This window comes from Anaerosporobacter mobilis DSM 15930 (assembly GCF_900142955.1).
In the GTDB taxonomy this organism is placed as follows: Bacteria; Bacillota; Clostridia; order Lachnospirales; family Lachnospiraceae; genus Anaerosporobacter; species Anaerosporobacter mobilis.
Genome location: NZ_FRCP01000010.1, coordinates 225,436 through 275,644 on the forward strand (window position 1 = coordinate 225,436; position 50,209 = coordinate 275,644).

Genomic DNA, 50,209 nt, shown 5'->3' on the forward strand with positions numbered 1-50,209 from the left:
GAGTCATAAGTTAACGAGGGAAATTACGAAGTAATTTCTCGAGTCTATCTATATTGATAAGTTAGCGATAGAACGAAGTTCTAGAGCTAGGTCTTACACGAAGTGGAAGACCGTAACTCCGCAAGGAGCCATAATTAACAAGTATATATTTACTGATAAGTTAACAAGTCTATTATTTTAGTATAATAAAGAGGGTGACAAGATGAAGTTGCGTGGGAGAATCGCAATTGCATTCATTACGATTATAGCACTTCCTATCATTATGATTGCTACAGTGGGGAGCTTGATTATTAATAATCAAATCATATCCATTCAGCAAACATATGATGTGGAGTCTAATACAATTCAAGTTATAACCAATCCGATGCAGTTATTAAATCGTGTGACTAGAGGGGTATATAATGAAATTAAGTTATGTGCATTGAAGGAACCAGAAAAGTTAGAGGATATGGATTATATCCGGAAATTAAACGCTGAATTGGTAGGGAAGTATTCCTTTATTGTGCTTCGAAAAGGAGACAAGATTGAATATGCAGGTGATAGAGAAAAATTAAATCTAATTAGCGAGGATTTACCAGAATTCGCAGATTATACGATTAGCACGGATGGAGGTATCTATCTAGGTGGTGAGTATCCTTGCTTGATTAAACAACAAGATTTCTATTACCAAGATGGAACCGAAGGCTCCGTGTTTGTAGTAACAAATGTTAATAAATTAATTCCACAGTTAGAGTCTTCCATTGTTCAGTTCATAGTTTCATTTATACTTATAATTTTCTTTACAGCAATTATCCTTACAATCTGGATTTATCGGAGTGTATTGCGTCCTTTACGTACATTACAGGTTGCTACGAACAAGATTAAGTGTGGTAATCTGAATTTTTCTGTACGGGCTGAAAAGAATGATGAGGTTGGAGCGCTATGTGAAGATTTTGAAGATATGAGACGTAAAATTAAGGAATTAATTGAAGTCCGTATGCAGTATGAAAGGGATACGAAAGAATTGATTAGTAACATTTCTCATGATTTAAAGACTCCATTAACAGCTATTAAAGGCTATACAGAAGGCATTATGGATGGAGTTGCAGATACACCAGAGAAGAAAGAGAAATATCTAAAAACAATCTATACGAAGGCAGTAGATATGACATCGCTGGTAGATGAGTTATCGTTCTATACGAAGATAGACAGCAATACAATACCATATAATTTTGCTAAAATCTATGTGGATCAGTATTTCACTGATTGTATTGAAGAATTAGGATTAGATCTTGAGGTTAAGAATATTGATGTAGCATATTTTAATTATGCAGACGATAATGTAAGAGTAATTGCAGACCCTGAGCAATTAAAGCGAGTGGTAAATAATATTATTGGAAATTCTGTTAAATATATTGATAAGAAGAAAGGCATTATTAATGTTCGTATCAATGACCTAGGAGATTATGTTCGCATTGAGGTAGAAGATAACGGGAAAGGCATTGCGGAAAAAGATTTACCGAATATCTTTGATCGATTCTATCGTACAGATGAATCAAGGAATTCTTCAAAAGGTGGTACAGGACTTGGACTTGCTATTGCCAAGAAGATTATTGAAGATCATGGTGGAAGTATCTGGGCAAGTAGTAAAGAACTTGTTGGAACAACAATTTGTTTTACATTGAAAAAAGTTCAAGAGAATAAGGAAGAACTTAAAGATTTACCAGAAGTGGGTGACAACTCGAACTCAAAAAGCAGCAGGGTAGGAGAAGGTAAATATAGATTTTTCTTCTTGCCGGCAAAGGATAAGTCTAGTACAGATAAGAACTTATCAAGCAAATCCGAAGATAATAAGTCAATTCAAGAAGGACATTCTTCACAGAAAGAGAAATCAAAGAAGTCGGATAATAAGAACGATATTGGAGGTATTAAGGAATGAGTAAAATATTAATAGTTGAAGATGAACTTGCAATTGCAGAATTAGAGAAGGATTATCTTGAATTAAGTGGATTTTCAGTAGATATTGAATCCTCTGGAGACGAAGGTGCTAAGAGAGCTATTGCGGAGGATTATGATTTAATTATATTAGATCTAATGCTTCCGAATATGGACGGATTCGAAATCTGTAAGAAAATAAGAGAAGAAAAGAATATTCCTGTAATTATGGTTTCTGCAAAGAAAGATGATATTGATAAGATTCGTGGGCTTGGACTTGGAGCGGATGATTATATGACAAAACCTTTTAGTCCAAGTGAATTAGTAGCAAGAGTGAAAGCACACCTAGCAAGATATGAAAGATTAATTGGAACTGGTACAAAGGAAAATGAAATGATTCAGATTCGTGGTATTAAGATCGATAAAACTGCTAGACGTGTATATATTAATGGGGAAGAAAAAATCTTTACAACGAAAGAGTTTGATTTGTTAACATTTCTTGCGCAAAACCCTAATCATGTATATACGAAAGAAGAGTTATTCCAAGAAATCTGGGATATGGAATCTATTGGAGATATCGCAACCGTAACTGTTCATATCAAGAAGATACGTGAGAAGATAGAATTAAATACTTCAAAACCTCAATATATCGAAACAATCTGGGGCGTTGGATATCGATTTAAAGTATAAGGGATAGGAAATTGCGAAACTCTTCTCCATGGCGACAACATATCTGTGTTTTAAAGCTGTCTACTACAGTTTGGATAAAATTGTATGCCTTACACATACAATTCACCAAACAGTAACGACAGACATAAAACACATTGATATGTTTATCGCCATTACAAAGCGTTTCGCAATTTCCTAAGTTTAAGGGATTAAGTAAGGAGAGTTATGAAGATACCTATTATATATGAAGATTCCCATGTAATAGTATGTGAGAAACCTGTCGGTATGTTAGTACAGAGTGATCGCTCTATGGACGTTGACATGGTGAATGAGCTTAAGAATTATCTGTATGAGAAGCAAACAGAGAAAAAGGAACCTTATTTAGGATTGATTCATCGTCTGGATAGACCAGTAGGTGGAGTTTTGGTCTTTGCTAAAACACCTGTTGCAGCAAAATCTCTAAGTAGTCAAGTCGGTGGAGAAGAAGGTGGCAAGAATCCACTTCAAAAGATGGAGAAGAAGTATTATGCTGTTGTAGATAAGGACTTATCCGATAAGTTAGGTAATGAAGCAGAAGAGTTAGTGGACTATCTAGTAAAAGATGCAAGAACAAATACATCAAAGATTACGAATGCGAAGGATAAGAATGGAAAGAAGGCAGTGCTATTTTATCAAGTTCTAGCAGTTTCTAAGGATGAGAAGGGGTATCCGGTGACTTTAATAGAGGTTACACTTAAGACAGGCAGACATCATCAGATACGTGCACAGATGGCTGGAAATCGAATGCCATTATGGGGAGATACAAAATACAACGACGCATTCATAGAACGGCAGAAACAAAACCCAGATATGAGATGGGCCAATGTAGGATTGTATTCGCATACGTTAGTATTTACCCATCCGATATCAAAGAAAAGAATGCAGTTCGATGCAAGCCCAAAGGATGGAGTTTTTAAGCAATTTGATCTATAACGTGAAGTTAAGCAGACTTTGGGTCTGCTTTTTCTTTGTAAGAAAGCAAGAAAATTAGCGCTTTTGTCACATAATTTATACGAAATTGCAGACACTATATAAGGAAGTGTAGTAAAAGGTATGACGATAAGTGGCAGAGGTGTAATTGTGGAAAAAGATACGAATCGCACTAAGATAAAGACGGTATTATTAATAATAGGGACAACCATAGTGGTGTATCTTTTTTTTCGTTATGCCTTGTTTATGTTTGTTCCTTTTATATTGGCTTATTTTTGTACTAAGTTGTTACGTCCCGTTGTCGACTGGTTATATAACAAAATTAAGATGTTAAAGATGATTAGTACTACAATATTATTAATTATCTTGGTGAGCATAATAGGTACCGCGTTATTTTTCTTAACGAAGAAATTATTTGAGCAGATTAGTAGTCTAGTAACGAATATGCCGATTTATCAAGAGGTGATTATTAGTGGATTACAAAAGGTATGTGGTAGTTGTGACAGGCTGTTTAGCCTAGAAAAAGGACAGGTATTCGATTTTCTATACAGCAATGGTGCTAAGTTTGTAGTGGGAGTCCAGGAGAAGATGGTACCTATGATCACGCAACGGTCTTTAGGTATTGCAGCCTTAATGATAAATATTATTGGTAAAATTATTATCGTATTTATCGGAGTACTAATGATGATGAAGGACTATGATGAATATAAGGGTTTTTATGAAACGTCACGTTTTTATGAAGATATTCATAAAGTAACTGGTAAACTATCAGAGACGGGTATTGCGTATTTAAAAACACAAGCTATTATAATGATGATAAGTGCGGCAATTATGACATGTGGCTTACTTCTTATAAAGAATAGGTATGCACTGTTAATTGGTATTCTCATCTCACTTTTGGATGCATTACCAGCAGTCGGTTGTGGACTCGTATTAATACCCTGGGCTATAATAGAGCTGTTGTCAAAGGATATTTTACATGCTACGGTGATTATCACAATATATTTTATTTGTGAATTAATGAGACAGTTCTTAGAACCAAAATTGCTAGGGGATAGGATTGGGATCAAACCAGTTTATCTGCTTATGGCCATGGTAATCGGAGTTGAGTTGTTCGGTATCCTTGGTTTTTTGTTAGGTCCGCTAGGTCTAGTGATCATATCAGCTGTCGTAAAGGCGTATAGCTAAGTCTTTATTAAAGTGCAAAATACTATAATTTTATTTATGAGCCCTTGACAAGTCGAAAACTTTGAATTATACTCATCTAGTGTGCATTTTGCTAGAATAGTAACTTGTATCGCTAAAGCTGATAAAAACAGCAACCACAGAAAAAACATCATTACCGCAGGAGGTGAAAAGAATGCCAACTTTTAATCAATTGGTAAGAAAAGGAAGACAAACAATAGAGAAGAAATCAACTTCTCCAGCACTTCAAAAAGGTTTCAACTCATTAAACAAAAAAACTACTAACACATCATCACCACAAAAAAGAGGTGTGTGTACAGCAGTTAGAACAGCAACTCCTAAAAAGCCTAACTCAGCGCTTAGAAAGATTGCCAGAGTTCGTTTATCTAACGGAATTGAAGTAACTAGTTATATTCCAGGTGAAGGTCACAACTTACAAGAGCATAGTGTTGTTCTTATCAGAGGTGGTAGAGTAAAAGATTTACCAGGTACTAGATACCATATCGTTAGAGGTACACTTGATACAGCAGGTGTAGCTAAGAGACGCCAAGCTCGTTCAAAATATGGAGCTAAGAGACCAAAAGACGCTAAATAAGAATCATAAGTAACCACATTATCGCAATTTTCTGATTCAAAAGGTGCCGGATTAATGAGTTTATTCCTGTAGGTTGCAGGTGACAATATATTAAACTGGTTACGAACACAGAAAAACAATTGCAGATGTTATTTGTAATTGACACAATATGTGAGTACCGATGAATTAACAAGTGTAATTATCGGGATTCCGATAAACACGTATTAAGGAGGGAAGCACCGTGCCACGTAAAGGACATGTTCAAAAAAGAGATGTATTAGCAGATCCATTATACAATAACAAGGTTGTAACAAAGCTTATCAATAACATTATGTTAGATGGTAAGAGAGGTGTTGCACAAAAGATCGTATACGGAGCCTTTAATAAAGTAGCAGAAAAAACTGGAAAAGATGCTGTTGAAGTATTCGAAGAAGCTATGAACAACATTATGCCAGTGCTTGAAGTTAAAGCTAGACGTATCGGTGGAGCAACTTACCAAGTACCAATCGAAGTTAGACCAGATAGAAGACAAGCGTTAGCTCTTCGTTGGATTACATTGTATTCTCGTAAAAGAGGAGAAAAAACAATGGAAGAAAGATTAGCAAACGAAATTCTTGATGCAGCTAACAATACTGGTGCATCTGTTAAGAAAAAAGAAGATATGCACAAAATGGCAGAAGCAAACAAAGCGTTTGCTCATTACAGATGGTAAGATTCGCTGCTTAATTGCAGGGATTCTTTATCAGCTGGATAAGCCAATAACATGTTTGATAACCTCTTATGTAACTTTGGTTATGTAAGAGGTTATAATAAAACTAGGTTACAGTTGACCAAGCGAAGCAGATACCCGTATCTTCTTTGCTATCTTGCATATTTGCTAAAAATGTAAGAGAGAACACTGATTATTTTAAGGAGGAAAACCCTTGGCTGGAAGAGAATATCCGTTAGAGAGAACCAGAAATATTGGTATTATGGCTCATATCGATGCAGGTAAAACTACATTAACTGAGCGTATCCTATATTATACTGGTGTAAATTATAAAATCGGTGATACTCATGAAGGTACTGCTACTATGGACTGGATGGAGCAGGAACAAGAAAGAGGTATTACTATTACTTCAGCGGCAACAACTTGTCACTGGACTTTACACGATAAAACTGATGTAAAACCAGGTGCTGAAGAACACCGCATCAATATCATTGATACACCAGGACACGTTGACTTTACTGTAGAAGTAGAGAGATCATTACGTGTACTTGATGGTGCTGTTGGTGTATTCTGTGCTAAAGGTGGTGTAGAACCACAATCTGAAAACGTATGGCGTCAAGCAGACACATACAACGTACCTAGAATGGCATTCATCAATAAGATGGATATCTTAGGTGCTAATTTCTTTGGTGCAGTAGACCAAATCAAAAATAGACTTGGAAAAAACACAATTATTCTTCAAATACCTGTTGGTAAAGAAGATGACTTCAAAGGTATCGTTGACTTATTTGAAATGCAAGCTTACATCTATAATGATGATAAGGGTGAAGACATTGAAGTAACTGAAATCCCAGAAGATTTAAAAGATGATGCTGAATTATACAGAAGTGAATTAGTTGAGAAAATCTGTGAGTTAGATGATGACTTAATGATGGCTTACCTTGAAGGGGAAGAACCAACTAATGAACAATTGAAAGCAGCTCTTAGAAAAGCTACTTGCGATTGTAAAGCAATTCCTGTATGCTGTGGTTCTGCTTACAGAAACAAAGGTGTTCAGAGATTACTTAATGCTATTATTGAGTATATGCCAGCTCCAACTGATATTGAGTCAATCAAAGGTGTTGATGAAGATGGTAATGAAGTAGTTAGACATTCATCTGATGAAGAACCTTTCTCAGCATTAGCATTCAAGATCATGGCTGATCCATTCGTTGGTAAATTAGCATTCTTCAGAGTTTACTCTGGTTCTATGAACTCAGGTTCATATGTATTAAATGCTACTAAGAATAAAAAAGAGCGTGTTGGTCGTATCTTACAGATGCATGCTAATAAGAGAGAAGAACTTGATAAAGTTTATGCTGGTGATATCGCAGCAGCTGTTGGTTTCAAATTCACAACAACTGGTGATACTATTTGTGATGAAAAATCTCCAGTTATTCTTGAGTCAATGGAATTCCCAGAACCAGTTATCGAATTAGCTATTGAGCCTAAGACAAAAGCTGGTCAAGGTAAGATGGGTGAAGCTTTAGCAAAACTTGCTGAAGAAGATCCAACATTCCGTGCTCACACTGACCAAGAAACTGGTCAAACAATTATCGCTGGTATGGGTGAACTTCACCTTGAAATCATCGTAGATAGACTTCTTCGTGAATTCAAAGTTGAAGCAAACGTAGGTGCTCCTCAAGTTGCTTACAAAGAAACATTCACTAAACCAGTTGAAGTTGATAGTAAATACGCAAAACAATCTGGTGGTCGTGGACAATACGGTCACTGTAAAGTTAAATTTGAGCCAATGGATCCTAACGGTGAAGAAACATTCAAATTCCAATCAACTGTTGTTGGTGGTGCTATTCCTAAAGAATACATTCCTGCAGTTGGTGCTGGTATTGAAGAAGCTTCTAAAGCTGGTATCATCGCTGGATTCCCTGTACTTGGTGTTTCAGCTACAGTATATGATGGTTCTTACCATGAAGTCGATTCAAGTGAAATGGCCTTCCACATTGCTGGTTCTATGGCATTCAAAGATGCTATGAACAAGGGTGGAGCAGTATTACTTGAGCCAATCATGAAAGTTGAAGTTACTATGCCAGAAGAATACATGGGCGATGTAATTGGTGATATCAATTCACGTCGTGGACGTATTGAAGGTATGGAAGACATCGGTGGAGGTAAGATGGTTAAAGGTTATGTTCCACTTGCTGAGATGTTCGGTTACTCAACTGACCTTCGTTCTAAAACTCAAGGACGTGGTAACTACTCTATGTTCTTTGAAAAATATGAACCAGTTCCAAAATCAGTTCAAGAAAAAGTTATTGCTGCTAAGAGTAAATAATTTATTTATTAACCAATAAATAATCCTCACTTGGCGCATGCCAAGTGAGAGTAAATATAAGTTGACTATAAGTGACAAAATCTCTCATATAAGAGGTGCTGGAAACCTTGTAAAAACTGTATTTATGCAAAATTTTTCTTGAAAATATCCCTAATATGAAATATAATTAGTGATATGAGGCAATAATCTTCAATGGGTTATACATTCGTAAGAAGATTATAACAAGAGTCAGCTAAACTGGCTCACTATAGAGAATTCAGTATTGTAGCCCAAAGGGCGCATATTAAAGGAGGACACTTAAAAATGGCTAAAGCTAAGTTTGAAAGAACGAAACCACATTGTAATATTGGTACTATCGGTCACGTTGACCACGGTAAAACTACATTAACAGCTGCTATCACTAAAACACTTTCTGAAAGAGTTGCTGGTAACGCTGCTGTAGATTTCGAAAATATTGATAAAGCTCCAGAAGAAAGAGAAAGAGGTATCACTATCTCTACTTCTCACGTTGAATATGAAACTGAAAAGAGACACTACGCTCACGTTGACTGTCCAGGACATGCCGATTACGTTAAGAACATGATCACTGGTGCAGCTCAAATGGATGGTGCTATCCTTGTAGTTGCTGCTACTGACGGTGTTATGGCTCAAACAAAAGAGCATATCTTATTATCTCGTCAGGTAGGTGTACCTTACATCGTTGTATTCATGAACAAATGTGACATGGTTGATGATGAAGAATTACTTGAATTAGTAGAAATGGAAATCACTGAAAACCTTGAAGAATATGAATTCACTGATTGTCCAATCATCAGAGGATCTGCTTTAAAAGCTCTTGAAGATCCACACGGTCCTTGGGGAGATAAAGTTATGGAATTAATGGACGCTGTAGATGCTCATATTCCAGATCCTAAACGTGCTACTGATCAAGCTTTCTTAATGCCAATCGAAGACGTATTCTCAATCACTGGACGTGGTACTGTTGCTACAGGCCGTGTTGAACGTGGTGTGCTTCATGTAAATGAAGAAGTTGAAATCGTTGGTATCAAAGAAGAATCTCGTAAAGTAGTTTGTACTGGTATCGAAATGTTCCGTAAACTTCTTGATGAAGCTCAAGCTGGTGATAACATCGGTGCACTTCTTCGTGGTGTTCAAAGAACAGATATCGAAAGAGGACAAGTACTTGTTAAACCAGGTACAATCAAATGCCATAAAAAATTCACTGCTCAAGTTTATGTTTTAACTAAAGATGAAGGTGGACGTCATAAACCATTCTTCAATAACTATAGACCACAATTCTATTTCAGAACAACTGACGTAACTGGTGTTATCGAGTTACCAGCTGGTGTTGAAATGTGTATGCCTGGTGATAATATTGAAATTACAGTTGAATTAATTCACCCAATCGCTATGGAACAAGGTTTATCATTCGCTATCCGTGAAGGTGGACGTACTGTAGGTTCTGGTAAAGTTGCTACTGTAATCGAATAATTAATCGAGTAGATTGATGATATTAAAGCACCCCTTATTTATAAGGGGTGCTTTTTCATAATACTTTAACGCCTATAATGATTAGGAAACGAATAAGTTAGATAATTGGGTGTAACAGTGGGGGCTAGTATAGAACCCAAATGAAAAGGTATATAAGAATGCTGTAGAGATGGAAAAAGATTGTTATTGAATATGCACAACTTGTTACAGAAGGATTATAGTGTTAGTCACTTATATTATCTTAATCAGATAACAATCCATCAGAATTGGTCTGTAGAAAGAAGCTAATAGAAAATTAAAATAACGCCAACAAAAACAAGACTATGTTTTTGTTGGCGTTACAAATTATGTCATTAGAAAGCTTCGTATAGCTCATTATACACTAAGCATCATATTTACGTATAAAACAAGCTCCGACTATATCTGGACCAGTATAGGTACCAATTGTTGTTCCAAGAGTAAAGATTGGGTAAATAATTGGTTGGTTAATAATAGAAGGTAATTTTTCAAGAAAAGTTGAAGCTTCGTCAAAATTAGTACCTGTTATAACACAGAATTCATAATCATTAAAATCGAGATTATTGTTTTTGAAATATTCTGAAATCATATCATACACTTTATCAATGGCTTTTTTGAAACCACGAACTTTACCATAAGGAGCAAGCTCACCATCTTCTAATACGATGAGTGGTTTCAGATTTAATAAACTTCCTGCAAGTGCAGAAACCTTACCTATCCTACCACCCTTTTGTAAGTATTCGAGAGTACCTAGAGTAAACATTAATCTGCCTGTTTCACGCAATTCTAGAAGTTTAGCGACGTTATCAGTAAGTGAATAGCCGGCTTCATGCATCTTAGCAGCTTCAAGTAATAAAAGCCCTTGTCCACCTGTACATAATAACGAATCAACAACCTCGATATTACTCTTAGGATATTTTTCTTCTAGAATGGATTTTGCATTCATAGCGGATTGGTGTGAACCACTAAATTTAAGGGTAATATTTAAACAAAGAACGTCGTATCCAGCCAAGATTGCTTCTTCAAACTTGTCACAGTAATCTTCAACAGATGGAAGCGAAGTTTTAGGATATACCTTCTCTGTAGTTAGTCGATGATAAAAGTCGGGTATAGAAATGTCAATAATTTCTTTTTGATATGTTTCTTGATCAAATGACACATAAAAAGGAATCGTTGTTATGTTGTATTGATCTAATAATTCTTGTGTTAAGTCGCAAGAACTATCACTAAATATTCTATATGGTTTCATAAAATCCTCCGTTAAAACGATGTTAATGGGATACTTTAGCCAAAGCAGGTATATGCAATCCGCTCTACTATTACTCATAATAGACAACCTACTTTGGGTGCTATCAGTCGGATCACATAGTATGTTGCAATTATAGCTATTATATCATATTTCTATTAAAAAGTAATTAACTTTGTTAAATGTTAATAAAATGTAATTTTTAATATATGGTGGAAAAAAGTACATTCATAATTTCCCTTAAATTACAGAAAATAATTAGGTAGGAATTAATTAATGAGTAATGTAGGAGGTGTAACAATGTCATTTACAGATAATGGTGAATTGCCTGTTGGATTTGGGATGTCATTAGCACTTGATATGAAAGCGATGGCTAATTTCTCAGCACTTACTGATGGTAAGAAGGAAGAACTCGTTAACTATATTAAGAATTCTACTACTGGATATGAGGCAAAAGAAAGAATCACAGAAGTAGTGAACCGATTGCACAATGATTCATTTTTTTAGCAGCACAATGATTCCCGATACTTTAGTAGTGGGTAATTACTTTCCAGTGTTGACATGGGATAAACCCATGTCAACAGGTAAGAAAGAGTATTAATTTTACTAATCTGGCTCTATTAAACAATTAATAATTGGCATTTTACAATATGCCAGTAAACAAGTATACTACTAAAAAACAATAGAAAGTGGTGGTAGTATGAGTAAACAGCAAACAACAATAAAACTTACACAGACTGCATTGATGGCTGCACTGTGCTATATAGGATTTCAGTTCTTGCGATTTGATGTTCCTATAGGTATGGAGAAAACAGCGATTCATTTTGGAAACACATTTTGTGTATTAGGTGCACTCTTGCTTGGAGGACTATGGGGGGGGCTTGCTGGCGCTGTTGGAATGACAATTGCAGATTTGACCTCTGATTATGTTACATATGCACCGAAAACCTTCCTATTAAAGTTGTGTATTGGTCTTATCGTAGGATTTGTCGCCCATAAGATAGCGAAATTAAGCAAAGAACATGAAAAACCATACATTATAAGATGGACTGTAATTTCTGCTGTTGCTGGTATGGTATTCAATGTAGTAGCAGATCCAGTTGTGGGATATTTTTATAAGAGATATTTACTTGGAATGGAAGATAACTTGGCGAAATCATTAGCAAAGATCACAGCTGCTACAACCTTCGTTAATGCTCTTACTTCGATTATAATCGCTTCATTATTATATGTAGCTGTACGACCAGCATTAATGAAAGCGGGATTGTACGTACGAGTAGATGAAGAAAGATAAGTCGAATCATTATGTGGAATACAATAGAATAATTGCATTGCTAACTTTCTGTTGTCGTTAATTATAAAACATTGTATACTGGTTATAATAAGTATACAATGTTTTTTGCGTAATAGTAGGCTATAACCTATTATGTAAAGAAACTCTGCCAAGAATGAATGTTAGAGAGTTGTACAAAGTAGCATTATATGATATTCTGATAGATAGCGGTGTGAGAAAAATGTAGAAAATAAAAATTTCCTTTGATTTAATCAACTAATGCGTATATAATAATATTGAATATGTTTAATTAGTTGAATAATGGAAAAAATTAGATAATAACTGTAAAGATTATATTATAATAAATGATTGGAATTGAAAGGAGATTTCATATGTTGGGCAGTGATATTGGTATTGATTTGGGGACAGCAAGCGTATTAGTCTACGTCAAGGGAAAGGGCGTAGTTTTAAAAGAGCCTTCTGTTGTGGCATTCGATAGAGATACGAACAAAATTAAGGCAATCGGCGAGGAAGCTAGATTGATGCTTGGTAGAACACCAGGTAATATCGTAGCAGTTAGACCATTAAGACAAGGTGTTATTTCTGATTACACAGTAACAGAGAAGATGCTTAAGTATTTTATACAAAAAGCAGTTGGCAAACAACGTTTTAGAAAACCTAGAATTAGTGTATGTGTACCTAGTCAGGTAACAGAAGTTGAAAAGAAAGCAGTAGAAGATGCAACATACCAAGCAGGTGCAAGAGATGTTTCTATTATAGAGGAACCAATCGCAGCAGCAATTGGTGCAGGTATTGATATATCAAGACCATGTGGAAACATGATTGTTGATATAGGTGGTGGTACTACAGATATTGCTGTTATCTCACTAGGAGGTACGGTAGTTAGTACATCAATTAAGATTGCAGGAGACGATTTTGATGAGGCAATCGTACGCTACATGCGTAAGAAACATAATCTATTAATCGGTGAAAGAACAGCAGAAGATATTAAGATTAAGATAGGATCTGCGTATAGAAGACCAGAAGTGGCTACTTTAGATGTTCGTGGCCGTAACTTAGTTACAGGTTTACCAAAGACTATCACCGTTACTTCTGATGAAACAGAAGAAGCGCTAAAAGAAACTACTTCACAAATTGTTGAAGCAGTACACAGTGTATTAGAAAAAACTCCACCAGAATTAGCAGCTGATATCGCTGATCGTGGTATTGTTTTAACTGGTGGTGGTTGTTTATTATATGGTTTAGAGCAACTTATTGAAGAAAAGACAGGAATCAATACAATGACAGCAGAAGAGCCAATGACAGCTGTTGCAATTGGAACAGGAAAATACGTTGAATTCTTAAGTGGTAAAAGAGACTAGATAATAAGATTCACATTCCATCTTAGGTGGAATGTGAATCTTATTGGTATCTAGTATTTCTAGAAGCTAAATAGACTATAAGTACTATAAAGCAATCGTAGGATTATGACGAAATATAGGATAAGGGATAGTGTCAATAGGACCTATAGATTTAGTAGGAGGTATAAGAGTTTGGTTAGAGGACTATATACTGCTTATACAGGAATGATTAATGAGCAGAAACGATTAGATACGATTAGTAATAACTTGGCCAATGCAGCTACAGTAGGTTATAAGAAAGAAAATGTTACCAGCCAAGCGTTCGAAGAAGCATTGACAATCAAGATTAAGGATTCATCAGAAGCCTATACGAATAGACCTATTGGCACGATGAGCTTAGGAGTAAAACTTGGTGAATATTATACCGATTATGCGCAAGGTTCATTCCGCGAAACTGGTAATACATATGACTTGGCTATTGAAGGGAATGGATTCTTTGCTGTGTCAACTACAGATAAGAACGGTAATGAGTCCATTCGCTATACGAGAGATGGCTCATTTAAGATGACACAAGATGGATATATAGTAGATTCGTACGGCAATCATCTGCAAGGTGATGGCGGGGATATCCAGATACCAACCAATGCGCAGACAGTAACAATTGATATTGACGGTACAATCTATGCGGATAAAGAATATATAGGTAGAGTTAAGTTAGCGGATTTTGAAGATTACAATTATCTTGAGAAAGCTGGAGATAATTATTACAATGCTGTAGATGGTGCTATTCAAAAAGATAGTGTGGGTATTATAAGACAAGGTTGTACAGAACAATCTAATGTTAACGTTATCTCGGAAATGGTTAATTTGATTAATATTACTAGAGCTTATGAAGCTGGACAAAAAGTAATTAAAACACAAGATCAATTATTAGACCAAACAGTTAATCAAGTTGGTAAGGTATAATAGAAGCAACGAAGTGGCTACGAATAGATAGGTATATGATCGAGAGTAAAACAAATCACTAAGAAAGAGGTGTTTGATATGATGCGTTCTTTATGGACAGCAGCATCTGGTATGACTTCCCAACAGACGAATGTTGATACAATTGCGAATAACTTAGCAAATGTTAATACAGTAGGTTATAAGAAAGAGTCGGCAGAATTTAAAACATTGTTATACCAAACAATCCAAGATACCACAACAGATAATAACGGAGATCCAAAACCGACATCTGCACAGGTAGGTTTAGGCGTACGGAACTCAGCGATTACAACACACTATGCGCAAGGATCATTACAAGAAACTGGAAATACATACGACTTCGCTCTTCAAGGGTCTGGGTTCTTCATGGTTCAGATGGCTGATGGTTCTGTTAGTTATACAAGAAATGGTTCCTTTAACTTATCAATGGGAAGTGAAGGTATGGTACTTGCCACTTCAAGTGGTAATCCAGTACTTGATGTTAATGGTAAGGCAATTACATTTGGAACAGAATATGATACAGCTAAATTGTCAGTCGATGCGAATGGTAACTTTTGTTATCCGGATGAGAAGAATAATGCACAGCCAATAGGTATTACAATCGGAGTTGCACAATTCAATAATCCAGCCGGGCTATTGAAAACATCAGACAGTATCGTGAAAGAAACAGATGCTTCTGGTGAAGCTGTTTGGGGTGTGAATGCCGCAGCAAATCCTAATGTATCAATTAAACAAGGTTACTTAGAAAGCTCGAATGTACAAACAGCAGATGAAATGGTAAACTTAATCGTAGCTCAAAGAGCATATGAGATGAATTCTAAGATTATCAAAGCTTCAGATGAGATGCTTCAACAAGCTAATAACCTTAGATAGCCAGGTTATAGAATTTGGAAAGAGAAGGTGAGCTAATATGTCAATTGATTCTTTAGCTTCGTATAATAGCACTATATCAGAATTAAATAAACAAAATACGCAGGCTACACAATTAAAAGATAAATTAAACAACACGAACACTTCTAAAGCATCAGATGAAGAGCTTATGGAGGTTTGCAAGGACTTTGAATCGTATCTTATAGAACAAGTATTCAAATCAATGAAGACAAGCATGGTTCCCGAAAGTGAAGATGATAGCAATGAATATATGCAGTATTTTGGGGACACAATGTATCAAGAGTATGCAAAGAATATGAGTGCAACTGGGGAACTAGGAATTGCTCAGATGTTATACGAATCAATGAAACGTCAATAGATAAGGCGAGTGCTATTATAGTTGCAGGAATTACTGTAACATAATAGCACTTTTCTTTGTCTTTAAAGATCTTGACTAAAACAATACTCTTCCGGCTGTTTAAATCTTGCAGTTAGTGTTATTACTGGGTATAATAATATTATGATGAAAAAGCACGAGTATGGAGGAATAACAATTGGCTGAAACAATTCAGGGTTATGTTGAAAAAATAGTATATCGTAATCAAGAAAATGGTTATACCGTGCTAAGCTTAACAGGAGAAGATGATGATATAACCTGTGTAGGAAGTTTTCCGTTTATCAATGAAGGAGAATATGTAGAATTACAAGGTAACTATATCTCGCACCAAATATATGGCGACCAGTTTCAAGTACAAAGCTATGATATTAAAGAACCAGAGGATATGATGTCAATGGAGCGATATCTTGGTTCTGGAGCAGTAAAAGGAATTGGTGTTGCCCTTGCGGCGCGGATTGTTCGCAAGTTTAAGGAAGATACCTTTCGTATTATAGAACAAGAGCCAGAGCGATTGGCAGAAGTAAAGGGAATTAGTGTAGCGAAAGCGCAAGAGATTGGCACCCAATTCGAGGATAAGAAGGATTTGCGTGATGCAATGTTATTCTTACAAAAGTACGGTATTACCAATAATTTAGCGGTAAAGATATATAAGCAATATGGAAGTCGTATGTATGAAGTGATAAGAGAAAATCCATATAAATTAGCGGATGATATTAGTGGGGTAGGATTTCGAATTGCAGATGAGATTGCTTCCAAAGTAGGTATAGGAGGCGATGCAGAATTTCGTATTAAAGCAGGGGTATTATATGCATTGTTGCAAGCTTCCCAGTCGGGTAATGTTTATCTGCCGATGGATTTGCTGATTGCTAAGACCGCACAGATGCTAATAATTGAACCGGATAAGATTGAAAAACATATCATGGATATGATGATTGACAAGAGAGTCGTAATCAAAGAAATTGATGATAAGAAAGTAGTTTATAGTACGAATTATTATTATAGCGAGCTAAATGTAGCACGTATGCTTCATGATCTGAATGAACAATACGATGTGGGTATTGATGAAATTATAGATAGAGTTAAGAAAATCGAGAAGATTGAGAAGATAGAGTTAGATGAGATGCAAAGGGATGCTGTTGTGGAAGCAGTGCGTAATGGTGTACTTGTTATAACCGGTGGACCAGGTACTGGTAAGACAACTACGATTAATACAATTATTAAATTCTTTGAAGCAGAAGGGTTAGATTTTCTATTAGCAGCACCTACAGGACGTGCAGCCAAGAGAATGAGTGAAACCACAGGATATGAGGCGCAGACAATTCATCGATTATTAGAATTATCAGGAGCTCCAGATGATTCTAATACAAGGCTTAATTTTGAGAAGAATGAGGAGAATCCATTAGAAGCGGATGCCATTATTATCGATGAGATGTCTATGGTTGATATCAGCTTGATGAATGCACTTTTACGAGCCATTACTGTGGGAACAAGAGTGATCTTAGTCGGTGATGTTAATCAGTTACCTTCTGTAGGGCCTGGAAATGTTTTGAAAGATATTATTACTTCGAATGCTTTTCATGTTGTTAAATTAAACAAGATATTTAGACAGGCAAAAGAAAGTGATATTATTGTTAATGCCCATAAGATTAATAGGGGAGAGCCAATTACACTAGATAATAAGAGTAGAGACTTCTTCATGTTAAAACGAGATGATGTTACTGTGATTATACAAGTCATGCTTACGCTGATTAAGTATAAGATGCCAAAATACGTAAATGCAAAACCATATGATATTCAGGTGCTTACGCCAATGAGAAAAGGCGAACTTGGTGTGGACCGACTTAATCAGGTATTGCAGATGTATCTTAATCCAGTTGAGACAGGTAAAAGGGAGAAAGAGATATCAGGTCGTATCTTCCGTGAGGGAGATAAGGTAATGCAGATTAAGAATAACTATCAGATTGAATGGGAGTGTAAGAGTCAATTTGGATTGAGTTTTGAGAAAGGTACTGGCGTGTTTAATGGAGATACCGGAATCATTAAAGAAATCAACTTATACTCAGAAATTATAACGGTAGTATTTGATGAGATACGTTATGTGGAGTACTCTTTTCAACAAGCGGATGAGTTAGAACTAGCGTATGCAATAACAATTCACAAATCACAAGGAAGCGAATATCCAGCGGTGATCATTCCTGTATTATCAGGACCTAAGATGCTTTTGCACCGAAACTTATTATATACAGCAGTTACAAGAGCAAAGAGCTGCGTAACGTTGGTAGGTAGTAGTTCTGTAGTGCAATCTATGATTGACAATGTAAGTGAACAAGAGAGATATACAAGCCTAGATACCAGATTGAAAGAAATTATGAAATAGTTAAAGAGTACAGAAAACTCTAATAATTATTATGTTTATTATAGAAAACATTTACAAAACATTTACAAAACATGATTTTTAGTGGTGCATTATCAGGGAATATAATGTATAATGTCAATATACATTGTTAATTAAAGTAAAAAGGGAGACGAGGCTATTAGTATAATTGATTACGTATATCCGAACCGTTGTCCTGTGTGTGGAGATATTATTACACCAAGGCAACAAACTGTTTGTCCAGGGTGTGTTAATATATTTCAGGTAATAAAAAGTCCTAAGTGTTTGAAATGCGGGAAACCAATAGAACAGGAGGAACAAGAGTATTGTTTTGACTGTACAAAGTCTACATTTCATTACAATAGAGGCTTTGCACTGTGGATCTATGATGAAAAGGTTAAGAAGTCAATCGCGAACTTCAAGTTCCATCATAGACGCGAATACAGTAAGTATTATATTCAAGAAATTTTACATTATTATAGGCAAGAGATTATAAAAGTATCGCCAGAGGTACTGGTTCCCGTGCCTTTACATAAGTCAAAATTAAAAGAGAGAGGATTTAATCAAGCATATCTGTTAGCAAGAGGAATAAGTAAAAGTGTAGGGATACCGGTTGTTGAGAATTACCTATTACGTAGCCATAAAACGAAAGCTCAAAAGAGATTGAATGATAGAGAAAGAGCAAATAACTTACAGGGGGCATTTACTGTGAATCCGGCTTACAGCTTTGCATCATATAGTAAAGTTATGTTGGTTGATGATATATATACAACTGGCAGTACGATAGATGCATGCGCACAGGTGTTATTGCAAACAGGTGTGACAGAAGTTGATTTTTTCAGCTTAACTATAGGAAAAGGTTTTTAGGAGGGATAGCATGGATGTAAGAAATTGCAAAGATTGTGGAAAACTATTTAATTATATTGGAGGGGCACCTTTGTGCCAAACTTGTTTAAAGAAACTAGACGATAAGTTTGTTCAGGTAAAAGAATATATTTATGACCATCCAGGAGCAGGAGTTCAAGAGGTTGCAGAGGAGAATGACGTTACGCCAGGACAGATTCGTAAATGGATTAGAGAGGAAAGACTTGCCTTTTCTGATGATTCACCAATTGGACTTGCTTGTGAATCATGTGGATCAACGATTAAGACTGGTCGTTTCTGTAAAAAATGTAAGGACAAGATGGTAAATAACTTAGGTAATTTATATCAAGAAAAAGTCCAAGAGCCACAAGTTAGGAAAGAATATAATTTAGCAAAGATGCGTTTTCTAGATAACTAAGAATTATTATAGGTAGGGGGACTTGTAATGAATCAGTTAACGTTGGACGTGGGGGAATTGTTTATCAACATATATAAAGAAGTGACAGCATATTTATCATGCGTCGAACTGAAAGATGTATTGCCATTTGAAGTAGAGGGGGATTGTATATCGGGAAGAATTGAGACTAAGCCCGATGCACCATACGATTTAGTTTTGTTTTGCTGTATGTCGCAGGAATTAGCGAAGCAAATCGTAAATGATATGAGTAATGGAAATGTTAGTTCACAGGAAGATATAATAATTTATATAAAGGAATATATTAATATAGCAAGCGGACGGGCTGTTTCAACAATTAATAATCATATAGGAAAATCAGCTAGATTTTGTATCCCAGAAGTTCAGAACGGTAAATTAGATATTGGTGCTACAGATAGATACGAGAGTTATGCTAGTGTTTTTTTTAGAAGTGAATATGGGGAAATGATCTTAAAGGTTGCATACACAATCAACTGTTGCTTGAAATTAACAGATCGTGTATAACTTAGAGGAGGTAATATTATGAGTAAAACAATATTAATAATAGATGATTCTCCATTTATAAAAAGACAGATAACAGAGTTAACACAGAAACATGATTATACGGTAATGGGACATGCGGTAAATGGTGAAGAAGGAATTCGTATGTTCACAGAGATTAAACCAGATCTAACTATTTTAGATATAGTCATGCCTGGTATAGATGGAATGGAGACAGCTTCTGTGTTATTACAAGAAGAACCAGGTGCTAAGATACTTATGTTAAGTTCTATATGTGATGCAGATACAATTGATGAAGTTAAAAGTTTAGGACTAAAGTATTTAATCCCAAAACCAATAGAACCAGAACTATTACTGGCTACTATGGAAATGTTAATGAAAAACTAAAAAAAGAGACAATTTTCAATGATCATAAACTCATAGAAAATTGTCTCTTTTACATCCTATACTAGATGAATACCATCATCTTCAATGGTGATTTGTTTGTTCTTAAAGAGCCTTCCAATCGCTCTTTTGAAAGCATTCTTACTTAAGTTAAATTTGTTTTTGATATCTTCAGGATCTGATTTGTCGTTATATGGTAAGAAACCGTTACTCGATTTAAGTGCTTCGAAAACAACAGTAGCATCTTCGTCAAGTTGCAGATAAGATTTTTCTCTTATGCTTAGATTAAGCTTTCCGTCTTCCCTTACGTTAATAACACGGGCAGAAATCAAATCTCCAGGTTTATAATTTACGAAAAGCTCATTTTTAGGTATAAGTGCAGAGTATTTGCTATCTACGGCAACGAATGTACCAAAGTTTCTACTTAGTTCGTAAACAATACCTTCTACTTTATCGTCTTTTTGGTATGGAGAATCTGTTTGTAGATATTCATACACTTTCATAGTAGCGCATAAACGATTACTTTTGTCAATATAAAGGCTTACAAGAATTTGATCTCCAACTTTAACTTGTGAAGTTTGTTCTTTGAAAGGCAAAAGAAGATCTTTTGAAAGCCCCCAATCAAGAAAAGCACCGATTGATGCAACTTCTTTAACTGTAAGAACACTTAAATTACCGATAGTTAATGGTGGGATTGTAGTTGTTGCAATCATACGGTCTTCAGAATCTTTATATAGGAAGACTTCGATAGTATCGTTTTCCTTTGCCCTTTCAGGAAGCTGCTTTTTTGGTAGTAAAACTTCGCCGTTCTTAACACTTGCTCCGTCAGCGTTGCTATCTACATCTACTAGATAAGCACCGAACTCAACAAAGCGGTTTATTTTTAATGTTTGTATTTCTCCTAAATGCATATAGTAATCCTTTCTATAATAAGTTATTATGCTATAAATTGTATTATCGCATATGGTTTTCCATTTGGCATACAGAGTGTAACAATACATTCCTTATCGGATATCGTGTACTTAGGAATAATCGTATCACCAAGAAGAGCTGATGTACGGTAATCTGCACGCAGTTCATGCGTAATAAAATCTTCCGGAAGCAATTCTTCTGCTATCTTAATATATTGTCCATTATTTACATGATTATTAGTATCTAGGAATGAACTGGCAACAATAATAGGTTGTCCTTCTTGTAATTCACTAGGTATTTTAATCTTCCTAGGTGCGTAATCCATATCAATGCAATCTTTTAATGGGTATGCTGACGTGATTTTTTCGTCAAGTTTAACAGGATGTCCCGTATCCAGATCTACTAGAATCCAAATTGAGTTTGCATAAGCACAAACCTCATTAGACGCATCTGTTATAGTGAAATTACGGTAACCAAACATACTGTCAAAACCATATGCCCATGTAGATGTGGTTATAGACTCTCCGAAAATAGGATTACGGTTTACGATGATTTGCCAAGAGCTTAACATCCATGCACGTTTTACTTCATTCATGTAATCAATACCCACATGTAGATCTTCAGATTGAAAGGTAGTACAATCCTGAAAATAGTTTATTATTCCAGCTAGATCTAACTGTCTGTTTATGTCTACTTCGCTATAGCGAACTCTATTTGTAAAACTATACATTACTAATCATACCTTTCTGCTCATTAACTTATGACTCCTGCGGAGTACTGGTCTTTCACTACGTGAAACCCCTGGAAGTAGCTTTGCTACTTTCAAAGAAAGTTAAAAAATAAAATAGACTCGAGAAATTACGTTGTAATTTCCCTCGTTAACTTATGACTCCTGCGGAGTACTGGTCTTTCACTACGTGAAACCCCTGAAAGTAGCTTTGCTACTTTCCATAAGTTACATTATAACATTGTTTTGGGGTTTTAGATAGAAGGAATTTATCGTTCACTATTTGTAAAGTAATGTAAGCTTGCTTGGGACATGCATGGGATTAAGATTGAAACAATTTTATTTTAGTACTGTAAAATTATAAATTATGGTATATAATAAGTAGATAGAATGAAGGATTTATATAGGAGGACTTAGAATGAAGACAATTATTAGTACAGATAAAGCACCACAAGCAATTGGACCTTACTCGCAAGCGGTTGAAGTTAATGGAGTGATTTATACATCTGGTATGATTCCTATTAATCCGGCTGATGGCACATTAGTTACAGGAGCGGTAGAAGAACAAGCAGAACAAGCTCTTAAGAATCTAAAAGCTCTTATTGAAGAATCTGGTTCAAGCATGGATAAAGTAATTAAAACTACAGTATTCATTAAAGATATGAATGATTTTGCTAAGATTAATGAAGTGTATGCGAGATATTTTACGGATAACTATCCATCACGTTCATGTGTTGAAGTTGCTAGGTTACCAAAAGACGTACTTATAGAAATAGAAGCCATTGCCATTAAACAATAGAAAACAAGTTATGCGGATTTTTTATCAGTATGAATAGATACAAGTAATATTATATTTTGTGAAAGGAGCAGGAGTACAAGTTGAAGATTACGAATATATCAGATATGGAAGCATTCTTTAAGATGATTGATTCCTGTAAAGGAAAAGTAGAATTAGTTTCAGAGGAGGGAGATCGCCTTAATCTGAAATCTAAATTGTCCCAATATGTATCTTTAGCGCGTGTATTTTCAGAGGGAGTAATTGATCAATTAGATATAATTGCTTATGAACCTGAGGATATCGAACGTATTGAGGAATATGTATCAAACAATCAATAATAGAGTATAGATGGGGGCTTTCGTAGAAAGTCCCCATTTATATAATATATGTAATGTTACTATTATGAGTTAATTATCATAGTGCAAACTACTAGTAGATTTGTTATAATACAAATAACTGAAAGGAGGAGTTGTGTTGGACTCGATAGACTATTATAATCGGTTCGCTTCGGAGTATTATGAAAAGACAGTGAACGTGACTATGCAAGAGCAATTAAAACAATTTATGGAATTACTACCTGTTGGAGGGGCCGTTTTAGACCTTGGTTGTGGGTCTGGGAGAGATAGTTTGTTCTTAGTGGAAGAAGGATTTGATGTTACTTCTTTAGATGGTGCAAGGAAGATGTGTGAATTGGCACAGATCCATGTTGGCCAGGAAGTTTTGAACTTAACGTATGATCAACTAGATTTTAATGAGGTGTTTGATGGTGTATGGGCTTGTGCTTCATTGGTTCATGAAGATCCAGATAAATTACCGGTAACATTACAAAGAGTGTTTGATTGCTTAAAATCAGAAGGCGTTATGTATATGTCTTTTCGCTATGGGGACTTTATAGGTTTTAATAGTGATATTAATTTTTTCGCATATACGGAAGATACTTTCCATAGTGTATTAGAACAATGTAGAGAAAAACAGAATATAGAGATTATTGATGTATTCATAACGAAGGACAGTAGGCAAGAGTTCCTAGATAATGAATGGATTAATATATATATCAGAAAATTATAGGAGCGAAACTTTATGAACAATAAAAAGACGGTAGGGATTGTTTTTTTATGTACCGTACTAGTTAGTATAGCATCCGCTTTCATTATAGAAGGATTACGCCTGGTTATTGATAATTCTTTTCTCTTGATGTTAGTGAATCAGATGTTGCTGTTACTTCCATCGGCGGTATACATAGTAACATCTCGAATAAATCTAAAAAGAGCGATCCGATTAAAGAAAGTTAGTCCGGCAAATTTAGTTCTATGTATCATTTTTGCATTTTTAATAATGCCAATAATGAATTTAATTAATGCAATTTCCTTATTATTTTCACAGAATATGATTCAAGATACCATTACAAGTATCGTAAGTGATAATCCATTGTTTCTAAGTGTGTTTGTAATTGCTTTTATACCATGCGTGTTTGAAGAAACAATATTCAGAGGCGTATTCTATAATGAGTATCGTAAATCAAACATACAAGTGGCAATATTCTTAAGTGCATTTTTGTTTGGTATCATGCATCAGAACTTCAATCAGTTTTCTTATGCATTTGCCATGGGTATCGTATTTGCGCTATTAATTGAAGCTACAGACTCCATTGTGTCAACGATGGTTGTACACTTTATTATCAATGGGAATTCGGTAATTATGACATATCTAGCACCAAAGATTACTAAGTTCTTGCAAGAGGTAAGTGGTAATATGGAAGGTTATGTAGACATTGCTGATATGGATACAAGAGAAGCGATAATGTCTAGTATGGGCTATTATATTGTATCAGCGATTATTGCTTCTATATTAGCTTATGTGGTATATAAAACAATTGCACAAAACACTGGTAGGTGGCATCATGTGAAGGGAATTTTCTCGAAAAAAGCAGGAACACTTATAAAAGAATCGGATGGACCAGAGGAATTAGTGGCTATTGCACAGAAAGATAGTGGTATGTTCTCGATTACGTTAATTGCTGGTATTATAATATGTTTAGGACTAATGTTCGCAAATGAACTGTTTGTCTAGTGGAGTATAGATGGTGAATTAGATTTTAGTAATTGGGGATAGATATAAGTAAGAATTTAGAAAAATTGAAGAGAGAAAGGAAAATTATTATGATATATGATGTTATTATTATTGGCTCAGGCCCTGCTGGTTTAGCAGCAGGTATTTACGCACAAAGAGCAGAATTAAATACCCTTATTATTGAGAAGAATCCAATGAGTGGAGGACAAATTATCAACACGTATGAAGTTGACAATTATCCAGGTTTACCTGGAATCAGTGGGTTCGAATTAGCTGAGAAGTTCAGAACTCATTGCGATGGCCTTGGTGCACAGTTTGTAACCGGTGATGTTACGAAGTTTGAAGTAGTTGATGGTGTAAAGAAGATTACCCTTGATAATAATGAAGAGTATGAAGCTAAATCAGTAATTATTGCTACGGGTGCAGCTTATCGCAAACTTGGCGTTGATGGTGAGTTACAGTTATCAGGAATGGGAGTTTCTTATTGTGCAACTTGCGATGGTGCTTTTTTTAGAAATAAAACGACTGTTGTAGTAGGTGGTGGAGATGTAGCTGTAGAAGATGCAATCTTTTTGGCTCGTCTTTGTAAGAAGGTTTATGTGGTTCATAGAAGACACGAATTCCGTGCAGCAAAAACCTTATGCAATCGACTTATGTCGATGGAGAATGTTGAAATAATTTGGGATAGTGTTGTAGACAAGATTGAAGGTAATGATCTTGTTGAAGCTGTCCAAATTACAAATCGTGAAACAAAAGAACAAAGAAGAATAGAGACGAATGGCGTGTTTATTGCAGTAGGAAATCTACCAAACAGTGATGTGTATAAGGGTGTGGTTGCAATGGATGAAGCAGGCTATATTGTTGCTAATGAAGATTGTGAAACAAATGTACCTGGCATTTATGCAGCGGGCGATATTCGTACAAAGCCTTTAAAACAAATTATTACAGCAGCAGCAGATGGTGCTAATGCGATTACAGCTGTAGAAAAATATTTAAATGAATTTGCTTAATAAATAAAAGGAAAAGATACTGCCGGAAATATATTAAATCAGGAATTTATTGATCAACTTGATAATTTCTGATTTGCAATTGTATATAATTTGTTAATTCAGTATAATAAAAAAATGACACAGTATTGACAAAAATGATAAATTTTGTTATAATTAGCAAGTGTTTAATTAACAAATTCGTAACAATTACAATAGATATTTAATATATGGAGGTATTCGAATGAAAAGAGCGGTTTTAAAACGGACTTCAATTTGTCTAGCAGCAACTGTAGTATTATGTACTAGTTCTATCGTGAATACAAAGGCGGTATCCTTTACAGGTGAGATAGGTGTAGCTGGTATTGAACTATCACTTGGTGATAACAGTAGTGCTCGTAATGTAGTAAGAGATAGTGAGGTTGTTGGTGTTCTTTCAGCTAGAATGGTTGGAGAAGAAGCTGCAATTACAGATAATGATGAAAAAACAACTGAGGATATAGAAAGTGATTTAACAGACGACGTAAAGAACGATGATTCCGAAGCAGAAGATGTGAAGGAAGAAGAAGTTGAAGAACCAGTTTCTGAATACGCTAATGTTGGTATCTCAGTTGCCCCTACATATGTTAATGTAAGAAAAAAAGCGAATACCGATTCTGAGGTAATGGGTAAATTATATAAAGGTTCTGCAGCAACCATCCTTGAAACAAAAGGTGATTGGGTTAAAATTAAATCTGGTGATGTAGAAGGATACATTAATGCGGAATATTTAGCAATTGGATTTGATGCAGAAGAGTTAGTAGAAAAATACGGTACTAAAATTGCAACAGTTAATACAACTACATTGAAAGTTAGAGAAAAGAAAAGTACTGACTCTAGAGTATTAACTATGATTCCAATCGGAGAATCCTATGTTGTGCTTAAAGAGTATGATGAATGGGTTAAAGTTTCTATTGATGGTGGCTCTGACGAGGACGAAGATAATGGTGTAGTTGGTTATGTATCAAAAGATTTTGTAGATATTACGGTTGAATTTGAAACTGCTATTTCTATAAAAGAAGAAGAAGCTAAGAAAAAAGCGGAAGAAGAGGCTCGTAAGGCAGAAGAAGAACAAGCAGCTAGGTTACAAAGAGAACAAGAAGAGCAAAAGCAACAACAAAACAATTCATCATCAAGCAATTCAAGTTCATCAAGTAGCTCAAATTCATCATCAAGCAATTCGGGTTCAAGTAACTCAAGTTCAAGCAATTCAAGCTCAAACAATTCAAGTAGTTCAAACAGTTCAAGTTCATCAAATAGCTCTTCTAATACAGAAGCGCCTAAGGGATCAGGCACTGGTAATGATATTGCAGCATATGCACAAAAATTTATTGGTAACCCTTATGTATATGGTGGTACAAGCTTAACAAATGGTGCTGACTGTTCAGGCTTTGTACTGTCGGTTTATAAGAGTTTTGGTTATAGTTTACCAAGAACCTCTTCATCACAGTCTACAGCAGGTACCAGAGTAGATATGGGATCTTTACAACCTGGAGACTTAGTATTCTATACGGGTGGATCAGGAAGAATTAATCATGTTGCCATCTATATCGGTGGTGGAAGAGTAGTACATGCTAGTAATCCAAGAACAGGTATTAAGACTTCTTCTGTAAACTACAGAACACCTTATACAGCCAGAAGAATTGTGCGCTAATAAGAATATAATTGAATATAAACATATAATAAAAACGGATTCGCATATTTTAATATGTGTATCCGTTTTTTTTCATTACTGCTCATTTATAATTGTCATAAAAGGTATATAAGGGAGGTAAGTTGTCTAACAAATAAGACAAGATATGTGACAATAATAGAAATAGAAATTCAATTTAAATTTATAAAAAAGTAGTTGATTTATGGGTACTGGCAATATGCACAATGTCATTGTTGGAATTAGTAAAAAATGTAAAATTCGACTTTTGAGGATGTGGATTATGAATAAAGTTATCCACATTGTACAAGCCATATTTTATGGGCATTTTGAGTTATGCACGGAGTTATCCACATTATCCACAGTGTATGAGGTAGAATCTGTGTATGGATAACTATGTCAATATAGAATGTGTGTTTTGTTTTTTTTGATAAAAAATACATTTGACGTAATTTTTCGGTTATTTTTCTTGACATTAGTATTGTCAAATAATATTAAGAATGTGTTTTTAAATCAGAGAATATTAGGTTAATTATTAACTATTAATCCATTAAATCAGACAATTACAAATATATTAGAAATATGTTTGTTAAAATACTATAAAATCTCTTGATAAATTTTATAATTATGGTATAATACATATATAACAAATACATAGTAATTTTAGTAAATATTAGATGTATACAAACTATGCAATATGAAAAGACTTTATGATAAGTATGATATTAATAGGCGAAAGCTAGTTAATATATAAGGGGAAAGACATAAGCGATAGCAGATGTCGTTTTCTAATTGAAAGCAGAAGGAGTTGGACATTATGCGTTATATTATAAGTGGTAAAAACATTGACGTAACAGAAGGACTTAAAACAGCAGTTTACGAAAAGATCGGTAAACTAGAAAGGTATTTCACTCCTGAAACAGAAATCCATGTAACTCTAAGTGTTGAGAAAGAGAGACAAAAAATAGAAGTAACAATTCCGATGAAAGGAAATATTGTTAGAGCTGAGCAAGTTAGCACAGATATGTATGTATCAATTGACTTAGTTGAAGAAGTTATTGAACGTCAATTGAGAAAATATAAGAATAAATTAATTCAACAAAAACAATCATCTATCAATTTTAATCAAGCATTTGTTGATGATGTTGAAGATGATCATGAAGATGAAGAGGTTAATATTATTCGTACGAAGAGATTTGCAATTAAACCAATGGATGCAGAGGAAGCATGTATCCAGATGGATTTATTAGGACATAACTTCTTTGTATTCAAAAATGCAGATACTGATGAAGTTAATGTTGTTTACAAACGCAAAGGTAATACATTTGGTTTGATTGAACCAGAATTCTAGAGATAACTATAATAATATATAGGTCAAGGGAGAAGGTACTTATTAAAGTTCTTCTCCCTTGACTTTTTCCGTGATTATTTGCCGCATAATGGAAAAATGATTAAGTTTGTGTATATATAATGTAAAAGAATGGAGGTTGTTTAAAAAAATTAGTTGAATAGTGTAGGGACTAATGTTACAATAGAAAATAGTTTGAACATCACCAATATTATAGGAGTGAAAAGAAATGGGATTAATAAATAAAGTATTTGGGACACATAGTGAACGTGAATTAAAAAGAATAAATCCAATTGTAGATAGAATCGAAGCATTAGAACCGGAGTTTGTAAAACTTACGGATGATGAATTAAGAAATAAAACCAAAGAATTTAAAGCTCGTTTAGAAAAAGGCGAAACACTTGATGATATATTAGTAGAAGCATATGCAACAGTGCGTGAGGCTTCTAAAAGAGTTCTAGGATTAAGACACTATCGTGTTCAGTTAATCGGTGGTGTAATTCTTCATCAAGGAAGAATTACAGAAATGAAAACTGGTGAAGGTAAAACATTAGTGTCTACATTACCAGCTTATTTGAATGCCTTAGAAGGACAAGGTGTCCACATAGTAACAGTAAATGATTACTTAGCACATCGTGATGCCGAAGAGATGGGAAAAGTTCACCAATTCTTAGGCTTAACAGTTGGCGTTGTACTTAATAGTATGACTAATGACGAGAGACGTGAAGCTTACGCATGTGATATCACATATGCAACGAACAACGAACTAGGATTTGATTACTTAAGAGATAACATGGTTATCTATAAGGAACAACTGGTTATGCGTGGATTACACTATGCCATCATTGATGAGGTTGACTCTGTATTAATCGATGAAGCTAGAACACCATTAATTATATCTGGACAAAGTGGTAAGTCTACTAAGTTATATGAAGCATGTGATGTATTAGCTAGACAATTAGAGCGCGGTAAAGAAAGTGCTGAATTAACTAAGATGGCAGCTATCATGAAAGAAGAGATCGAAGAAGAAGGCGACTTTATTGTTAATGAAAAGGACAAGAATGTAAGTTTAACAGAAGAAGGCGTTCATAAAGTAGAAAAATTCTTTAATATTGAAAACTTTTCTGACCCAGAAAATCTTGAAATTCAACACAATATCATTCTTGCTTTACGTGCGCATAACTTAATGTTCAAAGATAAAGATTATGTTGTTAAGGATGATCAAGTATTAATTGTAGATGAATTTACTGGACGTATTATGCCGGGTCGTCGTTATTCAGATGGTTTACATCAAGCAATTGAAGCAAAAGAAAAAGTTAAGGTAAAGAGAGAAAGTAAAACCCTAGCAACAATTACATTCCAGAACTTCTTTAACAAATACCAAAAGAAATCGGGTATGACTGGTACAGCCTTAACAGAAGAAAGAGAATTCAGAGATATCTATGGTATGGACGTAATTGTAGTTCCTACCAATGTTCCAATTGCCAGAATTGATAGACAAGATGCTGTCTATAAAACAAAACGTGAGAAGTTACATGCAGTAATTGATGATATTATTGAAAGTCATAAGAAGGGGCAGCCAGTACTTGTTGGTACTATAACAATTGAGGCTTCAGAAGAAATTAGTGAACTTCTTAAAAAGAAAGGTATTCAGCACAAAGTGTTGAATGCGAAATTCCATGAATTAGAAGCAGAAATTGTTGCAGATGCAGGTCAACCAGGGGTGGTTACAATCGCTACAAACATGGCTGGTCGTGGTACGGATATCAAACTTGGTGAAGGTGTGACTGCTGTAGGTGGTCTTAAAATTATTGGTACAGAAAGACATGAATCTAGACGTATTGATAACCAGTTAAGAGGTCGTGCAGGTCGTCAAGGTGACCCAGGTGAATCAAGATTCTTCATCTCTCTTGAAGATGATCTTATGCGTTTATTCGGTTCTGAGAAGTTAATGAGTATGTTCAATTCACTAGGACTTCCTGATGGTGAACAAATCGAACATAAGATGTTATCGAATGCAATTGAGAAAGCACAGACTAAGATTGAAAACAATAACTTTGGAATCAGAAAGAATCTTCTTGAATACGATCAAGTTAATAATGACCAAAGAGAAATTATCTACACTGAGCGTAGAAAAGTTCTTGATGGCGAGAGTATGAGAGATGCTATCTATAAGATGATTACTGACATTGTAGAGAAGTTTGTTAACCGTTGCATAAGTGATGATCAATTACCAGAAGATTGGGATTTGACAGGATTAAACGAGTTATTATTACCAGTAATACCGATAGAAGAAGTTGTATTATCAAAAGAACAATTAGAAACAATGAAGAAAGACACGTTAATTCAAGAGTTAAAAGAAAAAGCTGTTAAATTGTATGAGACAAAAGAGGCAGAGTTCCCTGAGATTGAACAGTTAAGAGAAATTGAACGTGTTATCTTGTTAAAGGTTATTGATAGAAAATGGATGGATCATATCGATGATATGGATCAATTACGTCAAGGTATTGGCTTACAAGCATATGGTCAAAGAGATCCACTTGTTGAATTCAAATTCATGGGATTTGAAATGTTTGATGAAATGATTGAAGCGATTTCTGAAGATACCATTCGTGCATTAATGCATGTAAGAATCGAGCAGAACGTAGAAAGAGAAGAAGTAGCGAAAGTTACTGGAACAAACAAGGATGATTCAGCTAAAGGACCAGTTAAACGTACTGGTAAGAAAGTTCAACCAAACGATCCATGCCCATGCGGTAGTGGTAAGAAATACAAACAATGTTGTGGTAAGAATTATTAAGTAAACAGATAATATAATGGAAAGGGACGGAGATTAAATACGTCCCTTTTACCTTATTTAACATTAGTAGTCAAGTATTTATAATTTATTAAAATGAAAGAGGTGAAAGCAGTGGTAGAATTAGATCAATACAAATATACGTTAAGTACGTATGAGAAGCCACTAAAAGAAGTGGGGGATTCACTTTGACTTAGCAAATAAGAAGCTAAGAGTCCAAGAGATTGAAGAAATCATGGAGAAGCCATCCTTCTGGGAAGATGCGAAAGCATCTCAAGATTATATGAAGGAAATTAAGGAATTAAAGGCTACGATTGAAAAGTTTGATGAGTTAGTACAAGCTTACGAAGATGCCCAGACCCTCATAGAAATGGGGTATGAGGAAAGTGACCCTGATTTAGTAGCGGAAGTAGAAGAAGCGGTGAATGAATTTATTAGAGAATTCGAAAGCTTACGTGTTGCAACATTGTTATCAGAAGAGTATGATAAAGATAACGCAATTATTACTTTACATGCAGGTGCAGGTGGCACAGAGAGCTGCGATTGGGCTAATATGTTATTCAGAATGTATCAGCGCTGGGCAGATAAGAAAGGTTTTACAACAGAAGTCCTTGATTATCTAGATGGTGAAGAAGCTGGCGTGAAATCTGTTACATTACAGGTGAATGGTGAGAATGCATATGGGTATCTTAAGTCGGAGCGAGGGGTGCATCGACTTGTGCGAATATCTCCATTTAATGCAGCTGGAAAGCGTCAGACATCTTTTGTGTCCTGTGATGTAATGCCAGATATAGAAGATGATATAGATATTGAAATCAAGGATGATGATATTAGAATCGACACATATCGAGCTAGTGGTGCTGGAGGACAGCATATCAACAAAACATCCTCTGCGATACGTATTACACATATGCCATCAGGTATTGTAGTACAATGTCAGAATGAACGATCACAATTTCAAAACAAAGATAAAGCCATGCAGATGTTAAAGGCAAAGTTATATCTACTTAAGCAACAAGAGAATTTAGAGAAAGAATCTGGTATTCGAGGAGAACAAAAGGAAATTGGATGGGGAAGTCAGATTCGTTCTTATGTAATGCAACCGTATACAATGGTAAAGGATCATAGGACAAATGAAGAAGTAGGTAATGCGATTAGTGTTCTCGATGGAAATATTGATCCTTTTATTAATGCATACCTGAAGTGGGTAAGTATGGGTAAAAATAAGGAGGAGTAAGTATGGATAACACGAAGCAAGTCATATTTAAATTAGGAAACGAAGAGTTTGGTTTGGGCATATTGTATGTTAAGGCAATTGAAAAGTACATGGATATTGTGCCGATTCCGAATGCACCAAGTTATATTGAAGGTATTATTAATCTTAGAGGCGATGTTATTCCTGTGTATAGCTTGAGAAGTAAATTTGGCCTTTCTAAAAAGTCTGTTGATGAGGATACGAAATTAATTGTTACAAAATCGAAAGATATAATGATGGCGTTTGAAGTTGACTCTGTTAATGAGATTGTAGAAATCCCAGGAAGTAATATTCATGAAGCACCAGCTATTATTCGAGCAGAGAGTACAGCCTATATTAATTATGTTGCAGATGTGGATAAGCGGTTAGTTGTATTATTAAATTTGGACGGTATATTGAGTGAGGCGGAAAAGGGAGCGCTTGAAAAAGTTGCTTCAGAAGCCCAAGGGTAGCTAATAAAAATACATGCTTAAGTCATAATGCGACAATTGACATGTAATATATAATATGAAAAGATAGGAATTTGATGTGTATTTTTGAATTATTACGAGAATATATGTCAGAAACTTGTCTTTTTTTATGCATTTTGGAGAATATTTATAAAAAGGTTGCATTCGCTAAGGAAGTGTGTTAATATCTTCCTAGGAAAAACAAGTGTGTTTCCTGTACAAACACCAAAGTAGGTGAATAGGAGCGGTTATGAATAATAAGTTAGAAGAGGACAAATACTTTATTGTAAAGAAAAAAGCAGTTCCTGAAGTACTTCTTAAAGTAGTTGAAGCAAAACATTTGCTGGATTCAGAAAAGGTTATTACTGTTCAAGAAGCAACTGATACAGTTGGTATAAGTCGAAGTTCGTTTTATAAATATAAAGACGATATCTTTCCGTTTCATGATAATTCTAGAGGTAAGACAATTACATTTATGTTACAAATGGATGATGAACCTGGATTATTGTCTAGGGTTCTTAATCTTGTAGCGCAAAATGGAGCAAATATATTAACAATACATCAAAGTATACCGGTTAATGGAATCGCTATGGTTACTATCAGTGTAGAAGTTCTTCCATCAAGTGTAAGTTTGTCTGCGCTAATAGATGCGGTTGAAGGATTAGATGGAATTCATTATTTAAAAATATTAGCTAGAGAGTAGTGTGAAAGAGGAATCTTTCACATGCAAATATGTGCCTGCATTCCAAGGTTTGCAGGTTATGGAAAGGCATGGTTATTAATATGTTAAATATCGGTGTGTTAGGTTATGGTACGGTTGGTTCGGGTGTTGTAGAAGTCTTGAATACCAACCAAGAAAGTATCAATAAAAAAGCTGGAAATGAAATTAATATTAAATACGTTTTAGACTTAAGGGATTTCCCGGGGGATCCAATACAAGAAAAAATCGTACATGATTATGACGTTATTCTTAATGATCCAGATGTACAGATTATTGTAGAAGTGATGGGTGGTGTTGAACCAGCTTATACTTTTGTTAAGAAAGCGTTACAAGCAGGAAAGAGCGTATGTACTTCTAATAAAGAATTGGTTGCAAAACACGGTGCAGAGCTATTAGAGATAGCTAAGAGCAAACACATTAACTTCTTGTTTGAGGCAAGTGTTGGTGGAGGAATTCCAATTATTCGCCCATTGAATCAATCCTTAACTGCGGATGAAATTGAAGAGATTACAGGAATCCTTAACGGAACGACTAACTATATCTTAACTAAGATGAGTAAAGAAGGTCTTGCCTTTGATGAAGTGTTAAAAGACGCTCAGGACAAAGGGTATGCAGAACGTAATCCGGAAGCCGACGTTGAAGGTTATGATGCATGTAGAAAGATTGCTATTCTATCTTCATTAGCATTTGGTATGCAAGTAGATTATGAAGATATCTATACAGAAGGAATCACAAAGATTACAGATGTAGATATGAAGTATGCAAAAGCATTGAATGCAAGTATTAAGCTTTTTGGAACAAGTAAGAAAGTGAATGATGAAGTATTCGCTATGGTTTCACCAATGATGATTAGTGAAGAACATCCGTTAGCAGGTGTTAACGATGTATTCAACGGAATCTTCGTTAGTGGTAATGTACTTGGAGATGTTATGTTCTACGGTAGAGGGGCTGGTAAATTACCTACAGCAAGCGCTGTTGTTGCTGACGTTGTGGATGCAGCAAAACATCTTGGAACGAATATAATGACTATATGGAGTAATAAGAAATTAGAGTTATCTGATATCAAGAAAGCAAAACAAAAATTCTTCGTTCGTTTATCAGGAGATAAGAATATGAACATTGCCAAAGTAAATGAACTTTTTGGTGCAGTTACTGATGTGGAAGAAGTTATTGCTGGTGAATATGCTTTCATTACAGGGGAAATTGCAGAAGGCGAATTTGCTCAAAAGCAATCAGAATTAACGAATATGCTTAACAGAATTCGTGTTGGATTCTAGTAAATGGTACAATCATTATGTAGTCAGAATCTCCGTAAGCACCAATTAATAAATGCTAGGGCAGCTTACTACACCTACATTTGTTAACTGGTACTCGTGAAGATTAATTCTGATTAATAATCAGTGAATAATAGATTACAGTAGCAGCCTGATTAGATACATATAGCAGGTAGCTCTGCCGTTAATGAAAGGGAGAAAAAGCATGAAGTATATTGTTGTATTAGGAGATGGAATGGCGGATGAACCTCTAGAAGAGTTGGGAATGAAAACGCCACTTGAATATGCCAAAACACCTATGATGGATGTCCTAGCGTTGAAATCGGAGGTTGGTCTAGCGCAAACAATACCAGAAGGTATGAAACCAGGAAGTGATACAGCCAACCTTGCTGTATTAGGATACTATCCTAAGAAATACTATACAGGGCGTTCTCCTTTAGAAGCATTAAGTATTGGTGTGGATATGGAACCAACGGATATTGCTTTGCGTTGTAATATCGTAACTGTATCAGAGGATGATCTTCCATACGAGGAGAAAACTATTATTGACCATAGTTCCAGTGAGATATCTACAGAAGATGCTGCTGTTTTACTAGAGGCAATCCGTAACGAACTGGAAACTGATGTATATAAATATTATGTAGGAACAAGTTATAGACATTTAACCATATGGGATAAAGGAGAAGTTGTAGAATTAACTCCTCCACATGATATACTTGGTAAAGTGATTGGTGAGTATTTACCAGAAGATACGAAGCTAAGAGAAATGATGAAAAAAAGTTATGATATATTGAATAATCATCCATTGAATGTAGAGAGAGCCAAGAAAGGTTTGAATAAGGCAAACTCAATTTGGTTCTGGGGAGCAGGTACGAGACCAAGATTAGATTCCTTTGAAGAGAAGACAGGGAAAAAGGGTGCTATGATTTCAGCAGTAGATTTATTAAAGGGTATTGCTGTTGGAGCAAGCATGATGAACATAGAAGTAGAAGGTGCAGACGGTACGTTACATACAAATTATGAAGGTAAAGCACATGCTGCTGTTAAAGCATTAAAGGAAGATGGATGTGATTTTGTTTATATCCATGTAGAGGCACCAGATGAGATGGGCCATCAGGGAAGTATTCCTAACAAAATAACGGCAATAGAATCACTAGATCAAAGAGTAATAAAGGTGGTAAAAGCTGAGATGGATGCATGGGGAGAGCCATATAGAATGTTGGTTATGCCAGATCATCCAACACCAATCTGGTGTAGAACGCATACCAGTGATCCTGTTCCTTATCTTTTATATGACAGCACAATTGATATGAAGGCTTCATGGAGTTATAATGAAAGAGAAGCAAAGGACAGCGGAAATTATGTAGCAGAAGGTTATAAAATGGTTAATAAATTAATGACATATGAAAAATAATAATTTATTATTTTATAAACTTATGTATGTCCAATTAGTAAGTGTGTTTTTGCGTAAGTTTTTGTGTACGCGTTCTAAATATGTATATAGTATAGGAGGCAGTTATGCTAATAGTAAAAAAATTTGGCGGAACATCGGTAGCAAACAAGGAAAGAATCTTAAATGTTGCTAAAAGATGTATTGAAGACTATCAAAAAGGCAATCAAGTAGTTGTTGTATTATCTGCAATGGGTAAACAAACTGACGTACTTCTAGATATGGCTAGGGATATTAATCCAAAAGCTTCTAAGAGAGAGTTAGATATGTTGTTAACAACTGGTGAGCAAACTTCTGTTTCACTTATGGCTATGGCAATGGATTCGTTAGGAGTTTCGGCTATTTCGTTAAATGCGTTCCAAGTAGCTATGCACACTACATCAGTATATGGGAATTCAAGATTAAAACGTATTGATACTGAAAGAATTAAACATGAACTTGAAGATAAGAAAATTGTTATCGTTACAGGTTTCCAAGGTATAAATCAATATGATGATTATACAACGCTTGGAAGAGGGGGATCCGATACAACAGCAGTTGCTCTTGCTGCAGCTTTGCATGCAGATGCATGTGAAATCTACACGGATGTTGATGGTGTATATACGGCTGATCCAAGAATGGTAAAGAATGCAAAGAAACTTGATGAAATTACTTATGATGAGATGTTAGACTTAGCTACATTAGGAGCTGGAGTTTTACACAACAGATCTGTTGAGATGGCTAAGAAATATGGAGTATCACTAGTAGTACGTTCAAGTTTAAATACATCAGAAGGAACCGTTGTCAAGGAGGAAGTTAAAATGGAAAAAATGTTAGTAAGTGGAGTAGCAGCAGATAGAAACGTAGCACGTATTTCGGTAGTAGGATTACAAGATACACCAGGGGTAGCATTTAAATTATTTAACCATTTAGCAAACCATAACATTAATGTTGATATTATTCTTCAATCAATCGGACGTGAAGGAACAAAAGATATTAGCTTTACAGTAACAGAAGATGCAGTAGATGAAGCAGTTGCTATCATTAAGAGACACAGCGAAGGAAGTTTAAAATGTCAATCAGTAGACGTTGAAAGAAATGTTGCTAAAGTATCTATCGTTGGTGCTGGTATGATGTCAAATCCAGGTGTAGCTGCTAAGATGTTCGAAGCATTATATGGTGTACAAGTAAACATTAAGATGATTGCAACATCAGAAATTCGCGTTACTGTATTAATTGATGACAAGTCAGTAGAAGTAGCAACTAACGCAGTTCATGAAAGATTCGCACTAGGTTTATAATAAAGGAGTTCTTAACAGAATGCATTTATGTAGCTGAATATCACTTGCAAAACTAAAAGTAAGTATATTTAGTAACTAAGTACATTCATACGCCGGCAATAAAAACAACCTTCCAACGAAGTATGCCTTAAGGCGGACATAAACGTTCGTCTCTGACATGCATCTTATGGAAGGTTTTTTTGTCGTCGCAAATTATTGTACGTAGTTGCTAAAAACATGTTAGTGAATCTATAAGTTATTTTGCAAATGCATATCATATCAGTTGATAACCATAAGAGCCAATCATATCAGTTGAAGATTTGACAGAATTAACTTATATATTTTTTTAATAATTATTTAATTGTATTTCTGTTGATTTAGCATTATCATTTCTAGTAACTTAGTGTAACTTATCAAAAGAGATTTAAGTCTTGTAGCACTGTATTGAGTTTTGCGATTAATAAGAAAATTAGAAAGTGAGGAATCAGTATGAATTGGTTAAGAAGAGTTATGATTGGTAGGTATGGTGTGGATCAATTGTCTATTGCACTTCTTGTGATTTCGGTTATACTAACAATAGTGGGAATTTTTCCAAAGACGCACGTGCTTTCGACGTTGGCATTAATACCGTTGTTACTTTGCTATTTCAGAACATTTTCAAAAAATACAAGAAAAAGGTATGAAGAGAACCAAAAGTTCTTATCTTTTTGGAATCCAATACGTAATACATTTACGAAGAGGGTAGAACGTAGTAAGGATAAAACACATCGGTTTTTTAAATGCCCAAAGTGTAGCAAGACGGTTCGCGTTCCCAAAGGGAAAGGGAAAATCTGCATAACTTGCCCGATATGTAAAGAAGAATTTATAAGAAAGTCGTAAAGGAGTTTGTCTAGATGGATATATTAAAACAGTTAAAAGACGAATTGGGAATCAGACTAGAGCAGGTAGAAGCTACTGTTAAGCTGATTGATGAAGGGAACACCATACCGTTTATTGCTAGATATCGTAAGGAAGTAACGGGTTCGTTGAATGATGAAGTGCTACGTAATTTACATGAAAGATTGTTATACTTACGTAATCTTGAAGATAAGAAGACTTCTGTATTAGCTAGCATAGAAGAACAAGGCAAACTTACAGAAGAATTAAAGAAACAAATTCTTGAAGCGGCTACTCTAGTAGTAGTAGAGGATCTTTACCGCCCTTATAGGCCAAAGAGAAGAACAAGAGCTACGATAGCCAAAGAGAAAGGTTTAGAGCCACTTGCTAATCTAATTGTAATGCAGATGCTTACTAAGCCAGTGGAAGAAGAGGCGAAAGAGTTCCTATCAGAAGAAAAGGAAGTTCATACAGTAGAGGATGCAATAGCAGGGGCAATGGATATTATTGCTGAAAGTATTTCAGATGAAGCAGATTATCGCATCTATATTCGTAAAGTAACGATGCAAGAAGGAACCATTACATCTGTTGCAAAAGATGTGAAAGTAGAATCAGTATACGAGATGTATTATAACTTTGAAGAGACAATTGCTAAGATAGCAGGACATCGTGTTCTTGCCTTGAATCGTGGCGAGTCAGAGAAGATACTAACGGTTAAAGTGAATGCTCCTATAGAGAAGATTTTAAGATATCTAGAAAAGCAAGTTATTCGTAAGGACAATGCCTATACAACGGGTTTATTAGTTAAAGTAGTAGAAGATAGTTACAACCGATTAATTGCACCAGCTATCGAACGTGAGATTCGTAATGAATTAACGGAGAAAGCGGAGGATGGTGCCATTAAAGTATTCGGAAAGAACTTAGAACAACTTCTTATGCAACCACCAATTGTGGGACAAACTGTACTTGGTTGGGATCCAGCATTCAGAACTGGTTGTAAGTTAGCGGTAGTAGACCCAACAGGGAAAGTGCTTGATACAACAGTTGTATACCCTACCGCACCACAGAATAAGGTAGTGGAAGCGAAGAAAGTTGTGAAAGCACTAATTGAGAAATATAACATAACATTAATCTCAATTGGTAATGGAACTGCATCTAGAGAATCGGAATTAATCGTATCAGATATGATTAAGGAGATGAATCGTCCGGTTCAATATATAATTGTAAATGAAGCTGGAGCTAGTGTATACTCAGCAAGTAAATTAGCAACAGAAGAGTTTCCTAACTTTGACGTAGGTCAAAGAAGTGCTGCCTCTATTGCTAGAAGACTTCAGGATCCACTCGCTGAACTTGTTAAGATTGAGCCTAAGGCAATTGGTGTAGGACAGTATCAACATGATATGAACCAGAAAAAACTTGGAGAAGCACTATCTGGTGTTGTAGAAGATAGTGTTAATAAGGTAGGTGTAGACTTGAATACGGCAAGTGCCTCCCTGCTTGAGTATGTATCAGGTATTACGAAAGTAATAGCAAGGAATATCGTTGCGTACCGTGAGGAAAACGGAAGATTCACAAATCGCAAACAATTATTGAAGGTTGCAAAACTTGGACCAAAAGCATACGAACAATGTGCTGGGTTTATGAGAATTGCAGAGGGAGATAATCCGTTAGATGCAACAAGTGTGCATCCAGAGACATATGATGCAGCAAAATCACTATTAGATACCTTAGGTTATACGTTAGCTGATATAACGAGAAAAGATGAAACTGGTAAACCGGTATTATCGAGACTTAGTAATAAGATTACAGATAAAAACAAAACAGCGAATGAACTTGGTATAGGAACAATTACTTTAGAAGATATTGTGAAGGAGTTAGAAAAACCAGCAAGAGATCCTAGAGAAGAGATGCCAAAACCAATTCTACGCACGGATGTACTCGCAATGGAAGATCTATCACAAGGTATGATCTTGAAGGGTACAGTAAGGAATGTTATTGATTTTGGCGCATTTGTTGATATCGGGGTTCATCAAGATGGATTAGTTCATATCTCACAATTAACGGATAAGAAGTTCGTAAAGCATCCTCTTGATGTAGTGAGTGTTGGAGATATTGTTGATGTGAAAGTTATGGATGTTGATTTAGCTAAGAAGAGAATCCAGTTAACAATGAAGCTGTAATAGAAGTAATGTATCAGTTATTTTAGGTAAGCAAGAAGGTTATAAAGAGTAAGGTGTATATGGATATACGTATTGACAAAAAAGAAGAAAATGTATATTATAATCTTAATAGGTAACTGTATGGTTACCCAGCTATTTCGGATTTAGATACGCGTAAAATGAAGGAAAAACATTCATTCTGGCGTAAGCTAACCTGCGAATCGTTAGCATTAGATTTTAGAAAAGCTGCAAGATGAAACAAAAATGAATAAGATAGTTCTTCGGGGCAGGGTGAAATTCCCGACCGGCGGTTAAAGTCCGCGAACTGCGTTAAGCAGTTGATTTGGTGCAATTCCAAAACCGACAGTATAGTCTGGATGAGAGAAGAAGACATTGGATATTATTATCACGCTATAATTAGATTGTTATAGATGAGAATAGTAATAATTGACGATGAATAGCAAACGCCCTGAATGTTTTCGTTCAGGGCTTTTTTATCTTATAAAGCTTTAGAAAGGGATATAAGATAAAGCGCTCCAGAACCTTCTTAGATTGCCTTGCATAGGTGTCGCACTACATATTTCGTGCAAGAGAAAGCAAATAATAAGGAGAGATTGTAATGACAGAGAAGACAAATCAATTAAAAAAGGTTGGCTCATTAGCCAGTAAGGAGGTATTCTCCACCAAGAACCTAGTGTTAATTTCACTCTTGTCGGCAGTGGCATATGTATTGATGCTATTACATTTACCATTCAAATTCATCGGATTTTTAGAGTTAGAATTTAGTGACGTTCCTGCTATCATAGGTGGGATTCTCTATGGACCAGCGGTTGGTATTATTGTTGAATTAATTAAGAATTTAATCAAAGCAATTACAGCTACAACAACAGGTGGTGTTGGAGAATTTGCAAACTTTGTGATCTGCTCAGCATTCGTATTACCTGGATCACTTTTGTTCAGACGAATGAAAGGAAAAGGACGTGCGTTTGTATCTTTTTCTATCGCTACTATATCAATGACAGTAATAGGTGGGCTAGTGAATTATTTTATTATGATTCCGCTATATGCTAAGGTATTTGGAGGGATGGATGCGGTTATAGGAGTATCTTCACAGATGATACCAGCAATTAAAGATTTAGGAACGATCGTATTATTTGGTATCACACCATTTAACATAGTGAAGGGAATTATCCTTGGAATTGTAAGTTGGTATATTTATAAACCACTTAGAAGTAGGATTTAGTGGATTACCCGTTGTCTTTTTGCTAGTATCTGCTATAATACAAGTAGTAAAGTAAGTCGACGTAATAATGGATTTGAAACCTGCGTCGGTGATTAGGAAAGGCAGGAGCTTGAAGATGGACAAAAGGGTAAACCTAAAGATCGAGCTGAAAGTATCAGAGATGTATGAATTCTTATTAAGGCATGCATATACCAGTGTAGCAGGATTAGTAGGAGTTGGTATTAGCTTAGTAGCATTTGTATTTTTCCTTATAAGTCTTAATAAATCCGATGCTTATCAGAATATATTGTTATTATTAATAGCTTCATTATTTACTATAGTAAATCCAATTCAGTTACGTTTTAAGGCAAAACAACAAGTATGCCTAAATCCAATGTTTAAGATTCCACTTGATTATGAATTTAGCGATAATGGAATTGTTGTTAAGCAGAATGATCAACAAGCAGAATTATCTTGGAATGATACCTTTAAGGTAGTGGAGACCAACAAACTGGTTATTATTTATTTCTCAAAAGTAACAGGTTATATTCTTCCAAAATCCCAAATGGGAGAACAGAAATCAGATCTGATGGACTTAATCCGAAGCCATGTAGATGAGAAGAAATGTAAACTTAAAGGAAGTAAATAGATTGGAGTTAGTATGGTAATAGAAAGTTTTAGTGAAAAAGAGACATATCAGCTTGGATATGATCTTGGAAGAAAAGCGAATAAAAAAGATGTGTTTTGTCTCCTTGGTGATTTGGGAGTTGGTAAGACCGTTTTTACTCAAGGATTCGCTGATGGGTTACAAATTGAGGAACCCATCAGTAGTCCTACTTTTACAATTGTACAAGAGTACCAGTCGGGAAGAATTCCACTCTATCACTTCGATGTATATCGCATAGCTGATGTGGAAGAGATGGAGGAAATCGGATACGAGGACTATTTCTACGGGGAAGGGGTATGCCTAATTGAATGGGCGAATCTTATCGTAGAGATTTTACCGACTGAACTTACTGTAATCAAGATTGAGAAAGATTTAGAAAAAGGATTTGATTATAGAAGGATAACAATTGAGGAGAGTCTATAAAGAACAAGGGGGAAGAAAGCGAATGATTTGCACCGCTTAGTAGCCTTTGTATGAACACCGGATATAGATCTAGTGTAGATGGGAGTAAATATGAAAATCTTAGCAATAGACAGCTCGGGATTAGTTGCTTCTGTAGCAATTGTTTCTGAGAATGAATTAATAGGTGAATACACAATTAACTTTAAAAAAACACATTCACAAACATTACTACCAATGTTAGATGCTGTAGTGAAGATGGTGGAACTGGATTTAAAAGATATTGATGCAATCGCAGTTGCCATGGGCCCTGGATCGTTTACAGGTCTAAGAATCGGATCGTCTACAGCAAAAGGCCTTGGATTAGCACTTGATAAACCAATTATTGAGGTACCAACAGTAGATGGACTAGCCTACAATATTGGTGCTACCGATTATAGTATCTGTCCCCTAATGGATGCCAAGAGAAATCAGGTATATACAGGTATTTATGAATATATAGATGGAGAATTCCAGGTAGTAAAGCCGGAATGCGCGGTCTCACTTACTGACATACTTGATGAAATTAACGCAAAGGGCAAGAAAGTCATCTTCTTAGGAGATGGTGTACCTGTTTATAAAAATCAAATTACTGAATATGTAAAGGTACCATATGTCTTTAGTCCAGTACATCTGGATAGACAAAGAGCAGGAGCGATAGGAGCACTTGCGTGTAGATATTATGAAGAAGGTAAGATTGTTACAGCACGTGATCATAAACCAGAATATCTAAGATTATCCCAAGCGGAGCGAGAACTTGCCGAAAAGAATAAAGCAACCCAGCAAGCCCAGTAAAGGAGTAATTGAAGTGTTTGATATTAGGTTAATGGAAGAGAGTGATTTAGAACAGGTAGTTGAGATTGAAAAGAGTATCTTTTCGGATCCGTGGAGCAGACAATCCTTTTTGGACTCTTTGAATCAGAATATGTGTGTCTATCTGGTTGTGGAAAATCAAGAAGAAATAGTAGCATATTGTGGCTTATATGTTGTTCAGGATGAAGGACAGATTACGAATGTAGCTGTTAAGGAAAACTATAGGAACGCCCATGTAGCCACAGATATGTTAAATGAACTGATTAAGCATGCCATAGATAAAGGTGCGTGTAATTTTACCCTGGAAGTACGAGCAAGTAATAATGCAGCAATTCATATATATGAAAAACTAGGTTTCGAGAAAGTGGGAACTAGAAAAAAGTTCTATGAAAAACCCGTCGAAGATGCAATTATTATGTTGCTTTACAAGTAATTTCCACTACAATATTTGGGGATTTCCTTGTATAATATAGGTATCTGGTGGGTGTGCAATGGTAGGAGGGATAGGTAGTGAAGTGGATGAAAAATGTACAGGAATTGAAGCTTAAGGAAATGCGTTGTAACGTATGTGGAAAGAAGTTAAAAATTGAACATGGCATTTTGAAAGAAGATGTTTTTACTGCTGAGAAAGAATGGGGATATTTTTCTCGTAAAGATTTACAAATACACACATTTAATGTATGTGAAAAATGTTACAATAAAATGGTTTCGAACTTTGTGATCCCTGTTGATGTCTCTATGAAGAGAGAAGTCATGTAAGGATAATTAATGAATCAGCATAATTATGAAGTTGTACCGCCATGGAATAGAATATAGTAGAATAAGAATTGTATATGACAAATTGCCATAATTTAAGTGGACAAACTGTCATATACAATTTTTTTGTTGCCCTGTTCATTGAAGAAATTACTAAAATGTGTTAAGATGAAGTCGAAATGTTAATAATATTGAGATAGTAACCGATAATTACAGTAAGTGAGGATAATAGATGTTAGATGTATGTTTGTTAGGTACAGGTGGTATGATGCCCCTACCGAATAGATGGTTAACGGCACTGATGACTAGATTGAATGGAAGCAGTTTGTTGATAGATTGTGGAGAGGGAACTCAGATAGCAATAAGAGAAAAGGGTTGGAGTGTTCATCCTATTGATGTAATCTGTTTTACGCACTACCACGGAGATCATATTAGTGGATTGCCAGGTTTGTTGTTATCTATGGGGAATTCTGATCGTACAGAACCTGTTATAATGATTGGTCCTAAGGGACTTGAACGTGTTGTTAATTCGCTAAGAGTGATAGCTCCTGAACTACCATTTGAAATTATTTATAAAGAAATATCAGGAGCAGAAGAGACTTTCCAAATAAAAGATTATGTTATTAAGGCTTTCCGAGTAAGTCACAATATTACTTGTTACGGATATAGTATATGTGTACCACGTGCAGGTAAATTTAGGCCAGACAAGGCTAGTGAGAATAACGTGCCACAAAAGTACTGGAGTCGTTTGCAAAAAGGTGAAGTGATTGAAGAAGACGGAAGATGTTTTGTGCCTGATATGGTTTTAGGGGAACCTCGTAGGGGAATTAAATTAACCTATTGTACGGATACTAGACCGGTTCCAAGCATCGCAGAAAATGCAAGCCATTCTGATTTGTTTATTTGTGAAGGTATGTACGGCGAGAAAGGTATGGAAGAAAAAGCAATTGCACATAAACATATGACATTTGGGGAAGCGGCTACTTTAGCAAGGCAAGCAGATGTAAAGGAGTTGTGGCTTACACACTATAGTCCATCATTGATTCGTCCAGATGAGTTTGTTGATGAGGTAAGAGGTATATTCGCTAATACAAAGACTGCAAAGGACGGAAAATCTATAACCTTACTATTTGATGAAGAGTAGTTATTTAAGAATTGTAACGATTCAAAACATCCCGGTCGGTGCTAAAATGAACATGTCTCGTACATTTTGTTTGTATCAAGTATTGGAAAAGCGGTGTAACTGAATAGTTACTAAGGATTAACAAGGGAGGAATAGCTATGGAAGTAAGTAAAAGGGAACGCCGTAACAAAACATTGATTGTTGTTATTGGAACGATAGTATTGATCGCGTTATATTTCTTTTTCACGAATAGAGACAATAAGAAGGTAGAACAAGTAGCGTTAACAGAGCAGGTACAAAAAGTAATAAGTACTGATTTTGAGATGGATTACCCTAGTACACCACGTGAAGTGATAATACAATTGAATGAAATATTCGATTGTTATTATAAAAATGATTTAGATGATAAGACTCTTGAAAAAGTCATGGAACAAGAAAGAATATTGTTTGATCAAGAGTTATTAGAAGCGAATTCATTTGATACACAATTAGAGGGGTTAAAAGAAGAGATTCTTGATTATCAAAAGTCGAAGAGAAAAATGGTAGGTAGTTCGGTAGCAAAGAGTAGCACGGTTAAATACTGGAGCGATGCAGGTAGAGATTATGCGGGTATAATAGCAAGCTATACATCAAAGGATAATGAAGTCACTAAGACCTATGAGAGATATATTTTAAGAAAAGATGATCAAGGTAAATGGAGAATATTAGGCTGGGAACTGATTTCAAAACCAAATACCGATATGTAATTAAAAGTTTGAAGAATGGTTTATAAAGTAGGTAGTTGATTATAAAGTAGGAAGTAGTATAATAGGGCATGAATGTAAAGAGTTGCTTTGCATGAGTGCCCTGTCTGTTGATATACAACTATAAGGAAAGTATTATGAACTTATTATTAAGTAATACTATAGCGTAACAGTTTAGTTAGGAGATAACAAATGGAAAAAGATATATTGATACTAGGAATTGAATCATCTTGTGATGAAACAGCAGCAGCTGTAGTAAAAAACGGAAGAGAAGTTTTATCGAATGTGATATCATCTCAAATCGATCTTCATAAATTATATGGCGGTGTTGTACCAGAAATCGCCTCAAGAAAACATATTGAGAAGATTAATCAAGTTATAGAAGAAGCAATGGAAGAAGCTAAGGTTACATTTGAAGATATTGATGCAATAGGTGTGACCTATGGACCTGGTTTAGTTGGTGCGTTATTAGTAGGTGTGGCGGAAGCGAAAGCAATTAGTTATGCAACTGGAATTCCTCTTGTGGGGACACATCATATAGAAGGACATGTGTCTGCTAACTATATTGAGAATAAAGAATTAGAACCGCCATTCTTATGCCTTATTGTATCAGGTGGACATACACATTTGGTAATTGTGAAGGAATATGGGAAGTATGAAATTATAGGAAGAACAAGAGATGATGCGGCAGGTGAAGCATTTGATAAAGTGGCAAGAGCAATAGGTTTAGGATATCCCGGTGGTCCAAAGATTGACGCGCTTGCAAAAGAGGGAGACGGCAAGGCTATAGCATTTCCTCGTGCACATATTGAAGGAGCTCCATTTGATTTCAGTTTTAGCGGAGTAAAATCTGCAGTTTTAAACCATATTAATCATTGTGAGATGAAAGGGATAGAAGTGAATCGTGCTGATATCGCTGCATCGTTCCAAGAAGCAGTAGTAGATGTGCTGGTATCTAAGACGATGGCAGCAGCGAAAGAATACGGAATGACGAAGATAGCATTAGCAGGTGGAGTTGCATCGAATAAGGGCTTGAGAAGAGGAATGGAACTGGCATGTAAAAAGCATGGCTTATCTTTGTTCTATCCATCACCGATTTATTGTACGGACAATGCTGCTATGATTGCCTCTGCAGCTTATTATGAATATAAGAATGGAACAAGACATGGTCTTGATTTGAACGCCATTCCTAATTTGAAGATTGGTCAAAGACAGTAGGTTAGAACGATAACGAAATCATGAGTTGTTTTCTTTCAACCTGTTTGTTAGGTCAGCATCACTAGTAAACTTGTGATATGCATTAGTATTATAATGAGTTTGAATACAGTTTGTGATACACATAAAACCATTTAACCGTAGAAAGGAATATTGTTATGGTGAAGAGGGATAACTATATAGCAATCGTATTGGCAGCAGGTCAAGGGAGAAGAATGCAATCAAAAGTGGCAAAACAATATATGGATATAAATGGGAAGCCGATGTTGTATTATTCATTAAAAGCATTCCAGGATAGTGTAGTAGATGAAATTATAGTAGTAGTAGGAGAGGATGAAGTTGACTACTGTAGAGAACATATTTTGGATCGCTATGGATTTAATAAGGTGAAGGCTATTGTTACAGGTGGGAAGGAACGGTATCTATCCGTGTATAACGCACTACGAACTGTGGAAGAAAGAATAGTTACCGGTATTCTTGAGGGGGATAATCGATATGTATTAATACATGATGCGGCTAGGCCACTTATTACAAAGCAGATAATAGAAGATGCTATACAAGGGGTAGTGAGTAATAAAGCAATAGTAGTTGCAGTTCCAAGCAAGGATACTATAAAGATAGCTAATGAAGCAGGGACAATAGAATACACCCCAAAGAGAAGTCTGACATATATAATACAGACACCACAAGCCTTTGAATTTGATCTATTGATGAAGTCATACCAAGAGGTTATGAAATGTACTAACCTTGAGATAACTGATGATGCGATGATTGTTGAGCACGGGAGTAAGCAAAGTATTAAAATAGTAGAAGGAGATTATAAGAATATTAAAGTAACAACTCCGGAGGATATAAAGATAGCAGAGATATTATTAGAATTATAGAATCTGATAGGTAGGTTTATTGTATAGTTAATCACATAAACTGTTGGCTTAAGAACAGTACAATATTGTTGAATTGCACAAAATTAGCCAATTGTTTGAAAAATAAAAAAAATTAAAAAACTAGTATTGACTTTGTTTTAAGAAAATGATATACTAACTTACGTTGCTGAAGCAAATTGCTTTTGTAAGTAAGAAAATCTAGTGATTTTGCTTGGTGATGATTCAAAAAAATGCTTGACAACAAAAAGCTAGAATGATATACTGTTCAAGCAACACATGGAGAGGTGTCCGAGTGGTTTAAGGAGCTGGTCTTGAAAACCAGTGACTCCGAAAGGGGCCGTGGGTTCGAATCCCACCTTCTCCGTCGCGATGTAAGATTGCGGACGATTATAACATGAATGTGTTATCAATTGTAATCAATCAGCTTGGTTTGCTTGGAGAAGTACCCAAGAGGTTGAAGGGGCTCCCCTGGAAAGGGAGTAGGTCGTTAATAGCGGCGCGTGGGTTCAAATCCCACCTTCTCCGTACAGCTTCAAAGGGTTTCAAAAAAACTAAAAAAATAGTTGACATGCTTAAATGAATGTGATAAACTGTTCAAGCTGATTCAAACAGAACATTGAAAACTAAACAGTGAAACAACCCTGAAAATTCTAATCGTATTCACAAGTTTTACTTGATAGAATGCGAAAAAAGATTTTCAAAAAATAAACGAACCGTGTCATTGTGATTAGTTAGCAATAACAAATCAAATTTGATACACCAAGCGAATTTATTCGCTTTTATAAATTTATGTCGAAAGACATACGGAAACTAAAAGCCAGTTTTAGGTTAGTAAGTTCTGAACAAAGAGATCAAAATTTTAATTTGAGAGTTTGATCCTGGCTCAGGATGAACGCTGGCGGCGTGCTTAACACATGCAAGTCGAACGAAGCAACTATCTTGCTTGCAAGAGAGTTGACTTAGTGGCGGACGGGTGAGTAACGCGTGGGTAACCTGCCTCATACAGGGGGATAACAGTTGGAAACGACTGCTAAGACCGCATAACC

48 protein-coding genes, 2 tRNA genes, 1 rRNA gene and 1 riboswitch are annotated in these 50,209 nt (G+C 35.4%); of the genes, 48 read left to right on the forward strand and 3 right to left on the reverse strand.

What is annotated here, in order from left to right; genetic code table 11:
• The first annotated feature begins 202 nt into the window (after positions 1-202).
• From BUB90_RS10530 to tuf, 8 genes are all read left to right on the forward strand, one after another.
• Positions 203-1,918 carry a sensor histidine kinase gene (locus BUB90_RS10530; protein ID WP_073287314.1) on the forward strand — a complete coding sequence of 572 codons (1,716 nt, stop codon included), beginning with the start codon at positions 203-205 and terminating at the stop codon, positions 1,916-1,918.
• Positions 1,915-2,604 (forward strand): response regulator transcription factor, encoded by a 690-nt coding sequence (locus tag BUB90_RS10535; protein WP_073287317.1) that lies wholly within the window; start codon positions 1,915-1,917, stop codon positions 2,602-2,604. Before BUB90_RS10530 ends, BUB90_RS10535 begins: the two co-directional genes overlap by 4 nt.
• A gap of 204 nt (positions 2,605-2,808) precedes the next feature.
• Positions 2,809-3,555, forward strand: coding sequence for an RluA family pseudouridine synthase (locus tag BUB90_RS10540; RefSeq protein WP_073287320.1), 747 nt, complete (start codon positions 2,809-2,811; stop codon positions 3,553-3,555).
• 120 nt (positions 3,556-3,675) lie between these two features.
• A complete protein-coding gene (ytvI, locus tag BUB90_RS10545) occupies positions 3,676-4,740 on the forward strand; it encodes a sporulation integral membrane protein YtvI (RefSeq protein WP_073287325.1) in 1,065 nt (354 codons plus the stop codon).
• A gap of 172 nt (positions 4,741-4,912) precedes the next feature.
• On the forward strand, positions 4,913-5,332 hold the full coding sequence (gene rpsL, locus BUB90_RS10550; protein WP_073287328.1) for a 30S ribosomal protein S12: 420 nt from the start codon (positions 4,913-4,915) through the stop codon (positions 5,330-5,332).
• A gap of 220 nt (positions 5,333-5,552) precedes the next feature.
• Positions 5,553-6,023, forward strand: coding sequence for a 30S ribosomal protein S7 (rpsG, locus tag BUB90_RS10555; protein ID WP_170865474.1), 471 nt, complete (start codon positions 5,553-5,555; stop codon positions 6,021-6,023).
• 211 nt (positions 6,024-6,234) lie between these two features.
• The gene (gene fusA / locus BUB90_RS10560; RefSeq protein WP_073287336.1) at positions 6,235-8,352 is read left to right on the forward strand and encodes an elongation factor G; all 2,118 of its coding nucleotides are present in this window, start codon (positions 6,235-6,237) and stop codon (positions 8,350-8,352) included.
• A 303-nt stretch (positions 8,353-8,655) separates the two neighbouring features.
• Positions 8,656-9,843 carry an elongation factor Tu gene (gene tuf, locus BUB90_RS10565; RefSeq protein ID WP_073287340.1) on the forward strand — a complete coding sequence of 396 codons (1,188 nt, stop codon included), beginning with the start codon at positions 8,656-8,658 and terminating at the stop codon, positions 9,841-9,843.
• Between the two features lie 382 nt (positions 9,844-10,225).
• Here tuf and BUB90_RS10570 read toward each other — a convergent pair whose 3' ends face one another.
• A complete protein-coding gene (locus tag BUB90_RS10570) occupies positions 10,226-11,110 on the reverse strand; it encodes a DegV family protein (protein ID WP_073287342.1) in 885 nt (294 codons plus the stop codon).
• Between the two features lie 297 nt (positions 11,111-11,407).
• Between BUB90_RS10570 and BUB90_RS10575 the strand changes: the two genes are divergently transcribed.
• The 11 genes from BUB90_RS10575 to BUB90_RS10625 all read left to right on the forward strand — a co-directional run bounded on the left by BUB90_RS10575 (position 11,408) and on the right by BUB90_RS10625 (position 20,554).
• Complete coding sequence (locus BUB90_RS10575; RefSeq protein WP_073287345.1) at positions 11,408-11,614, forward strand: hypothetical protein; 207 nt, start codon at positions 11,408-11,410, stop codon at positions 11,612-11,614.
• A gap of 193 nt (positions 11,615-11,807) precedes the next feature.
• Complete coding sequence (locus BUB90_RS10580) at positions 11,808-12,401, forward strand: ECF transporter S component (RefSeq protein ID WP_073287348.1); 594 nt, start codon at positions 11,808-11,810, stop codon at positions 12,399-12,401.
• A 371-nt stretch (positions 12,402-12,772) separates the two neighbouring features.
• Complete coding sequence (mreB, locus tag BUB90_RS10585) at positions 12,773-13,762, forward strand: rod shape-determining protein (protein WP_073287351.1); 990 nt, start codon at positions 12,773-12,775, stop codon at positions 13,760-13,762.
• Positions 13,763-13,933: 171 nt separating this feature from the next.
• Entirely contained in the window at positions 13,934-14,707 is a 774-nt protein-coding gene (gene flgF, locus BUB90_RS10590) for a flagellar basal-body rod protein FlgF (RefSeq protein ID WP_073287354.1), read from the forward strand.
• 78 nt (positions 14,708-14,785) lie between these two features.
• Complete coding sequence (gene flgG, locus BUB90_RS10595) at positions 14,786-15,598, forward strand: flagellar basal-body rod protein FlgG (RefSeq protein WP_073287357.1); 813 nt, start codon at positions 14,786-14,788, stop codon at positions 15,596-15,598.
• A gap of 37 nt (positions 15,599-15,635) precedes the next feature.
• Positions 15,636-15,974, forward strand: coding sequence for a rod-binding protein (locus BUB90_RS10600; protein WP_073287360.1), 339 nt, complete (start codon positions 15,636-15,638; stop codon positions 15,972-15,974).
• A 175-nt stretch (positions 15,975-16,149) separates the two neighbouring features.
• Positions 16,150-18,369, forward strand: coding sequence for an SF1B family DNA helicase RecD2 (gene recD2 / locus BUB90_RS10605; protein ID WP_073287363.1), 2,220 nt, complete (start codon positions 16,150-16,152; stop codon positions 18,367-18,369).
• Positions 18,370-18,534: 165 nt separating this feature from the next.
• Positions 18,535-19,233 carry a ComF family protein gene (locus BUB90_RS10610; protein WP_278277287.1) on the forward strand — a complete coding sequence of 233 codons (699 nt, stop codon included), beginning with the start codon at positions 18,535-18,537 and terminating at the stop codon, positions 19,231-19,233.
• 10 nt (positions 19,234-19,243) lie between these two features.
• Positions 19,244-19,648 (forward strand): flagellar protein, encoded by a 405-nt coding sequence (locus BUB90_RS10615; protein ID WP_073287369.1) that lies wholly within the window; start codon positions 19,244-19,246, stop codon positions 19,646-19,648.
• Between the two features lie 27 nt (positions 19,649-19,675).
• Complete coding sequence (locus BUB90_RS10620) at positions 19,676-20,170, forward strand: hypothetical protein (RefSeq protein WP_073287372.1); 495 nt, start codon at positions 19,676-19,678, stop codon at positions 20,168-20,170.
• Between the two features lie 18 nt (positions 20,171-20,188).
• Entirely contained in the window at positions 20,189-20,554 is a 366-nt protein-coding gene (locus tag BUB90_RS10625) for a response regulator (RefSeq protein WP_073287375.1), read from the forward strand.
• Positions 20,555-20,610: 56 nt separating this feature from the next.
• Here BUB90_RS10625 and BUB90_RS10630 read toward each other — a convergent pair whose 3' ends face one another.
• Complete coding sequence (locus BUB90_RS10630) at positions 20,611-21,462, reverse strand: CvfB family protein (RefSeq protein ID WP_073287378.1); 852 nt, start codon at positions 21,460-21,462, stop codon at positions 20,611-20,613.
• 26 nt (positions 21,463-21,488) lie between these two features.
• On the reverse strand, positions 21,489-22,193 hold the full coding sequence (locus BUB90_RS10635) for an acyl-[acyl-carrier-protein] thioesterase (RefSeq protein ID WP_073287381.1): 705 nt from the start codon (positions 22,191-22,193) through the stop codon (positions 21,489-21,491).
• A gap of 415 nt (positions 22,194-22,608) precedes the next feature.
• Between BUB90_RS10635 and BUB90_RS10640 the strand changes: the two genes are divergently transcribed.
• The 29 genes from BUB90_RS10640 to BUB90_RS10780 all read left to right on the forward strand — a co-directional run.
• A complete protein-coding gene (locus tag BUB90_RS10640; protein ID WP_073287384.1) occupies positions 22,609-22,989 on the forward strand; it encodes a RidA family protein in 381 nt (126 codons plus the stop codon).
• An 80-nt stretch (positions 22,990-23,069) separates the two neighbouring features.
• Complete coding sequence (locus BUB90_RS10645) at positions 23,070-23,306, forward strand: polya polymerase (RefSeq protein ID WP_073287387.1); 237 nt, start codon at positions 23,070-23,072, stop codon at positions 23,304-23,306.
• A 136-nt stretch (positions 23,307-23,442) separates the two neighbouring features.
• Positions 23,443-24,036, forward strand: a complete 594-nt coding sequence (locus BUB90_RS10650; RefSeq protein WP_073287390.1) for a class I SAM-dependent methyltransferase — start codon at positions 23,443-23,445, stop codon at positions 24,034-24,036.
• 12 nt (positions 24,037-24,048) lie between these two features.
• Positions 24,049-25,038: a CPBP family intramembrane glutamic endopeptidase gene (locus tag BUB90_RS10655; protein ID WP_073287393.1), complete on the forward strand. Its 990-nt coding sequence runs from the start codon at positions 24,049-24,051 to the stop codon at positions 25,036-25,038.
• A gap of 89 nt (positions 25,039-25,127) precedes the next feature.
• Positions 25,128-26,048, forward strand: coding sequence for a thioredoxin-disulfide reductase (trxB, locus tag BUB90_RS10660; RefSeq protein ID WP_073287396.1), 921 nt, complete (start codon positions 25,128-25,130; stop codon positions 26,046-26,048).
• A 220-nt stretch (positions 26,049-26,268) separates the two neighbouring features.
• Entirely contained in the window at positions 26,269-27,717 is a 1,449-nt protein-coding gene (locus BUB90_RS10665; protein WP_084139198.1) for a C40 family peptidase, read from the forward strand.
• Between the two features lie 814 nt (positions 27,718-28,531).
• A complete protein-coding gene (gene hpf / locus BUB90_RS10670; RefSeq protein WP_073287398.1) occupies positions 28,532-29,065 on the forward strand; it encodes a ribosome hibernation-promoting factor, HPF/YfiA family in 534 nt (177 codons plus the stop codon).
• 226 nt (positions 29,066-29,291) lie between these two features.
• Positions 29,292-31,862, forward strand: a complete 2,571-nt coding sequence (secA, locus tag BUB90_RS10675; protein WP_073287401.1) for a preprotein translocase subunit SecA — start codon at positions 29,292-29,294, stop codon at positions 31,860-31,862.
• Positions 31,863-31,973: 111 nt separating this feature from the next.
• Positions 31,974-33,096 (forward strand): peptide chain release factor 2 gene (gene prfB / locus BUB90_RS10680; RefSeq protein ID WP_139241743.1). Its coding sequence is split into 2 segments (ribosomal slippage): positions 31,974-32,048 and positions 32,050-33,096, totalling 1,122 coding nucleotides; the frame shifts between segments, so codons are not numbered across the junction.
• Positions 33,097-33,098: 2 nt separating this feature from the next.
• On the forward strand, positions 33,099-33,566 hold the full coding sequence (locus tag BUB90_RS10685) for a chemotaxis protein CheW (protein WP_073287404.1): 468 nt from the start codon (positions 33,099-33,101) through the stop codon (positions 33,564-33,566).
• 247 nt (positions 33,567-33,813) lie between these two features.
• Positions 33,814-34,266, forward strand: a complete 453-nt coding sequence (locus tag BUB90_RS10690) for an ACT domain-containing protein (protein ID WP_073287407.1) — start codon at positions 33,814-33,816, stop codon at positions 34,264-34,266.
• An 80-nt stretch (positions 34,267-34,346) separates the two neighbouring features.
• Entirely contained in the window at positions 34,347-35,561 is a 1,215-nt protein-coding gene (locus BUB90_RS10695; protein ID WP_073287496.1) for a homoserine dehydrogenase, read from the forward strand.
• A gap of 202 nt (positions 35,562-35,763) precedes the next feature.
• On the forward strand, positions 35,764-36,972 hold the full coding sequence (locus BUB90_RS10700) for a cofactor-independent phosphoglycerate mutase (RefSeq protein ID WP_073287410.1): 1,209 nt from the start codon (positions 35,764-35,766) through the stop codon (positions 36,970-36,972).
• Positions 36,973-37,076: 104 nt separating this feature from the next.
• Positions 37,077-38,288 (forward strand): aspartate kinase, encoded by a 1,212-nt coding sequence (locus tag BUB90_RS10705; protein ID WP_073287413.1) that lies wholly within the window; start codon positions 37,077-37,079, stop codon positions 38,286-38,288.
• Between the two features lie 468 nt (positions 38,289-38,756).
• Entirely contained in the window at positions 38,757-39,146 is a 390-nt protein-coding gene (locus BUB90_RS10710; protein ID WP_073287416.1) for a hypothetical protein, read from the forward strand.
• Between the two features lie 14 nt (positions 39,147-39,160).
• Complete coding sequence (locus BUB90_RS10715) at positions 39,161-41,323, forward strand: Tex family protein (RefSeq protein WP_073287419.1); 2,163 nt, start codon at positions 39,161-39,163, stop codon at positions 41,321-41,323.
• Between the two features lie 252 nt (positions 41,324-41,575).
• A riboswitch (FMN riboswitch) is annotated at positions 41,576-41,695 on the forward strand.
• Positions 41,696-41,921: 226 nt separating this feature from the next.
• Positions 41,922-42,545 (forward strand): ECF transporter S component, encoded by a 624-nt coding sequence (locus tag BUB90_RS10720; RefSeq protein ID WP_073287421.1) that lies wholly within the window; start codon positions 41,922-41,924, stop codon positions 42,543-42,545.
• 115 nt (positions 42,546-42,660) lie between these two features.
• On the forward strand, positions 42,661-43,173 hold the full coding sequence (locus BUB90_RS10725; RefSeq protein WP_073287424.1) for a YcxB family protein: 513 nt from the start codon (positions 42,661-42,663) through the stop codon (positions 43,171-43,173).
• A 12-nt stretch (positions 43,174-43,185) separates the two neighbouring features.
• The gene (gene tsaE / locus BUB90_RS10730; RefSeq protein ID WP_073287427.1) at positions 43,186-43,614 is read left to right on the forward strand and encodes a tRNA (adenosine(37)-N6)-threonylcarbamoyltransferase complex ATPase subunit type 1 TsaE; all 429 of its coding nucleotides are present in this window, start codon (positions 43,186-43,188) and stop codon (positions 43,612-43,614) included.
• Positions 43,615-43,704: 90 nt separating this feature from the next.
• Positions 43,705-44,424 carry a tRNA (adenosine(37)-N6)-threonylcarbamoyltransferase complex dimerization subunit type 1 TsaB gene (tsaB, locus tag BUB90_RS10735; RefSeq protein WP_073287430.1) on the forward strand — a complete coding sequence of 240 codons (720 nt, stop codon included), beginning with the start codon at positions 43,705-43,707 and terminating at the stop codon, positions 44,422-44,424.
• A 13-nt stretch (positions 44,425-44,437) separates the two neighbouring features.
• Positions 44,438-44,875 carry a ribosomal protein S18-alanine N-acetyltransferase gene (gene rimI / locus BUB90_RS10740; RefSeq protein WP_242952524.1) on the forward strand — a complete coding sequence of 146 codons (438 nt, stop codon included), beginning with the start codon at positions 44,438-44,440 and terminating at the stop codon, positions 44,873-44,875.
• 77 nt (positions 44,876-44,952) lie between these two features.
• Positions 44,953-45,201 (forward strand): hypothetical protein, encoded by a 249-nt coding sequence (locus tag BUB90_RS10745; RefSeq protein WP_442871733.1) that lies wholly within the window; start codon positions 44,953-44,955, stop codon positions 45,199-45,201.
• Positions 45,202-45,430: 229 nt separating this feature from the next.
• Positions 45,431-46,342 (forward strand): ribonuclease Z, encoded by a 912-nt coding sequence (locus tag BUB90_RS10750; protein WP_073287433.1) that lies wholly within the window; start codon positions 45,431-45,433, stop codon positions 46,340-46,342.
• A gap of 137 nt (positions 46,343-46,479) precedes the next feature.
• Positions 46,480-47,067 (forward strand): DUF6715 family protein, encoded by a 588-nt coding sequence (locus BUB90_RS10755; protein WP_073287436.1) that lies wholly within the window; start codon positions 46,480-46,482, stop codon positions 47,065-47,067.
• A gap of 189 nt (positions 47,068-47,256) precedes the next feature.
• On the forward strand, positions 47,257-48,282 hold the full coding sequence (tsaD, locus tag BUB90_RS10760) for a tRNA (adenosine(37)-N6)-threonylcarbamoyltransferase complex transferase subunit TsaD (protein WP_073287439.1): 1,026 nt from the start codon (positions 47,257-47,259) through the stop codon (positions 48,280-48,282).
• A gap of 155 nt (positions 48,283-48,437) precedes the next feature.
• The gene (gene ispD, locus BUB90_RS10765) at positions 48,438-49,163 is read left to right on the forward strand and encodes a 2-C-methyl-D-erythritol 4-phosphate cytidylyltransferase (protein WP_170865475.1); all 726 of its coding nucleotides are present in this window, start codon (positions 48,438-48,440) and stop codon (positions 49,161-49,163) included.
• Between the two features lie 278 nt (positions 49,164-49,441).
• Positions 49,442-49,527 (forward strand) — tRNA-Ser (locus tag BUB90_RS10770).
• Between the two features lie 72 nt (positions 49,528-49,599).
• A tRNA-Ser gene (locus tag BUB90_RS10775) sits at positions 49,600-49,688 on the forward strand.
• A gap of 335 nt (positions 49,689-50,023) precedes the next feature.
• Positions 50,024-50,209: ribosomal RNA gene (locus BUB90_RS10780) — 16S ribosomal RNA — on the forward strand; the annotation flags it as partial.

Bases quoted from the DNA above. Each gene is read 5' to 3' on its own strand.
- BUB90_RS10530 (WP_073287314.1), top strand. From the start codon at position 203: ATGAAGTTGCGTGGGAGAATCGCAATTGCATTCATTACGATTATAGCA.
- BUB90_RS10535 (WP_073287317.1), top strand. From the start codon at position 1,915: ATGAGTAAAATATTAATAGTTGAAGATGAACTTGCAATTGCAGAATTA.
- BUB90_RS10540 (WP_073287320.1), top strand. From the start codon at position 2,809: ATGAAGATACCTATTATATATGAAGATTCCCATGTAATAGTATGTGAG.
- ytvI (WP_073287325.1), top strand. From the start codon at position 3,676: ATGACGATAAGTGGCAGAGGTGTAATTGTGGAAAAAGATACGAATCGC.
- rpsL (WP_073287328.1), top strand. From the start codon at position 4,913: ATGCCAACTTTTAATCAATTGGTAAGAAAAGGAAGACAAACAATAGAG.
- tuf (WP_073287340.1), top strand. From the start codon at position 8,656: ATGGCTAAAGCTAAGTTTGAAAGAACGAAACCACATTGTAATATTGGT.
- BUB90_RS10570 (WP_073287342.1), bottom strand. From the start codon at position 11,110: ATGAAACCATATAGAATATTTAGTGATAGTTCTTGCGACTTAACACAA.
- BUB90_RS10575 (WP_073287345.1), top strand. From the start codon at position 11,408: ATGTCATTTACAGATAATGGTGAATTGCCTGTTGGATTTGGGATGTCA.
- BUB90_RS10580 (WP_073287348.1), top strand. From the start codon at position 11,808: ATGAGTAAACAGCAAACAACAATAAAACTTACACAGACTGCATTGATG.
- mreB (WP_073287351.1), top strand. From the start codon at position 12,773: ATGTTGGGCAGTGATATTGGTATTGATTTGGGGACAGCAAGCGTATTA.
- flgG (WP_073287357.1), top strand. From the start codon at position 14,786: ATGATGCGTTCTTTATGGACAGCAGCATCTGGTATGACTTCCCAACAG.
- BUB90_RS10600 (WP_073287360.1), top strand. From the start codon at position 15,636: ATGTCAATTGATTCTTTAGCTTCGTATAATAGCACTATATCAGAATTA.
- BUB90_RS10615 (WP_073287369.1), top strand. From the start codon at position 19,244: ATGGATGTAAGAAATTGCAAAGATTGTGGAAAACTATTTAATTATATT.
- BUB90_RS10620 (WP_073287372.1), top strand. From the start codon at position 19,676: ATGAATCAGTTAACGTTGGACGTGGGGGAATTGTTTATCAACATATAT.
- BUB90_RS10625 (WP_073287375.1), top strand. From the start codon at position 20,189: ATGAGTAAAACAATATTAATAATAGATGATTCTCCATTTATAAAAAGA.
- BUB90_RS10630 (WP_073287378.1), bottom strand. From the start codon at position 21,462: ATGCATTTAGGAGAAATACAAACATTAAAAATAAACCGCTTTGTTGAG.
- BUB90_RS10635 (WP_073287381.1), bottom strand. From the start codon at position 22,193: ATGTATAGTTTTACAAATAGAGTTCGCTATAGCGAAGTAGACATAAAC.
- BUB90_RS10640 (WP_073287384.1), top strand. From the start codon at position 22,609: ATGAAGACAATTATTAGTACAGATAAAGCACCACAAGCAATTGGACCT.
- BUB90_RS10655 (WP_073287393.1), top strand. From the start codon at position 24,049: ATGAACAATAAAAAGACGGTAGGGATTGTTTTTTTATGTACCGTACTA.
- trxB (WP_073287396.1), top strand. From the start codon at position 25,128: ATGATATATGATGTTATTATTATTGGCTCAGGCCCTGCTGGTTTAGCA.
- BUB90_RS10665 (WP_084139198.1), top strand. From the start codon at position 26,269: ATGAAAAGAGCGGTTTTAAAACGGACTTCAATTTGTCTAGCAGCAACT.
- hpf (WP_073287398.1), top strand. From the start codon at position 28,532: ATGCGTTATATTATAAGTGGTAAAAACATTGACGTAACAGAAGGACTT.
- secA (WP_073287401.1), top strand. From the start codon at position 29,292: ATGGGATTAATAAATAAAGTATTTGGGACACATAGTGAACGTGAATTA.
- BUB90_RS10685 (WP_073287404.1), top strand. From the start codon at position 33,099: ATGGATAACACGAAGCAAGTCATATTTAAATTAGGAAACGAAGAGTTT.
- BUB90_RS10690 (WP_073287407.1), top strand. From the start codon at position 33,814: ATGAATAATAAGTTAGAAGAGGACAAATACTTTATTGTAAAGAAAAAA.
- BUB90_RS10695 (WP_073287496.1), top strand. From the start codon at position 34,347: ATGTTAAATATCGGTGTGTTAGGTTATGGTACGGTTGGTTCGGGTGTT.
- BUB90_RS10700 (WP_073287410.1), top strand. From the start codon at position 35,764: ATGAAGTATATTGTTGTATTAGGAGATGGAATGGCGGATGAACCTCTA.
- BUB90_RS10705 (WP_073287413.1), top strand. From the start codon at position 37,077: ATGCTAATAGTAAAAAAATTTGGCGGAACATCGGTAGCAAACAAGGAA.
- BUB90_RS10710 (WP_073287416.1), top strand. From the start codon at position 38,757: ATGAATTGGTTAAGAAGAGTTATGATTGGTAGGTATGGTGTGGATCAA.
- BUB90_RS10715 (WP_073287419.1), top strand. From the start codon at position 39,161: ATGGATATATTAAAACAGTTAAAAGACGAATTGGGAATCAGACTAGAG.
- BUB90_RS10720 (WP_073287421.1), top strand. From the start codon at position 41,922: ATGACAGAGAAGACAAATCAATTAAAAAAGGTTGGCTCATTAGCCAGT.
- BUB90_RS10725 (WP_073287424.1), top strand. From the start codon at position 42,661: ATGGACAAAAGGGTAAACCTAAAGATCGAGCTGAAAGTATCAGAGATG.
- tsaE (WP_073287427.1), top strand. From the start codon at position 43,186: ATGGTAATAGAAAGTTTTAGTGAAAAAGAGACATATCAGCTTGGATAT.
- tsaB (WP_073287430.1), top strand. From the start codon at position 43,705: ATGAAAATCTTAGCAATAGACAGCTCGGGATTAGTTGCTTCTGTAGCA.
- BUB90_RS10750 (WP_073287433.1), top strand. From the start codon at position 45,431: ATGTTAGATGTATGTTTGTTAGGTACAGGTGGTATGATGCCCCTACCG.
- BUB90_RS10755 (WP_073287436.1), top strand. From the start codon at position 46,480: ATGGAAGTAAGTAAAAGGGAACGCCGTAACAAAACATTGATTGTTGTT.
- tsaD (WP_073287439.1), top strand. From the start codon at position 47,257: ATGGAAAAAGATATATTGATACTAGGAATTGAATCATCTTGTGATGAA.
- ispD (WP_170865475.1), top strand. From the start codon at position 48,438: ATGGTGAAGAGGGATAACTATATAGCAATCGTATTGGCAGCAGGTCAA.